This is a genomic window from Streptomyces sp. NPDC046870 (assembly GCF_040704595.1).
Lineage (GTDB): Bacteria > Actinomycetota > Actinomycetes > Streptomycetales > Streptomycetaceae > Streptomyces > Streptomyces argyrophylli.
The window spans coordinates 56,985-114,655 of record NZ_JBEYXM010000003.1; the positions used below are offsets into that span (position 1 = coordinate 56,985).

At 69.8% G+C, this 57,671-nt stretch carries 47 protein-coding genes and 1 tRNA gene (2 of these 48 cut by a window edge); 26 read left to right on the forward strand and 22 right to left on the reverse strand.

The window, feature by feature from the left end; translation table 11 throughout:
• Both AB0946_RS08825 and AB0946_RS08830 read right to left on the reverse strand, forming a co-directional pair.
• Positions 1–247 carry the 5' portion of a heme-binding protein gene (locus AB0946_RS08825; RefSeq protein WP_366759880.1) on the reverse strand. It extends 173 nt beyond the left edge of the window, so the window shows 247 of its 420 coding nt (coding positions 1–247); the start codon lies at positions 245–247; its stop codon lies beyond the left edge, outside the window.
• Between the two features lie 95 nt (positions 248–342).
• Positions 343–1,551, reverse strand: coding sequence for an MFS transporter (locus tag AB0946_RS08830; RefSeq protein WP_366759881.1), 1,209 nt, complete (start codon positions 1,549–1,551; stop codon positions 343–345).
• Positions 1,552–1,696: 145 nt separating this feature from the next.
• Between AB0946_RS08830 and AB0946_RS08835 the strand changes: the two genes are divergently transcribed.
• Together AB0946_RS08835 and AB0946_RS08840 are read left to right on the forward strand one after the other, a co-directional pair.
• Entirely contained in the window at positions 1,697–2,155 is a 459-nt protein-coding gene (locus AB0946_RS08835; protein WP_365700225.1) for a MarR family transcriptional regulator, read from the forward strand.
• Positions 2,156–2,164: 9 nt separating this feature from the next.
• Complete coding sequence (locus AB0946_RS08840; protein WP_366759882.1) at positions 2,165–2,617, forward strand: GNAT family N-acetyltransferase; 453 nt, start codon at positions 2,165–2,167, stop codon at positions 2,615–2,617.
• A gap of 66 nt (positions 2,618–2,683) precedes the next feature.
• On the opposite strand, the gene AB0946_RS08845 is transcribed toward AB0946_RS08840, so the two are convergent.
• Together AB0946_RS08845 and dnaB are read right to left on the reverse strand one after the other, a co-directional pair.
• Complete coding sequence (locus AB0946_RS08845; protein ID WP_366759883.1) at positions 2,684–4,069, reverse strand: serine hydrolase domain-containing protein; 1,386 nt, start codon at positions 4,067–4,069, stop codon at positions 2,684–2,686.
• A 104-nt stretch (positions 4,070–4,173) separates the two neighbouring features.
• Positions 4,174–5,652: a replicative DNA helicase gene (gene dnaB / locus AB0946_RS08850; protein WP_366759884.1), complete on the reverse strand. Its 1,479-nt coding sequence runs from the start codon at positions 5,650–5,652 to the stop codon at positions 4,174–4,176.
• Positions 5,653–6,133: 481 nt separating this feature from the next.
• On the opposite strand from dnaB, the gene AB0946_RS08855 reads away from it, so the two are divergent.
• Positions 6,134–7,471, forward strand: coding sequence for an MATE family efflux transporter (locus AB0946_RS08855; RefSeq protein ID WP_366759885.1), 1,338 nt, complete (start codon positions 6,134–6,136; stop codon positions 7,469–7,471).
• Between the two features lie 177 nt (positions 7,472–7,648).
• Here AB0946_RS08855 and rplI read toward each other — a convergent pair whose 3' ends face one another.
• From rplI to rpsF, 4 genes are all read right to left on the reverse strand, one after another.
• A complete protein-coding gene (rplI, locus tag AB0946_RS08860) occupies positions 7,649–8,095 on the reverse strand; it encodes a 50S ribosomal protein L9 (RefSeq protein WP_030640106.1) in 447 nt (148 codons plus the stop codon).
• A gap of 18 nt (positions 8,096–8,113) precedes the next feature.
• Positions 8,114–8,350, reverse strand: coding sequence for a 30S ribosomal protein S18 (gene rpsR, locus AB0946_RS08865; RefSeq protein ID WP_003949403.1), 237 nt, complete (start codon positions 8,348–8,350; stop codon positions 8,114–8,116).
• A gap of 81 nt (positions 8,351–8,431) precedes the next feature.
• Entirely contained in the window at positions 8,432–9,013 is a 582-nt protein-coding gene (locus AB0946_RS08870; RefSeq protein ID WP_366759886.1) for a single-stranded DNA-binding protein, read from the reverse strand.
• A gap of 80 nt (positions 9,014–9,093) precedes the next feature.
• On the reverse strand, positions 9,094–9,384 hold the full coding sequence (gene rpsF / locus AB0946_RS08875) for a 30S ribosomal protein S6 (RefSeq protein ID WP_014673750.1): 291 nt from the start codon (positions 9,382–9,384) through the stop codon (positions 9,094–9,096).
• A 273-nt stretch (positions 9,385–9,657) separates the two neighbouring features.
• Between rpsF and AB0946_RS08880 the strand changes: the two genes are divergently transcribed.
• The 3 genes from AB0946_RS08880 (at position 9,658) to AB0946_RS08890 (ending at position 12,328) form a co-directional block, all read left to right on the forward strand.
• Complete coding sequence (locus tag AB0946_RS08880; RefSeq protein WP_366759887.1) at positions 9,658–9,972, forward strand: hypothetical protein; 315 nt, start codon at positions 9,658–9,660, stop codon at positions 9,970–9,972.
• A 120-nt stretch (positions 9,973–10,092) separates the two neighbouring features.
• Positions 10,093–11,211: a peptidoglycan bridge formation glycyltransferase FemA/FemB family protein gene (locus tag AB0946_RS08885; protein WP_030640113.1), complete on the forward strand. Its 1,119-nt coding sequence runs from the start codon at positions 10,093–10,095 to the stop codon at positions 11,209–11,211.
• 85 nt (positions 11,212–11,296) lie between these two features.
• On the forward strand, positions 11,297–12,328 hold the full coding sequence (locus tag AB0946_RS08890) for an alanine racemase (protein WP_366759888.1): 1,032 nt from the start codon (positions 11,297–11,299) through the stop codon (positions 12,326–12,328).
• Between the two features lie 135 nt (positions 12,329–12,463).
• Here the strand turns inward: AB0946_RS08890 and AB0946_RS08895 are convergent, their stop codons facing one another.
• Together AB0946_RS08895 and AB0946_RS08900 are read right to left on the reverse strand one after the other, a co-directional pair.
• Positions 12,464–14,020 carry a glycosyltransferase 87 family protein gene (locus tag AB0946_RS08895; protein WP_366759889.1) on the reverse strand — a complete coding sequence of 519 codons (1,557 nt, stop codon included), beginning with the start codon at positions 14,018–14,020 and terminating at the stop codon, positions 12,464–12,466.
• A gap of 129 nt (positions 14,021–14,149) precedes the next feature.
• Complete coding sequence (locus AB0946_RS08900; RefSeq protein WP_366759890.1) at positions 14,150–16,459, reverse strand: transglycosylase domain-containing protein; 2,310 nt, start codon at positions 16,457–16,459, stop codon at positions 14,150–14,152.
• A 782-nt stretch (positions 16,460–17,241) separates the two neighbouring features.
• Here AB0946_RS08900 and AB0946_RS08905 point away from each other — a divergent pair.
• The 3 genes from AB0946_RS08905 to AB0946_RS08915 all read left to right on the forward strand — a co-directional run bounded on the left by AB0946_RS08905 (position 17,242) and on the right by AB0946_RS08915 (position 20,414).
• On the forward strand, positions 17,242–17,925 hold the full coding sequence (locus tag AB0946_RS08905; protein ID WP_366759891.1) for a helix-turn-helix transcriptional regulator: 684 nt from the start codon (positions 17,242–17,244) through the stop codon (positions 17,923–17,925).
• Positions 17,926–17,968: 43 nt separating this feature from the next.
• The gene (locus AB0946_RS08910) at positions 17,969–19,051 is read left to right on the forward strand and encodes an inositol-3-phosphate synthase (protein ID WP_014673757.1); all 1,083 of its coding nucleotides are present in this window, start codon (positions 17,969–17,971) and stop codon (positions 19,049–19,051) included.
• A gap of 100 nt (positions 19,052–19,151) precedes the next feature.
• On the forward strand, positions 19,152–20,414 hold the full coding sequence (locus AB0946_RS08915; RefSeq protein WP_366759892.1) for an MFS transporter: 1,263 nt from the start codon (positions 19,152–19,154) through the stop codon (positions 20,412–20,414).
• Between the two features lie 92 nt (positions 20,415–20,506).
• Here the strand turns inward: AB0946_RS08915 and AB0946_RS08920 are convergent, their stop codons facing one another.
• Entirely contained in the window at positions 20,507–21,949 is a 1,443-nt protein-coding gene (locus tag AB0946_RS08920) for a CCA tRNA nucleotidyltransferase (RefSeq protein WP_366759893.1), read from the reverse strand.
• A 256-nt stretch (positions 21,950–22,205) separates the two neighbouring features.
• Between AB0946_RS08920 and AB0946_RS08925 the strand changes: the two genes are divergently transcribed.
• The 7 genes from AB0946_RS08925 to trxA all read left to right on the forward strand — a co-directional run bounded on the left by AB0946_RS08925 (position 22,206) and on the right by trxA (position 32,040).
• The gene (locus tag AB0946_RS08925; protein ID WP_366759894.1) at positions 22,206–24,578 is read left to right on the forward strand and encodes a DUF6049 family protein; all 2,373 of its coding nucleotides are present in this window, start codon (positions 22,206–22,208) and stop codon (positions 24,576–24,578) included.
• Between the two features lie 45 nt (positions 24,579–24,623).
• Positions 24,624–26,996, forward strand: coding sequence for a murein biosynthesis integral membrane protein MurJ (gene murJ / locus AB0946_RS08930; RefSeq protein ID WP_366759895.1), 2,373 nt, complete (start codon positions 24,624–24,626; stop codon positions 26,994–26,996).
• 118 nt (positions 26,997–27,114) lie between these two features.
• On the forward strand, positions 27,115–28,836 hold the full coding sequence (locus AB0946_RS08935) for a protein kinase family protein (RefSeq protein WP_366759896.1): 1,722 nt from the start codon (positions 27,115–27,117) through the stop codon (positions 28,834–28,836).
• 25 nt (positions 28,837–28,861) lie between these two features.
• The gene (sigM, locus tag AB0946_RS08940) at positions 28,862–29,611 is read left to right on the forward strand and encodes an RNA polymerase sigma factor SigM (protein WP_366759897.1); all 750 of its coding nucleotides are present in this window, start codon (positions 28,862–28,864) and stop codon (positions 29,609–29,611) included.
• Positions 29,608–30,537: a hypothetical protein gene (locus AB0946_RS08945; RefSeq protein ID WP_366759898.1), complete on the forward strand. Its 930-nt coding sequence runs from the start codon at positions 29,608–29,610 to the stop codon at positions 30,535–30,537. The genes sigM and AB0946_RS08945 overlap by 4 nt, the downstream gene beginning before the upstream one ends.
• 153 nt (positions 30,538–30,690) lie before the next feature.
• Entirely contained in the window at positions 30,691–31,659 is a 969-nt protein-coding gene (trxB, locus tag AB0946_RS08950; protein ID WP_366759899.1) for a thioredoxin-disulfide reductase, read from the forward strand.
• 48 nt (positions 31,660–31,707) lie between these two features.
• Positions 31,708–32,040: a thioredoxin gene (trxA, locus tag AB0946_RS08955; protein WP_014673766.1), complete on the forward strand. Its 333-nt coding sequence runs from the start codon at positions 31,708–31,710 to the stop codon at positions 32,038–32,040.
• Positions 32,041–32,106: 66 nt separating this feature from the next.
• Here the strand turns inward: trxA and AB0946_RS08960 are convergent, their stop codons facing one another.
• From AB0946_RS08960 to rpmH, 9 genes are all read right to left on the reverse strand, one after another.
• The gene (locus AB0946_RS08960) at positions 32,107–32,724 is read right to left on the reverse strand and encodes a GNAT family N-acetyltransferase (protein WP_366759900.1); all 618 of its coding nucleotides are present in this window, start codon (positions 32,722–32,724) and stop codon (positions 32,107–32,109) included.
• Between the two features lie 222 nt (positions 32,725–32,946).
• A complete protein-coding gene (locus AB0946_RS08965; protein ID WP_366759901.1) occupies positions 32,947–34,047 on the reverse strand; it encodes a ParB/RepB/Spo0J family partition protein in 1,101 nt (366 codons plus the stop codon).
• On the reverse strand, positions 34,044–35,117 hold the full coding sequence (locus AB0946_RS08970; protein ID WP_171159892.1) for a ParA family protein: 1,074 nt from the start codon (positions 35,115–35,117) through the stop codon (positions 34,044–34,046). The genes AB0946_RS08965 and AB0946_RS08970 overlap by 4 nt, the downstream gene beginning before the upstream one ends.
• A 319-nt stretch (positions 35,118–35,436) precedes the next feature.
• Entirely contained in the window at positions 35,437–36,153 is a 717-nt protein-coding gene (gene rsmG, locus AB0946_RS08975; protein WP_366759902.1) for a 16S rRNA (guanine(527)-N(7))-methyltransferase RsmG, read from the reverse strand.
• A gap of 117 nt (positions 36,154–36,270) precedes the next feature.
• Entirely contained in the window at positions 36,271–36,783 is a 513-nt protein-coding gene (locus AB0946_RS08980; protein ID WP_366759903.1) for a R3H domain-containing nucleic acid-binding protein, read from the reverse strand.
• A 15-nt stretch (positions 36,784–36,798) separates the two neighbouring features.
• The gene (gene yidC, locus AB0946_RS08985) at positions 36,799–38,070 is read right to left on the reverse strand and encodes a membrane protein insertase YidC (RefSeq protein ID WP_366759904.1); all 1,272 of its coding nucleotides are present in this window, start codon (positions 38,068–38,070) and stop codon (positions 36,799–36,801) included.
• Positions 38,071–38,073: 3 nt separating this feature from the next.
• Positions 38,074–38,448 carry a membrane protein insertion efficiency factor YidD gene (gene yidD / locus AB0946_RS08990; protein ID WP_366759905.1) on the reverse strand — a complete coding sequence of 125 codons (375 nt, stop codon included), beginning with the start codon at positions 38,446–38,448 and terminating at the stop codon, positions 38,074–38,076.
• Positions 38,445–38,816, reverse strand: coding sequence for a ribonuclease P protein component (gene rnpA, locus AB0946_RS08995; protein ID WP_366759906.1), 372 nt, complete (start codon positions 38,814–38,816; stop codon positions 38,445–38,447). The genes yidD and rnpA overlap by 4 nt, the downstream gene beginning before the upstream one ends.
• 21 nt (positions 38,817–38,837) lie before the next feature.
• A complete protein-coding gene (gene rpmH, locus AB0946_RS09000; protein WP_003956500.1) occupies positions 38,838–38,975 on the reverse strand; it encodes a 50S ribosomal protein L34 in 138 nt (45 codons plus the stop codon).
• A gap of 397 nt (positions 38,976–39,372) precedes the next feature.
• Between rpmH and dnaA the strand changes: the two genes are divergently transcribed.
• The 9 genes from dnaA (at position 39,373) to AB0946_RS09045 (ending at position 52,346) form a co-directional block, all read left to right on the forward strand.
• Positions 39,373–41,322 carry a chromosomal replication initiator protein DnaA gene (gene dnaA, locus AB0946_RS09005; RefSeq protein ID WP_366759907.1) on the forward strand — a complete coding sequence of 650 codons (1,950 nt, stop codon included), beginning with the start codon at positions 39,373–39,375 and terminating at the stop codon, positions 41,320–41,322.
• Positions 41,323–42,309: 987 nt separating this feature from the next.
• Entirely contained in the window at positions 42,310–43,440 is a 1,131-nt protein-coding gene (dnaN, locus tag AB0946_RS09010; protein WP_171154693.1) for a DNA polymerase III subunit beta, read from the forward strand.
• 226 nt (positions 43,441–43,666) lie between these two features.
• The gene (gene gnd, locus AB0946_RS09015; protein ID WP_366759908.1) at positions 43,667–44,542 is read left to right on the forward strand and encodes a phosphogluconate dehydrogenase (NAD(+)-dependent, decarboxylating); all 876 of its coding nucleotides are present in this window, start codon (positions 43,667–43,669) and stop codon (positions 44,540–44,542) included.
• A 54-nt stretch (positions 44,543–44,596) separates the two neighbouring features.
• Positions 44,597–45,718 (forward strand): DNA replication/repair protein RecF, encoded by a 1,122-nt coding sequence (gene recF / locus AB0946_RS09020; protein ID WP_366759909.1) that lies wholly within the window; start codon positions 44,597–44,599, stop codon positions 45,716–45,718.
• Positions 45,715–46,275, forward strand: a complete 561-nt coding sequence (locus tag AB0946_RS09025) for a DciA family protein (protein WP_366759910.1) — start codon at positions 45,715–45,717, stop codon at positions 46,273–46,275. Before recF ends, AB0946_RS09025 begins: the two co-directional genes overlap by 4 nt.
• Positions 46,276–46,670: 395 nt before the next feature.
• Positions 46,671–48,752 (forward strand): DNA topoisomerase (ATP-hydrolyzing) subunit B, encoded by a 2,082-nt coding sequence (gyrB, locus tag AB0946_RS09030; protein WP_366759911.1) that lies wholly within the window; start codon positions 46,671–46,673, stop codon positions 48,750–48,752.
• A 42-nt stretch (positions 48,753–48,794) separates the two neighbouring features.
• Positions 48,795–51,389 (forward strand): DNA gyrase subunit A, encoded by a 2,595-nt coding sequence (gene gyrA / locus AB0946_RS09035; RefSeq protein ID WP_366759912.1) that lies wholly within the window; start codon positions 48,795–48,797, stop codon positions 51,387–51,389.
• Positions 51,390–51,407: 18 nt separating this feature from the next.
• Positions 51,408–52,157: a DUF3566 domain-containing protein gene (locus tag AB0946_RS09040; protein ID WP_366759913.1), complete on the forward strand. Its 750-nt coding sequence runs from the start codon at positions 51,408–51,410 to the stop codon at positions 52,155–52,157.
• 112 nt (positions 52,158–52,269) lie between these two features.
• A tRNA-Ile gene (locus AB0946_RS09045) sits at positions 52,270–52,346 on the forward strand.
• A 46-nt stretch (positions 52,347–52,392) separates the two neighbouring features.
• Here the strand turns inward: AB0946_RS09045 and AB0946_RS09050 are convergent.
• Positions 52,393–52,563 (reverse strand): hypothetical protein, encoded by a 171-nt coding sequence (locus AB0946_RS09050; protein ID WP_366759914.1) that lies wholly within the window; start codon positions 52,561–52,563, stop codon positions 52,393–52,395.
• A 211-nt stretch (positions 52,564–52,774) separates the two neighbouring features.
• On the reverse strand, positions 52,775–57,109 hold the full coding sequence (locus tag AB0946_RS09055) for a WD40 repeat domain-containing protein (protein ID WP_366759915.1): 4,335 nt from the start codon (positions 57,107–57,109) through the stop codon (positions 52,775–52,777).
• Between the two features lie 534 nt (positions 57,110–57,643).
• Between AB0946_RS09055 and AB0946_RS09060 the strand changes: the two genes are divergently transcribed.
• Positions 57,644–57,671: the start of a ferredoxin gene (locus tag AB0946_RS09060; RefSeq protein ID WP_366759916.1), read on the forward strand. Its footprint extends 173 nt past the window's final position; 28 of the gene's 201 nt are visible here — the first part of the coding sequence; it begins with the start codon at positions 57,644–57,646; its stop codon lies beyond the right edge, outside the window.

Genomic DNA, 57,671 nt, shown 5'->3' on the forward strand with positions numbered 1-57,671 from the left:
GCTGAACGGCGTCGACGAGGTCTGCGGTGGGCGCGTTCAGCTGGAGAGCCGTGTAGGCCTTGCGGGTGCTGGTCTCGCCGGAGATCAGCACGGCGCGGTCGTCCCGGCGGAAGGCGAGCAGGTGGCCACCGGCGTCCAGGACGGTGACGCTGACGGCGACTCCGGCGTCCTCGGCCGCCCGGCGGGCGGCGGCGACCAGCAGCTCGGCGTCCTCGATGGTGAGCGGGGCGACGGCGGTGGTGGTCATGGAGATGTCTCCTCGGGTGGTGCTGTGGTGGGTGCTTGCCGTACCGAGGGCTCGGTACGGAGGTCTGTGGGTGTGAGGCGCTCGGGTGCGAGCGCTCAGTGGTGGACGGGCGTCCGCTGCTCCACCGCCGTACCGGAGGCGGTCACGCTCCCCCGGGCGCCGTCACGGCGCTCCAGGGCCGCCGAGACGAAGGCGAGAACCAGGGCGGCAGCGGCGAGGGCGGCGCCGACCCAGTTGGGGGACGTGTAGCCGAAGCCGGCTGCGATCACGATGCCGCCGAGCCAGGCGGACAGGGCGTTGCCCAGGTTGAAGGCACCGATGTTGACGGCCGAGGCGAGCGTCGGAGCGCCGTGCGCCTGGTCGAGGACGCGCTTCTGCAGCGGCGGCACGGTGGCGAAGCCCAGGGCGCCGATCAGGGCGATGGTCACCGCGGCCGCGATCTTGTTGTGGGCGGTGAGCGTGAAGAGCGCCAGGACGACGGCCAGCGCGCCCAGGGACACGTACAGCATCGGCATCAGGGCGCGGTCCGCGAACTTGCCGCCGATGAGGTTGCCGCCGACCATGCCGAGGCCGAACAGGACCAGCAGCCAGGTGACGGAGCCGTCCGCGAAGCCGGTGATGTGGGTCATCATCGGGGCGATGTAGGTGATGGCCGCGAAGACACCACCGAAGCCGAGGACGGTCATCGCCATGGCCAGCAGGACCTGGGCGTTCTTGAAGGCGGCCAGTTCGTGGCGCAGGTGTACGCCCTCCGGCCGCGGCAGCTCGGGAACGAGCTTGGCGATACCGGCGAGGCCGACGACACCGAGGGCGGCGACGATGGCGAAGGTGACGCGCCAGCCCGCGCTCTGCCCGATGAACGTGCCCAGCGGGACGCCGACGACGTTGGCGATGGTCAGACCGGTGAACATCATGGCGATGGCGCCGGCCTTCTTGTGGGGCGCGACCAGCTCGGCGGCGACGACCGAGCCGATGCCGAAGAAGGCGCCGTGGGCGAGCGAGGCGACCACCCGTCCGATCAGCATGACCGCGAAGACCGGGGCGACAGCCGAGAGCAGGTTCCCGGCGATGAACAGGCCCATCAGCAGCATCAGCATCCGCTTGCGCGGGACCTTGGTGCCGAGCACGGTCATCAGCGGCGCGCCGATGACCACGCCGAGCGCGTAGCCGGTGACGAGCAGGCCCGCCGTAGGGATGGAGACCCCGAAGTCGGCCGCGACCTCGGGCAGCAATCCCATGATCACGAACTCGGTCGTTCCGATTCCGAAGGCCCCGATCGCGAGGGCCAGAAGCGCGAGAGGCATGAAGGGGTACACCTTCCAAGAAGATTGCAGGAGCGCTTTGCGTTCGACCACAATAGTTGCAGACGCGGGCTAAATGCAACCGACGACTATTGCGCTGGTGGTCTACCCTGGTGGATGCACAACTCCGGAACGGAGGAAGACGCCAATGACAGCGACGGACCCCGCGCTCACCGCCCTAGCACAGGGCTGGTGCGCCCTTTCTGCGCTGCACGGACGGATCGAGGCGCACATAGAGCGCGCTCTGCAGGCCAAACACGACCTGAGCGTCCGGGAGTACTCACTGCTGGATGTCCTCAGCAGGCAGCACGAAGGCGAGGGCGGGCACCTGCAGATGAAGCAGGTCGCCGACGCGGTCGTGCTCAGCCAGAGCGCCACCACCCGCCTGGTGACCCGGCTGGAGGACCGCGGCCTGCTGGAGCGCTACCTGTGCCCCACCGACCGGCGCGGCATCTACACCAACGTCACCCCGGCGGGCCTGCGGCTGCTGGAGGAGGCGCGGCCCACCAATGACGCCGCTCTGCGCGAGGCCCTGGACAGCGCCGCCCAGAATCCGGAACTCGCACCGCTGGTGCGCGTGGTGGAGTCCCTGAACGTGCCCGCGTAGGGTGCGGCCATGGACGATCTTGAGATACGCGCCGCGACCGCTGACGACCTCCCGGCGATCGTGGCGATGCTCGCCGACGATCCGCTCGGGGTCCAGCGCGAGTCGCCCGGCGATCTCACGCCGTACCGGAACGCGCTGGAACGACTCGTCGCCGACCCCCATCAGCATGTCGTCGTCGCCGTGCGTGAAGGCCGTGTGATCGGCACTCTCCAACTGACGATCATCCCCGGGCTCTCCCACAAGGGGGCCACTCGGGCGCTGATCGAGGCCGTGCGCATCCACGCTGACGAGCGGGGCAGCGGGCTGGGGGGCCGGCTGATCGAGTGGGCGATCGACACCTCGCGACAGCTCGGCTGCCAGATGGTCCAGCTCACGTCCGACAAGACGCGGACCGACGCACACCGTTTCTACGAGCGGCTGGGCTTCACCGCTTCGCATGAGGGCTTCAAACTCCGTCTTTGACGGCGCCGTGAAGAGCGGGACAAGGGGTGTGTTTCACGTGAAACACACCCCTTGTCCGTATCCTGGCTAGCCGATGCCCCGCCATCCCTCGGGGTCCACGCCACCAGGCACCGGGGCCTCGGGGTCGTACGGCTGCCGGGTGAACACGAATGAGCCGAGATCCAGGTGGCTCACCGACCCGTCCGGGCGCCGTTCGGGCCGCAGCAGCTCACCGGCGTAGTAGCCCTCCAGCCCGGTCCAGGTGCCGTCGCCGTTCGGACGGAAACGGGCCTTGCGTCCACCACCCGTCAGAGGTGCCAGCGCGAGCAGGCCATCGGCGGTCGCGCGCAGGCCGAAGGCGTGAGTGCCCCAGTACCACTGCGCCACCAGTTCCAGCACCGCCTGGTCCGCCTCGCGCAGCGGCCGCCAGGGCTCGGGAATGCGCGGCTCCGCCTCCGCGACGATCCGGACGAGGTCCGCTCCCACGGCGCCCAGCAGCGGCCCGCTGGTGCAGTTGGCGAGCACCACCGCGGCCACGTCGTCCTCCACGCTGATCGTGAGGTTCGCCAGGAACCCCGGCAGGGAACCGGAGTGGCCGACGAGCAGCCGGCCGTCACGGCACTGGATCTGCATGCCCAGACCGTACGTGACCCCGTCCACCACATCCGCGGCCTCGGCGGGCGCCGCCGGAGTGCGCATCTCCCGGACGGACTCCGCACTCAGGACCCGCTCGTCACCCCGGGCCAGGAACGCGGCGAACCTCGCCAGGTCCCCGGTCGTCGACCAGAGCTGACCGGCCGGCGCCATCCGGCCCAGATCCTCCACCGGCTCGGGGAGCAGCGCGTCGGCCCACGGGTGCACCGCCCATCCACCCGCGTGCGGGGGTTCCGGCTGTGGGCTCGTCCGGTGCAGACCCAGCGGTTCCAGGATCTCCGCACGCAGCACCTCCTCCCAGGGGGCGCCGCGCAGCTCTTCCACCAAGGCGCCGAGGACCGTGTAACCGGGATTGGAGTAGTGGTGCCGGCGGCCGACGGGATGCAGGAGGGGCTGCTCCCCGAGCACATCGCTCAGTTCGGGCCGCAGGGCGCCGGGCGTGCGTTCCCACCAGGGTGCGGGCGATTCGGCCGCCAATCCCGCGGTGTGGGCGAGCAGTTCCGCGATCGTCGACTCCCCCGCGCCGGTGCCCGGCAGATGTTTCTCCAGCGGGTCACCGAGGTCGAGGACGCCCTCGTCCCGCAGCCGCATCACCAGTACGGCGGTGAAGGTCTTGGTGATGGACCCGATCCGGTACTGCACGGTCTCGTCCGGTCCGTGCCCGTCCACCGAGGTCCGCGCCCCGTGCCACACGGCCTGCCCGTCCCGGACCACCGCGGCGACCAGTGACGGAGCCCGTCCTTCGGCCTGCGCGACGGCGATCCGGTGCAGCAGGGCCCGGCGGGTGGCGGGAAGCAGCGCTTCCTGAGTTGTCGTCATGCACCCAGTCCACCTGGTGTGCAGCCGGGCGTCGAATGCATTTGCCGTGCGCCCGGCCGTCCCCGCCCGCACGCCCGTCCGTGACCGAGGGCGTACCCGGTGGATCAGGTCTGGGCCATGTCCACGAAGCGCGAGTAGTGGCCCTGGAAGGCGACCGTGATGGTGGCCGTCGGACCGTTTCGGTGCTTGGCGACGATCAGGTCCGCCTCGCCCGCGCGCGGTGACTCCTTCTCGTACGCGTCCTCGCGGTGCAGCAGGATGACCATGTCGGCGTCCTGCTCGATGGAGCCGGACTCACGCAGGTCGGAGACCATCGGCTTCTTGTCGGTGCGCTGCTCGGGACCACGGTTGAGCTGCGAGAGCGCGATGACCGGGATCTCCAGCTCCTTCGCGAGCAGCTTGAGGTTACGGGACATGTCCGAGACCTCCTGCTGACGGCTCTCCGCCCGCTTGGAGCCACCGGACTGCATCAGCTGGAGGTAGTCGATGACGACCAGCTTCAGGTCGCTGCGCTGCTTCAGACGCCGGCACTTGGCGCGGATCTCCATCATCGACAGGTTCGGGGAGTCGTCGATGTACAGGGGCGCCGCCGACACGTCCGGCATGCGGCGGGCGAGCCGCGTCCAGTCCTCGTCGGTCATCGTGCCGGACCGCATGTGGTGCAGGGCGACCCGGGCCTCGGCGGACAGCAGACGCATCGCGATCTCGTTACGGCCCATTTCGAGCGAGAAGATGACGCTCGGCAGGTTGTGCTTGATGGAGGCGGCCCGCGCGAAGTCCAGGGCGAGGGTCGACTTACCCATGGCGGGACGGGCCGCGATGACGATCATCTGGCCCGGATGGAGGCCGTTCGTCAGCGAGTCGAAGTCAGTGAACCCGGTGGGCACACCCGTCATCTCGCCGCTGCGCGAGCCGATCGCCTCGATCTCGTCGAGGGCGCCTTCCATGATGTCGCCGAGCGGGAGGTAGTCCTCGCTGGTGCGCTGCTCGGTGACGGCGTAGATCTCGGCCTGGGCGCGGTTGACGATCTCGTCCACGTCGCCGTCGGCCGCGTATCCCATCTGCGTGATGCGCGTACCGGCCTCGACCAGGCGACGCAGGACGGCCCGCTCATGGACGATCTCCGCGTAGTACTCGGCGTTGGCCGCCGTCGGCACGGTCTGGACGAGGGTGTGCAGATACGCCGCGCCGCCGACCTTGTTGATCTCGCCGCGCTTGGTGAGTTCGGCGGCGATGGTGATCGGGTCGGCCGGCTCTCCCTTGGCGTAGACGTCCAGGATGGCCTGGTAGATCGTCTCGTGCGCGGGCTTGTAGAAGTCGTGGCCCTTGAGGATCTCGACGACATCGGCGATGGCGTCCTTGGACAGCAGCATGCCGCCGAGCACGGACTGCTCGGCGTCCAGGTCCTGCGGCGGGACCCGCTCGAAGGACGAACCCCCGCCGTCCCAGGTGCCGTTCTCCCGGCCCCGGTCGTGCTGCTCGTCACGACCCCGGCCGACGTCACCGCGCCGGCGGGAGGCCGGCAGACGATCACTGGGCCCGCTGTCGGCCCACGGATCGTCCAAGGGCTCGGAAATGCTCACCGAGCCACCTCCTCCCGTCCGCACGGCGGACCTCGCCGTGTCCTCTGTTGTACGGCACGACACTGACAAATAAGACGCCCAACTCCGGTTCTGGCGCGTCGGGTTTGCGACGGTTCCCCGGCCCGGAGAAGGGCGTCTCCGGAGCCCGGTGAGGGAGCGGGCGCCGGACCACCGTAGGCCCGTCGGCACCGTCAGCCAATCTGGTTATCCACAGGCCATGTGGACGACGGCCCGGATGCTGTGGAGAACTCGCCGAAACCTGTGCACGACCCGGTGGAAAGCCCTGTGAACAAGCCCTCGATCCCGCCGAGACCAGGCCCGTGACCTGCACTTTCACGATCCACCGGCTGTGCAGAGAAAAAACTTCCCCAGTCGGGCCAAGATCGCGTCGAACGGCACCCGAAAGGACACGAGCCACCAGCAGAAGTAAGGATCAGTGACGCATTGCATCTCTTACCTGTGGACGATTACATTGATGCTCATGACACAGGCTCCAGAGATCCCCAAGGCCACCCTGCGGCGGCACGACCGAGAAATCGTCGCGCTGGCCGTCCCGGCCTTCGGCGCCCTCGTCGCCGAGCCTCTCTTCGTCATGGCGGACAGTGCGATCGTCGGCCATCTCGGGACCGCACAGCTCGCCGGTCTCGCCGTCGCCTCGGCGCTCCTCACCACCGCCGTGAGTGTCTTCGTCTTCCTCGCCTACGCCACCACGGCCGGCGTGGCCCGCCGCGTCGGCGCCGGTGATCTCACGGCAGCCATCCGCCAGGGCATGGACGGCATCTGGCTGGCGCTGCTGCTCGGCATCGCCGTCATCGCCGTCGTCCTGCCCCTCGCACCCGGCATCGTGGACCTCTTCGGCGCCTCGACGACCGCTGCCCCTTACGCCACCACCTATTTGCGCATCTCCGCGCTGGGCATCCCGGCCATGCTCATCGTCCTGGCCGCGACCGGAGTGCTGCGCGGCCTGCATGACACCAGGACCCCGCTCTATGTCGCCGTCGCGGGGTTCATCGCCAACGCCGCACTGAACGCGGGGCTCATCTACGGCGCCGGGCTCGGCATCGCCGGTTCGGCCTGGGGCACGGTCATCGCACAGTGCGGCATGGCGGCCGTCTATCTGACCGTCGTCGTCCGCGGGGCTCGTCGGCACGGCGCCTCTCTCCGTCCGGACGCCGCCGGCATCCGGGCCTCGGCTCAGGCCGGCGTCCCTCTGCTGGTCCGCACGTTGTCCCTGCGGGCCATCATCATGATCGCCACGGCGGTCGCGGCCCGTCTCGGTGATGCCGACATCGCCGCCCACCAGATCGTCCTGTCCCTGTGGAACCTCTTGTCCTTCGCCCTCGACGCGATAGCGATCGCGGGACAGGCCATCATCGGCCGCTACCTCGGAGCGGACGACACGCAGGGAGCCCGTGAAGCCTGCCGTCGCATGGTCCAGTGGGGTGTCGCGACCGGTGTCGTCCTGGGCCTTCTCGTCGTGGCCGCACGACCGCTCTTCCTGCCGCTGTTCACCGGCGACTCCCTGGTGAAGGACGCCGCTCTGCCAGCCCTGCTGCTCGTGGCACTGTCACAGCCCGTTTGCGGGATCGTCTTCGTCCTTGACGGCGTCCTCATGGGCGCGGGTGACGGCCCGTATCTGGCCTGGGCCATGGTCGTCACCCTGGTGGTGTTCGCTCCGGCGGCCCTGCTCGTTCCCTCACTCGGCGGCGGCCTCACCGCCCTCTGGGGCGCGATGACGTTGATGATGTCGATCCGGATGCTGACCCTGTGGCTTCGGTCCCGCTCGGGCCGCTGGATCGTGACGGGCGCGACCCGCTGACCGTTTCACGTGAAACATGCCGTCCCGGTGCGGTCCCGTCTGGAGGAAGTCCCCCCCCGGATGCAGCCCCGTCGTGGGAGCCCGGTCGTGAGAGCCCGGCCATGGGAAAGGGGCCGCACCCCATGAAGGATGCGGCCCCTTTCACCGGCTCAAGCGAGCGCGGCGATCACGCGGCGATCAGGCCGCGACGACCTCGACGTTGACCTTGGCGGCAACCTCGGGGTGCAGACGCACGGACGTCTCGTGGGCGCCCAGGGTCTTGATCGGAGCGGACAGCTCGATGCGACGCTTGTCGACCTCGGGGCCACCGGAAGCCTTGATCGCGGACGCGATGTCGGCCGGGGTGACGGAACCGAAGAGACGGCCGGCGTCGCCGGAGCGGACGGCCAGACGGACCTTCACGCCCTCGAGCTGGGCCTTGACCTGGTTGGCCTGCTCGATGGTCTGGATCTCGTGGATCTTGCGAGCACGACGGATCTGCTCGACGTCCTTCTCGCCACCCTTGGTCCAGCGGATAGCGAACTTCCGCGGGATCAGGTAGTTGCGAGCGTAGCCGTCCTTGACGTCGACGACGTCGCCCGCGGCACCGAGGCCGGAGACCTCGTGGGTGAGGATGATCTTCATGAGTCGGTCACCCTTCCCTTAGCGCGCGGTGGACGTGTAGGGCAGCAGCGCCATCTCACGGCTGTTCTTGACGGCCGTGGCGACGTCACGCTGGTGCTGCGTGCAGTTGCCGGTCACGCGGCGGGCACGGATCTTGCCGCGGTCGGAAATGAACTTCCGCAGCATGTTCGTGTCCTTGTAGTCCACGTACGTGACCTTGTCCTTGCAGAAAGCGCAGACCTTCTTCTTCGGCTTGCGCACAGGCGGCTTCGCCATGGTGTTTCTCCTGTGTGATCAAGAAGTTGGGATACGACCCGCCCTCGACCCGGACCGGCCCTGAAGGCCTGGCCCGAAGGCTTAGAAGGGGGGCTCGTCCGAGTAGCCGCCACCGCCGCCGGAGCCTCCGCCCCAGCCGCCGCCGCCCTGGTTGCCACCGGCGGGAGCGCCGGTCGCCCACGGGTCGTCGGCCGGAGCGCCGCCGCCCTGCTGGCCGCCACCGGGGCCTCCGCCCCAGCCGCCGCCACCCTGGCCGCCACCGCCGCCGTAACCGCCGCCCTGGCCACCGCGAGCGCCACCGGCGGTCTTGGTGACCTTGGCCGTGGCGTTGCGCAGGCTGGGGCCGACTTCCTCGACGTCCAGCTCGTAGACCGTGCGCTTGACGCCCTCACGGTCCTCGTAGGACCGCTGCTTCAGCCGGCCCTGCACGATGACGCGCATGCCTCGCTGGAGCGACTCGGCGACGTTCTCCGCCGCCTGACGCCAGACCGAGCAGGTCAGGAAGAGGCTCTCGCCGTCCTTCCACTCGTTCGTCTGGCGGTCGAAGGTGCGGGGAGTGGACGCGACGCGGAACTTCGCGACCGCCGCACCGGACGGGGTGAAGCGCAGCTCGGGGTCGTCGACAAGATTGCCGATGACCGTGATGACGGTCTCGCCTGCCATGGGGGAACCTCTCGGCGGGTTTGCTGCTCTGGCTGCTTGTTGCTGCTACTCGAATCCCGGGATCAGCTGAGCGGGAGAGCTCAGTGGGTCTCGGGACGGAGGACCTTGGTCCGGAGGACCGACTCGTTCAGGTTCATCTGGCGGTCGAGCTCCTTGACGACCGCAGGCTCGGCCTGCAGGTCGATGACCGAGTAGATGCCCTCGGGCTTCTTCTTGATCTCGTAGGCGAGACGACGACGGCCCCAGGTGTCGACCTTCTCAACCTTGCCGCCGCCGTCACGGACGACGGACAGGAAGTTCTCGATCAGCGGGGAGACAGCGCGCTCCTCGAGATCGGGGTCGAGGATGACCATCACCTCGTAGTGACGCATGTGGAACCCACCTCCTTTGGACTCAGCGGCCACGGTCGTTCCGTGGCAGGAGGGTTGTGATGCGTACGCAACGGTATCGGCCGCCACTGACAATCGGGGTTCCTTGAGGGAAGCCGACAGTGTGACCTGGTCAGGTCTGGGCAGACACCAGTGCAGACGGTACAGACTACCCGCACCCACGCTTCCGGTTGAAATCCGGCTGTCGTCCCCGACAATCTGTACACATCGGGTGTGTACGGCGCTACGATGCGCCGCCTTCCGCAGGAGGTGCCCATGGCACAGGCATTGCGACCCAACACCGCCGGTTCCCTCTTCGCCACGGACGGCAAGCCCCATCCGCTTCAGGACACCCTGATGGCGGTGACGTTCGTCCTGGGCCTGCTGTCCTTCATCACGTCGTTCTTCCACAGCCTTCACCTGCTGACCTCGTGGGCGGGCCTGGTGGCACTGGCCACGGGCGTGTACGGACAGTGGGTCTCGGTGACCACGCGGCAGCGGTTCGGCCTGATCCTGGGTCTCGGTGCGGCCGGGGTCGGTTTTCTGATCGGCATGGCCCACGGCGGCCTGTTCGGCGGGGTCATCAGCTGACCTCACCGGGCTCAAAGCCCCGTACGCCCAGTCGGGGCGCTCGCGAGGCGCAGTAGGCTTCGGCGCGAGAGCCGGAGCCCCTGTACCCATGGGGACACACCAGCCCGAGGAGCGCCCCGAATGAGCCTGACCCTGAGGACCATCAGTCGCGAGCAGCATCTGGCCTTCATCCAGAGTCTGCCGGCGGCGAGCCACATGCAGGTCCCGGCCTGGGCAGATGTGAAGGCGGAGTGGCGCTCGGAGAACCTCGGCTGGTTCGACCGGAGCGGCCAGCTGGTCGGAGTGGGCCTGGTCCTCTACCGCCAGCTGCCCAAGATCAAGCGCTACCTCGCCTATCTGCCCGAGGGCCCGGTCATCAACTGGTACGCGCCGAACCTGGACGACTGGATCCAGCCGATGCTGGCGCACCTGAAGCAGCAGGGTGCCTTCTCCGTGAAGATGGGCCCGCCGGTGATCATCCGTCGCTGGAACGCCGACACGATCAAGAGGGGCATCCAGGACCCGGACGTCAAGCGTCTGCGCGACCTGGAGGCCGACTACATCGAGCCGCGCGCCTTCGAGGTGGCCGACAAGCTGCGCCGCATGGGCTGGCAGCAGGGCGAGGACGGCGGCGCCGGCTTCGGCGACGTGCAGCCCCGGTACGTGTACCAGGTGCCGCTGGCCAACCGCTCCCTGGAAGAGGTCCACAAGAACTTCAACCAGCTGTGGCGGCGCAACATCAAGAAGGCCGAGAAGGCAGGCGTCGAGGTCGTCCAGGGCGGTTACCAGGACCTGCCCGAGTGGCAGCGGCTGTACGAGATCACGGCCGTCCGCGACCACTTCCGGCCCCGCCCGCTGTCGTACTTCCAGCGCATGTGGACGGCCCTCAACACCGAGGACCCCAACCGCATGCGGCTGTACTTCGCCCGCCACAACGGGGTGAACCTGTCGGCGGCGACGATGCTGATCGTCGGCGGGCATGTCTGGTACTCCTACGGCGCCTCCGACAACATCGGCCGCGAGGTCCGGCCGTCCAACGCCATGCAGTGGCGGATGCTGCGCGACGCCTACGCGCTCGGCGCCACCGTCTACGACCTGCGCGGCATCTCCGACTCGCTGGACGAGACCGACCACCTCTTCGGTCTCATCCAGTTCAAGGTCGGCACCGGCGGCCAGGCCGCGGAGTACCTCGGCGAGTGGGACTTCCCGCTGAACAAGCTGCTCCACAAGGCGCTCGACATCTACATGTCGCGGCGCTGAGCCGCGCGGGCGTTTGGTTCCATAGCCCTCACAGCTCTCACACCTCTGATTCACCGCAGCCACGAGAAAGGTTCCGGGTCCGGCCATGGCGCTCACGCTCTACGTCGACACCGCGCGCTGGCGGGCGCACCACAAGCACGTGCAGGAGCAGTTCCCCGGACTCGTCCCGGTCTGCAAGGGCAACGGCTACGGCTTCGGGCACGAACGGCTGTCGGAGGAGGCCACCCGGCTCGGTGCCGACCTGCTCGCCGTCGGCACGACCTACGAGGCCGCGCGCATCAAGGACTTCTTCAGCGGCGACCTGCTCGTGCTCACGCCGTACCGGCGTGGCGAGGAGCCCGTGCCGCTGCCCGACCGGGTCGTCCGCTCGGTGTCGTCGATCGACGGCGTGTACGGCCTCGTGGGCGCCCGTGTCGTCATCGAGGTGATGTCCTCGATGAAGCGGCACGGCATCAGCGAGCACGAACTGCCCCAGCTGCACCAGGCCATAGAGAACGTCCGGCTGGAGGGCTTCGCCATCCATCTGCCGCTGGACCGCACCGACGGTTCGGACGCCGTCGAGGAGGTCATCGGCTGGATGGACCGGCTGCGCGCGGCGCGGCTGCCGCTGCACACGATGTTCGTCAGCCATCTCAAGGCGGACGACCTCGCCCGGCTCCAGCAGCAGTTCCCGCAGACCCGGTTCCGCGCCCGCATCGGCACGCGGCTGTGGCTGGGGGACCACGACGCCACCGAGTACCGCGGTGCCGTCCTGGACGTCACGCGGGTGACGAAGGGCGACCGGTTCGGCTACCGGCAGCAGAAGGCGGCCTCGGACGGCTTCCTGGTGGTCGTGGCGGGCGGAACGTCGCACGGGGTGGGTCTGGAGGCCCCGAAGGCCCTGCACGGCGTCATGCCGCGCGCCAAGGGAGTCGCCCGGGCCGGGCTCGCCACGGTCAACCGCAACCTCTCCCCGTTCGTCTGGGGCGGCAAGCAGCGCTGGTTCGCCGAGCCGCCGCACATGCAGGTGTCGATCCTGTTCGTGCCCTCGGACGCCCCCGAGCCGAAGGTCGGCGACGAGCTGGTGGCCCATCTGCGGCACACCACGACCCAGTTCGACCGTCTCGTGGACCGCTGAGCCCCTCGAGAACGACGACAAGGCCGTATCCGGTGCTCCCGGATACGGCCTTCTGTCTGCGCCGCCTTCCACGCGCGACAGCCGGTTCGCCTTACTGCGTGCCGCGTGCCGGTCAGGCGGTGCGCGCCTGTTCGCTCAGAGCGAACGGCGGTCTTCGTGGGTCAGCGTCTCCGGTCGGCCCCAGTCCACCTGAGGCCCCTCGAAGTGGTCGGGGTGGTGCGGGGGATGGGCACCCGCGCCGAGCGCGAACGCGTCCTCGGCGCCGTCGAGCACTCCGCCCGACGGATCGTCGTCGCCGGACCGGCGCACCACGTCCCGCTCCGGCATGAGGATGTCCCGTACGACGACGGCGCACAGATACAGCGTGCCCAGCAGGTGCACGACGATCGCCCAGTGGTAGCCCTGCGTCGGCAGGCCCTTGTGGGCGTCCCCGCTGGTCGTGTAGGCGAGGTACAGCCAGATGCCCAGGAAGTACGCCACCTCGCAGGCCTGCCAGATCAGGAAGTCCCGCCACTTGGGCCGGGCGAGGACCACCAGCGGCACCAGCCACAGGACGTACTGCGGGGAGTAGACCTTGTTGGTGAGGACGAAGGCGGCCACGATCAGGAAGGCCAGCTGGGCGAAGCGGGGCCGGCGCGGGGCGGTGAACGTCAGCGCGGCGATTCCGAGGAAGCACAGCACCACGAGCACGGTGGCGGCTGTGTTGACGAACTCGGTGGTGGGCGGGCTGCTGGAGTTCTGCGCCCAGATCAGCCAGAAGGAGCCGAAGTCGACACCGCGCTCCTTGCTGAAGGTGTAGAACTTCGCCCAGCCCTCACGGATGTGGAAGCCCGTCGCGTCATGCGTGATCATCACGGGCAGGTTGACCACGAGCCAGGCCACCACCGCGCCGGACGCGGCCTGGAAGAATGCGCGCCACTTGCCCGCCCGCCAGCACAGCACCAGCAGCGGCCCCAGCAGCAGCGCCGGATACAGCTTGGCGGCCGTCGCGAGCCCCAGGAGGACACCGAACGCGAGGGCGCGGCCCCGTGACCACATCAGCATGGCGGCGGCCGTCAGCGCCACGGCCAGCAGGTCCCAGTTGATGGTCGCGGTCAGCGCGAGGGCGGGCGCCAGGGCGACCAGCAGGCCGTCCCAGGGGCGCCGGCGGTGGGTACGGGCCACGCACACGGCGATGATGGCGGCGCACACCATCAGCATCCCGGCGTTCACGAACCAGTACCACTGCTCCTGGTGCTGGATGCTGCCGCTGTGCGGGGTCAGCCAGGAGGCCACCTCCATGAACAGACCGGTGAGCACCGGGTACTCGAGGTAGTCCATGTCGCCGGGGAGCTTGTCGAAGTACGGCACGAGATGGTCGGCGAACCCACGGCCCTGGTAGAGGTGCGGGATGTCCGAGTAGCAGGCGTGCGTGTACTGACTGCTCGCTCCGAAGAACCAGCCGCTGTGGTAGCAGGGCGCTTTCTGGACCAGGCCGAGGGCGAACATGCCGATCGCCACGAGCGCCACGACCCGCACGGGGGTCCACCAGGAGGTTCCCAGCAGGGCGTGCCGCCCCAGGGGACCGCCGATCAGCTCACTGCCGGCGGCGGCGACCTCGTCCTCCCTGGTCGGCTGCACCGGCTCCGCCACGGCGGACCGCACGGACTCGGGCTCGTGCATGCTCGCGGGCGTCATCTCTGCACTGGGCATGGGGCACATCCTGCCGTACCCCGGTGGGAAAACACCGAGGGCCGCCGCACCTGGTGGGTGCGGCGGCCCATGTTTCACGTGAAACACCCTCGGTGGGCGATATGGTCGCCAACCGGTCAGATCGCCGGCCTAGCCGTTCTGACCCCCGAAGAAGCCGCCGTTGCCGTTTCCTCGGGTGGTACCGGTGCCGGTCGTGTCCGTGACGGTGGGTGACGGCGACTCGCCTCCGCCTCCGTCGACACCACCCGTGTCCACACCTCCGGTGCCATTGCCGTTGCCCCCGCCGTTGCCGTTGCCCCCGCCGTTGCCGTTGCAGTTCGGGTCCCAGCCGAACTGGCAGGACTCGCTCGGCGTCGGTGACGGTGAGGTGGTCGTCACGCTCGGCGTCGGGGTCGGCGTGTCGCTCGGCGTCGCACTGGGCGTGATGGTGACGCTCGGAGTCGGGGAGGGAGCGCCCGCCTCGTCCTGGACCTTGCCGATCTCGGTGGGGTCCGGGAATCCGGGGTCGTTCTTGCCCTTGAGCGCGGCCTTCATGTACTCGGTCCACACCTGCGTCGGGATGTCACCACCGTGGATGGAGTCCACACCCGCCGTGCCGTTCATCGACAGCAGTTCGTGGTCCTTGGGGTTCTCGCGGAACATCGCGACCGAGGTCGACAGCTGCCGGGTGTAACCGACGAACCAGGCCGACTTGTTGCTGTCGGTGGTACCGGTCTTGCCGGCCGCGGTACGTCCCAGGGCCTTGGCGTTCTGGCCGGTACCGTTCTGGATCACGTTCTCCAGCGTGTCCGTGACGTTGTTGGCCACGTTCTCCGGCATCGCCTGGGTCCGCCTGGGCTTGGTGAAGCCCGGCAGCTCCTGGCCCTCCTTCTTGACGCTCGTCACCGAGTACGGATCCGTGTGCTGGCCGGACGCGGCGAACGTCGCGTAAGCGTCGGCCATACGGATCGCGCTCGGCGTCGAGGTGCCGATGGCGAAGGACGGGTTGAGGTCGGCGAAGCTGGCGTCCAGGATGCCGGAGGCCTTCGCGACGTCTCGGACCTTCGACATCCCCACGTCCATGCCGAGCTGTACGAACGGGGTGTTGATGGACTGCTCCATGGCCTTGCGCAGCGTGATGTACCCCCAGGGCTTGGGGCCCTCGTTGCGCTGGTAGAAGACCGAGCCGTCCTTCTTCAGGACGTAGCTCCCGTCCTGGTTCCTCACCTTGAGCTTGTCGTTGCCGTTGTACTTGCTCAGCGGCGAGATGCCCTCACCCTCGGACTTGTAGGTGCCGTACTCCATCGCCGCGGCCAGGACGAACGGCTTCCACGTCGAACCGACGGGGACACCGGACGTGTCGGCGTTGTTGGTGAAGTGACCGTTCTCGTAGCCGTCACCGCCGTAGAGCGCGACGATCGCACCGTCCTTCGGGACCACCGATGCCGCACCGAACTGGACGTACTTGTCCAGATCGCGATGCTTCGGGTCGAGGCGGTCCTTCTGGACCTTCTTCACAGCCGCGCTCAGGGCGTCGACGCTCTTCTTCTCGAAGGTCGTGTAGATCTGGTAGCCGCCCTGGTCGAACTGCGCCTCCGTGATCTTGGAGTGGTTCAGGACGTACTTCTTGGCCGTGTCTACGAGGTAGCTGATCTGGCCGGTCATGTTCTTGCTCGCCTTGCGGCCCTGGGGCTTGGGGTACTTGCTGTGGGCCAGCTGGTACTGCTCATCCGTGAGGTGCTTGTCCTTGTGCATCTCGCCGAGGATCCAGGACCAGCGCTCCTGGGAACGGTGCAGGTTGTCCTTCGCGTTCGCCGACGGGTCGAGGTCCGCGTTGCCGGCCGGGTCGTAGTACGTCGGACCCTTCAGCAAGGCCGCGAGGAAGGCGCACTGGCTCGGCGTGAGATCGACCGCGTTCACGCCGTAGTAGGTCTGCGCGGCGGCCTGGATGCCGTAGGCACCACGGCCGTAGTACGAGGTGTTCAGGTAGCCCTGCAGGATCTGCTTCTTGTCGAGCTTCGTGCCCACCTTGATGGAGATGAACATCTCCTTGAACTTGCGGGTGACCGTCTGTTCCTGGCTCAGGTAGGTGTTCTTCACGAACTGCTGGGTGATCGTCGAGCCACCCTGCGTCTGACCGCCCCGGGCCATGTTCGCCAGGGCTCGGGCGATACCCATGGGGTCGACGCCCGAGTCGTCGTAGAAGCTCTTGTTCTCCGCCGAGATCACGGCCCACTGCATGGCCTCGGGGATCTTGTCGATGGTGACGTTCTGCCGGTTGACCCCGGTGCCCGTCGCCACCATCTGAGTGCCGTCGGCCCAGAAGTAGACGTTGTTCTGGGACTTGGCCGCGTCGTTCTCGTTCGGGATGGAGACCATCGCGTAGCCGACGCCGACCATCACCACCAGGCTGCCGACGAAGCCGATGAACAGCCCGCTGACCAGCTTCCAGGACGGCACCCAGCGTCGCCAGCCGTACTTGCCGGCCCGCGGGTAGTCGATGATCCGCTTCTTGCCGGGTGCGGTCGTCGCGCGGCCACTGCCGCGTCCGGGACCGGCCGGCCCGCCCGGGCCCCCGCGCCGGCCGCCGGCGTTGTCGGCCGCTCTGCGGCGGCCACCTCTCTGCGCGGCACGGCGGGCCTCGGCCCGGCCGCCGTAGGCGCGCTCCTCACTCCCCGGGTCAGCGGACTCCGACCCCGGGGAACGGGACCCATAGGAATCGGCAGGGGACCCGGTGGCGCCTCGCGGTGCCGCACGGCGGCCGGAGGACGGACCGGACTGGCCGCGTCGGGCCGCGGCACGTCCGCCTCCCTGCGGCTGCGGCGGTTTGCGACGGTGCTCGCTCATCGAACGATTACTCCTCGGGCAGGCGCACCCGTGCGCGCCTGGAACGGCGGCTGATTTCCGGTCCCCCCGAAGTACGGATGTGGTCGGTCCTGCATTCACCCGTACTGCACCGGGGACGACGACGCTCCCCAGGCATCACGCGGTTCCCGGTGGTGTGCATGCCGCACAGACTACGCACCACCAAAACGCGCCGAGCTCCGAAGTTCACCCCAAAACAGGCAAGTTGCCTCCAACGAAACGGTGATGTGATCCCGTTCACCACCGTCCCCCTTGTCGCGTGCGAGAGGCCGTTCTATCGTGCTGATGTATCGAGTCGATACATCAGCATGAGATAAAGATGCTGCCAGGCGGTGCGAGACCTGTGGGACGGACCTGCGGGACGAGAGGAGGCGACGATGAGCCGGCGCTCCGGCATTCTTGAGTTCGCCGTGCTCGGCCTGCTCCGGGAGTCCCCGATGCACGGCTACGAGCTGCGCAAACGACTCAACACGTCACTGGGTGTGTTCCGCGCGTTCAGTTACGGGACGCTCTACCCCTGCCTCAAGACGCTGGTCACCAACGGCTGGCTGATCGAGGAACCCGGGAACACTCACGACGACGCCCTCGCCGCTCCCCTCGCCGGACGCCGCGCCAAGATCGTTTATCGGTTGACCGCGGAAGGCAAGGAGCACTTCGAGGAACTGCTCTCGCAGACCGGTCCCGACGCGTACGAGGACGAGCACTTCGCCGCACGTTTCGCCTTCTTCGGGCAGACCTCGCGCGATGTGCGCATGCGCGTCCTGGAGGGCCGGCGCAGCCGCCTGGAGGAGCGCCTGGAGAAGATGCGCGCCTCCCTGGCACGCACCCGGGAGCGCCTCGACGACTACACACTTGAGCTCCAGCGCCACGGGATGGAGTCCGTGGAGCGCGAAGTGCGCTGGCTGAACGAGCTCATCGAGAGCGAGCGGGCCGGGCGGGACCTGAGGGGTTCCGCGTCCGGGGGGCCCGCTCAGCAGGACACCACCACTGGATCGACGGGCGGCCTGCCCCGTTCCGGGGACACCCCGCGGACGGATACGCCCGACGACACCGCCACGTGAGTCCCAGTCAGGGCCTCACTCGTACACACAGGGAGCAACCGGAATGGGTTCGGTTCGCGTAGCCATCGTCGGCGTGGGCAACTGCGCCGCGTCGCTGGTGCAGGGAGTCGAGTACTACAAGGACGCCGACCCGGCGTCCAAGGTCCCCGGCCTGATGCACGTGCAGTTCGGTGACTACCACGTCCGCGACGTCGAGTTCGTCGCCGCGTTCGACGTCGACGCCAAGAAGGTCGGTCTTGACCTCGCGGACGCCATCGGCGCCTCCGAGAACAACACCATCAAGATCTGCGACGTCCCCACCACCGGTGTCACCGTCCAGCGCGGCCACACCCTCGACGGCCTCGGCAAGTACTACCGCGCCACCATCGAGGAGTCGGACGCCGAGCCGGTCGACGTCGTCCAGGTCCTGAAGGACAAGCAGGTCGACGTCCTGGTCTGCTACCTGCCCGTCGGCTCCGAGGACGCGGCGAAGTTCTACGCCCAGTGCGCCATCGACGCCAAGGTCGCCTTCGTCAACGCCCTCCCGGTCTTCATCGCCGGCACCAAGGAGTGGGCGGACAAGTTCACCGAGGCCGGTGTGCCGATCGTCGGTGACGACATCAAGTCCCAGGTCGGCGCCACCATCACGCACCGCGTCATGGCGAAGCTGTTCGAGGACCGCGGTGTCATCCTCGACCGCACGATGCAGCTGAACGTCGGCGGCAACATGGACTTCAAGAACATGCTCGAGCGCGAGCGCCTGGAGTCCAAGAAGATCTCCAAGACGCAGGCCGTCACCTCCCAGATCCCCGACCGGGACCTCGGCGAGAAGAACGTCCACATCGGCCCGTCCGACTACGTGGCCTGGCTGGACGACCGCAAGTGGGCCTACGTCCGCCTGGAGGGTCGCGCCTTCGGTGACGTCCCGCTGAACCTGGAGTACAAGCTGGAGGTCTGGGACTCCCCGAACTCCGCCGGTGTCATCATCGACGCGCTGCGCGCCGCGAAGATCGCCAAGGACCGCGGCATCGGTGGTCCGATCCTCTCCGCCTCCTCGTACTTCATGAAGTCCCCGCCGGTCCAGTACTTCGACGACGAGGCCCGCGAGAACGTCGAGAAGTTCATCCGCGGTGAGGTCGAGCGCTAAGACGCCCGGCGCCGCTCGCACGAGAACGCTCCTGCCAGGGCTGTGAAGGTCCCCGGGTCCCCCGACCCGGGGACCTTCCGCATGTGTGAGGGTGTGACCCATGCCCGTCGTCCGTGACCTGCGCGTCCTGCTGCGCCTGAACAACTTCCGGCGACTGCTGTACGTCCGCCTCCTGTCCCAGGGCGCCGACGGCGTCTATCAGGTCGCGCTCGCCGCGTACGTCGTCTTCTCCCCGGAGAAGCAGACCTCGGCCGCCGCGATCGCCTCGGCTATGGCGGTCCTGCTGCTCCCCTACTCACTGGTCGGACCCTTCGCCGGCGTCCTGCTGGACCGCTGGCGCCGCCGGCAGGTCTTCGTGTACGGCAATCTGCTGCGCGCCCTGCTGGCCGCGGCCACCGCCGCGCTGATGCTCGGCCATGCTCCCGACTGGCTCTTCTACGTGTCCGCGCTGTGTGTCACGGCCGTCAACCGCTTCGTCCTCGCCGGGCTGTCCGCCGCCCTGCCACGCGTCGTCGACACCGAGCGCCTGGTGCTGGCCAACTCGCTCTCCCCGACCGCCGGCACCCTCGCCGCGACCGTCGGCGGAGCCCTGGCCTTCGGCGTCCGGATCGTCGCATCGGACTCCGACGCGGCGGTGGTGCTGCTCGGCGCCCTCCTGTACCTGTGCGCGAGCCTCGCGTCCCTCCGCCTGGCACCCGACCTGCTGGGCCCCGACCGGCACCCGGCCCGGCCCCGTCTCGGCGCGGCGCTCGCCACGACGGCGCGCGAACTGCTGGCCGCCATGCGACACCTGGCCACGCCGAGGCGCAGGGAAGCGGCCTGGGCTCTGGGCGCGATGACCCTGATGCGCTTCTGCTACGGCGCCCTCCTCGTCCTGCTGCTCATGCTCTGCCGCTACGCCCTGGCCGACACTTCCGAGGAAGGGCTGCGGCTCCTCGGGGCAGCGCTGGCGTTGTCCGGCGCGGGATTCTTCGCGGCGGCCGTGGTGACGCCGTGGGCGGCGGGCCGGCTCGGCCCCATCCGCTGGATCATCGTGTGCTCCGGCGCGGCCATGGTGCTGGAACCCGCCCTGGGTCTGCCCTTCGCGGCCGGGCCCCTCATGGTCGCGGCCTTCGTTCTGGGCCTGATCACTCAGGGCGCCAAGATCGCCACGGACACGATCGTCCAGTCCTGCGTCGAAGACGAGTTCCGTGGCCGGATCTTCTCCGTGTACGACGTGCTCTTCAACGTCGCTTTCGTCGGCGCCGCTGGAGTGGCGGCCCTGATGCTCCCGCCGGACGGCCGATCGGCCGTGCTGGTGACTCTCGTCGCCGTCCTCTATGGCGTGATCGCCGCGGGGCTGGCCCGCTTCGCGCGCCGGTAGACAAAGCGAGGGGCGATGTTTCACGTGAAACATCGCCCCTCGGAGCCTCCGTCACTGGCGGCTGTTTCACGTGAAACATCGCCCGGACCGACTTAGCCCTGCTCGGCCCACCACTCCTTGAGCGCCGTCACCGCGGTGTCGCGCTCCATCGGCCCGTTCTCCAGCCGCAGCTCCAGCATGTGCTTGTACGCCGTGCCGACGGCCGGGCCGGGACCGATCCCCAGGATCTCCATGATCTGGTTGCCGTCGAGGTCGGGGCGGATCGCGTCGAGCTCCTCCTGCTCCTGGAGCTGGGCGATGCGCTCCTCCAGGCCGTCGTAGGCCCGGGACAGGGCGACCGCCTTGCGCTTGTTGCGCGTGGTGCAGTCGGAGCGGGTCAGCTTGTGCAGGCGGTTCAGCAGCGGGCCCGCGTCGCGCACATACCGGCGGACCGCCGAGTCGGTCCACTCGCCGGTTCCGTAGCCATGGAAGCGCAGGTGAAGTTCGACCAGCCGTGAGACGTCCTTCACCAGCTCGTTGGAGTACTTCAAGGCGGTCATGCGCTTCTTGGTCATCTTGGCGCCGACCACCTCGTGGTGGTGGAAGGAGACCCGGCCGTCCTGCTCGAAGCGCCGGGTGCGCGGCTTGCCGATGTCGTGCAGCAGCGCGGCCAGCCGGAGGGTGAGGTCCGGGCCGTCCTCCTCGAGCGCGATCGCCTGCTCCAGGACGATCAGCGTGTGCTCGTAGACGTCCTTGTGCCGGTGGTGCTCGTCCCTCTCCAGTCGCAGTGCCGGCAGCTCGGGCAGGACATGCCCGGCGAGTCCGGTGTCGACGAGCAGGCTCAGTCCCTTGCGCGGGTGCGCGGAGAGGATGAGCTTGTTCAGCTCGTCCCTGACCCGCTCGGCGGAGACGATCTCGATCCGCCCGGCCATCTCCGTCATGGCGGTGACGACCTCGGGAGCGACCTCGAAGTCCAGCTGGGCGGCGAACCGGGCGGCCCGCATCATGCGCAGGGGATCGTCCGAGAACGACTCCTCGGGCGTGCCCGGTGTCCGCAGGACATGCGCCGCGAGATCCTCCAGTCCACCGTGCGGGTCGATGAACTCCTTCGCCGGGAGCGCCACGGCCATCGCGTTGACCGTGAAGTCGCGGCGGACCAGATCCTCCTCGATGGAGTCGCCGTACGACACCTCCGGTTTGCGCGAGGTGCGGTCGTACGCCTCGGACCGGTAGGTGGTGATCTCGATCTGGTAGCCGCCCTTGTGCGCGCCGACCGTGCCGAAGGCGATGCCCACCTCCCATACGGCGTCCGCCCAGGGTCGGACGATCTTCAGTACGTCCTCGGGGCGGGCGTCGGTGGTGAAGTCCAGGTCGTTGCCGAGCCGGCCGAGCAACGCATCGCGGACCGATCCGCCGACCAGGGCGAGCGAGAAGCCCGCCTCCTGGAATCGACGGGCGAGATCGTCGGCGACGGGGGCCACCCGCAGCAGCTCGGCGACCGCGCGCTGCTGCGCCTGGCTCAGGGCGGAGGGAGTGTCTTCGTTCGGGTTCGGCACAACAGAAGAGGGTACGTGCCCCGCGCGACCGGGGGCGCCCCGATAACGCGGTGCGGACAGCTCCCGGTATATCCGTGCAAGCGCTGCTCTTGCGGCGTACGGCCACTCTCCCCTCGATACTGGATATAGGGGACGGGTCACGGTTGTTCTTCGATCTTGTGGAGGAGACCGCGGCACTTCCCTTCAGCGCGCATCGTTACCATGCGTGGACGCACATTCCGACGACCACTGACGACGACGAGGGACGGGCGAGCGCGTGGCCGAGGCGGCTGACTTCCAGGGGACCAGTGCCTCACCTGCCCGCCGGTGGCTGCGGCGCGCCGGAGCACTGCTCGCGGGGGCGCCACTGCTGACCGGTCTGCTCCAGCTGCCCGCCGCCGGGCCGGCGCAGGCCGACTCGTCCGGCGCGGTGTCCGTCTCCCTGGACTCGCTCAGCCCCAGTGCCCCCACGGACGGCGACACGGTCACCGTCTCGGGCACGGTGACGAACAACGGCAAGCGGGCCGTCACCGACGCCCATGTGGGCCTGCGGGTCGGCCCCCAGCTGACGAGCCGCTCGGAGATCGATTCCGTCGCCCGGCACTCCGACGAGCCGCAGAGCGGCGCCGGCACCGAGGTCGGCGACAAGTACGAGGAGAAGTTCGACAAGCTGGCCCCCGGGGTCGCCGAGCACTTCACGATCTCCGTGCCCGTGGACAAGCTCGACCTCGGCGACGACGGGGTCTACGAGTTCGACGTCACCCTGTCCGGTCAGACGTCCGCCCAGGCATGGGACCAGGTGCTCGGCATCCGGCGGACGTTCCTGCCGTGGCAGCCGTCGGAGGCCGACACCAAGACCAGGACGTCGTTCCTGTGGCCGCTGATCTCCACGGCCCACCTGACGGCGAAGACGGGCGCGGGCGAGCTGCAGACGCCGGAGTTCCTCGACGACGACCTCGCCAAGGAGCTGGCCCCCGGCGGCCGGCTGGCCCAGATGGTGGACCTGGGCAAGGACCTCGACGTCACCTGGGTGATCGATCCCGACCTGCTCGCCTCGGTCGACGCGATGGCCGCGGGCAACTACCGGCTCCAGGGTGCCGACGGCACCAGCACGCCCGGCCCGCGCGAACACCAGGCGGTCGCCAAGCAGTGGCTGGCGGCCCTGCAGAAGGCGGTGGCCGGCAAGGAGGTCGTCGCCCTGCCGTTCGCCGACCCCGACCTGGCCTCCCTGGCCCACAACGGCACCAGCGTCACCGGCTCGCTCAGCCACCTCAAGGACGCCACCGACGTCGCCGCGATCACCGTGAAGACCGTGCTCCATGTCACACCGAGCACCGACTTCGCCTGGCCGGTGAACGGCGCCGTGGACCCGTCGATCATGAAGGTGGCGACCTCCGCCGGCGCCGACCGGGTGATCGCCCGCAGTGACAGCCTCCAGGAGACCGGCGGACTGCCGTACACGCCGTCCGCCGCCCGCCCGGTCGGCGGAGGCACCACGGCGGTCGTCGCCGACGCCCGGCTGTCCACGGCGTTCGGGGGCGACCTCACGAAGGCGGGCTCGGCCACCCTCGCCGTCCAGCGGTTCCTGGCCCAGAGCCTGGCGCTGAACGCACAGACGGACAAGCAGCGCAGCATCGTCGTCGCCCCGCAACGCATGCCGACGGCGACGCAGGCGCAGGCGATGGCGACGGCGCTGAAGGCGCTCCAGGGCGGCACCTGGTCCCAGTCGCAGGACCTCTCCGCGGCGGCCAAGGACAAGCCCGACCCGGGCGCCACCACGCGCATCCCCCCGCGGTCCGCCTACCCCTCCTCGCTGCGCCGGCAGGAACTGCCGAGGGCGGTCTTCGACCAGATCGCCCGCACCCAGGACAAGCTCGACAACTTCCGGGTGATCCTCTCCGACCAGTCCCGCGTCGTCACGCCCTTCGGGCGGGCCATAAACCGTGAGATGTCCACGTCCTGGCGGGGGCGGAAGGGCGAGGCGGCCGGCTATCGCGACGGTGTCGAGGCATGGATGGACGACCTGTCCAAGCAGGTCAAGCTGATCGACAAGTCCGAGACCAAGCTCTCGGGCCGGAGCGCGACCATCCCGGTGACCGTCCAGAACAACCTAGTCCAGCCCGTCGGCCATCTGGTGCTGCGGCTCACCTCCACCATGCCGACCCGCCTGAAGATCGGCGACAAGGCGTACTTCGAGCAGCGCGTCGACGTCTCCGGCGGCCACAGCCAGTCCGTGAAGTTCACCACCTCGGCCAACGCCAACGGCCGGGTGACGGTCCTCGCCCAGCTGTACACCGAGGACGGGCAGCCCTACGGCGACGCCGTCAGCTTCGACGTGAAGGTCACCGAGGTCACGCCCACCGTGATGCTGGTCATCGGCGGCGGCGTCCTGCTCCTCGTGCTCGCCGGATTCCGCATGTACAGCCAGCGCAAGCGCGCGGCCGCCCGGCAGGCCGGCGAGGACGGCCCCGGCACCGCCGGGGAGGACGCGGGCGGGCCCGGGAACCCGGAGGGGTCCGGCGACCGTCTCCCGGAGGAGTCCGACGCCGTCTCCGGGGCCGACGACCCGGAGCAGCCGAGTGACCCTGCGCCGGACACCGCACCGGAAAGCGCCGACCCGTCCGGGACGGGTGAGAGAGTGGACCGTTGAGCGATGTCGTGGCCGGTGGGCCCGGGACGATGAGGTGGGGTAAGCATGAACGCGCCGTACGACGGTGACCGCGGTCAGGGCGCGGCCGGCTCGGGCTACCCCGAGCCGCCGCCCGAGCCCGGCCAGGTGCCGCCGCAGCACGCGGCGGACATGTACCTCCAGGACGCCTACGAGCAGGACCCCTACCGGGCGCGCGACCTGGCCGCCCAGGACCCGGTCGCCGAGGCGCTGTACGACCGTGCCGCGCACCCGCCGCCGCCCCCGGGCACCTACGACCAGCAGCAGCCGCTCTACGCCCCGCCCGCCCAGTCGCCCTACGCCCCCGACCCGAACGTGTGGGCGCAGACCCCGGCGCCGGAGCCGGGGAGCACGACCCCGTACCTGCCCTATGGCGAAGACCCGCGCACGACCCAGTTCGTGGGCGTGGACGACCTGGTCACCCACTCCGGCGAGGAGTACCACGAGCCGGACGCCTTCGCGCACCTCTTCAAGGACCAGCAGCACGGTGGCGCCCAGGCGTCCATGGATCCCCCGGCCGTTCCGGGGCCCGCCGCGGCGCCGGGCGGTGGGTACGGCCCCGCCGGCCAGTACCCGCCGCAGCACGGTCAGTACCCGCAGCAGGGCCACCCGTACGCAGGCGCCGGGCACCCGGCCGGTCCGGGCACCGGGTACGCGGCGCAGTCCCAGGTGCCCGCTCCGGCCCAGGCCGCGGATCCGGCGGGGTCGCCCGGGCTGGTCGAGCCGGGAGCCACCACGGCCGGTGACACGGCCGCTCCCGCCAAGAAGGGCGGACGGGCCACCGGGCTGCTGAAGTCCAGTGCGGTCATGGCGGCGGGCACGATGGTCTCCCGCCTCACCGGCTTCATCCGCTCCGCGCTGATCGCCGCCGCGCTGGGCCTCGGCTTCCTCGCCGACTCCTTCCAGGTGGCCTACCAGCTGCCGACGATGATCTACATCCTCACCGTCGGCGGCGGTCTGAACTCCGTGTTCGTGCCCCAGCTGGTGCGCTCGATGAAGGAGGACGAGGACGGCGGCGAGGCCTTCGCCAACCGGCTGCTGACCCTCGTGATGGTGGCCCTGGCCGCCCTGACCGGACTCGCGATGTTCGCCGCGCCCCTCCTGGTGCGGCTGCTCGCCAACCCGGTGGCCAGCAACCCGGCGGCGAACGAGGTCGCGGTCACCTTCACCCGTTACTTCCTGCCCTCGATCTTCTTCATGGGCATCCATGTGGTCATGGGTCAGATCCTCAACGCGCGCGGGAAGTTCGGCGCGATGATGTGGACCCCGGTCCTCAACAACATCGTCATCATCGTGACGCTCGGCATGTTCATCTGGGTCTACGGCACCGCCGCCAACTCCCACATGGACGTCACCACCATCCCGCCGGAGGGCCAGCGCCTGCTCGGCGCCGGTGTGCTGCTCGGCCTGGTCGTCCAGGCCCTGGCGATGATCCCCTACCTGCGCGAGACCGGTTTCCGGATCCGGCTGCGCTTCGACTGGAAGGGCCACGGCCTGGGCAAGGCCGCGATGCTCGCCAAGTGGACGGTCCTGTTCGTCCTCGCCAACCAGGCGGGCGCCATGGTGGTGACCCAGCTGTCCACCGCCGCAGGCAAGGACTCCGGGCTCAAGGGGGCCGGCTTCGCCGCCTACGCCAACGCCCAGCTGATCTGGGGCCTTCCGCAGGCCATCATCACCGTCTCCCTGATGGCCGCCCTGCTGCCGCGCATCTCGCGCTCGGCCGCCGAGGGCGACGCGGGCGCCGTCCGCGACGACATCTCCCAGGGGCTGCGCACCACCGCGGTCGCCATCGTGCCGATCGCCTTCGGGTTCGTCGCGCTCGGCATCCCGATGTGCACGCTCATCTTCGGCTCCGCCGGCACCGGCGCGGCCACCAACATGGGGTACATGCTGATGGCCTTCGCCCTCGGTCTGATCCCCTACTCCGTGCAGTACGTCGTCCTGCGCGCCTTCTACGCCTACGAGGACACCCGCACCCCCTTCTACAACACGGTCATCGTGGCCGCGGTCAACGCCGGCGCCTCGGCCCTGTGCTACTTCCTGCTGCCGGCCCGCTGGGCCGTCGCCGGCATGGCCGCCGCCTACGGCCTCGCCTACGCCATCGGGGTGGGCGTCGCCTGGCGCCGGCTGCGCCAGCGACTCGGCGGGGACCTGGACGGCTCCCGGGTGCTGCGCACCTACGCGCGGCTGGGTATCGCCTCCCTCCCGGCGGCCCTCCTCAGCGGCGCGGCCTGCTACGGCATCGGACACACCCTCGGACTGGGCGTCGTCGGCTCCTTCGCCGCGCTGCTCGCCGGTGGTGTCGTTCTGTTCGGCGTCTTCTTCGTCGCCGCCAGGCGGATGCGCATCGAGGAACTCAACTCGCTCGTCGGTATGGTGCGCGGGCGTCTGGGGCGTTGAGGCGGGGGTAGGCGCACAACCATCGTCCGCCGCTGTGTGTCGTGCATAGCGGCGGACTGTGGGCACAATTGGTTTCGGCGTCGGACAGCGTGCAACGGATGGGGAGGCAGGGACGACGGTGGCGGAACGGAGCACGGCTGCCGTCGACGTGGCAGACAACAGCGGTGAGCAACCGCTGACCGCCAAGGCGGACCAGTCCACGGCCGACGGGGTGGCCAAGAACCCGGAGCGGGACACGGACAGCGTGGAGGCACAGGGGAGCGGCGGAACCGAAGGTCCCGGACGGAAGACTTCGTCTCCGGAGTTGCACAGCGGTCACAAGCTCGCCAGACGTTACCGGCTGGAGGAGTGCGTCACCCGTCTGGACGGATTCAGCAGCTGGCGTGCGGTCGACGAGAAACTCCGTCGTGCCGTCGGTGTCCACGTACTGCCCGCGGACCACGCACGGGCCCGCGCCGTCCTCGCCGCCGCCCGTTCCTCAGCACTCCTCGGCGACCCGCGCTTCGTCCAGGTCCTCGACGCCGTCGAGGACAACGACCTCGTCTACGTGGTCCACGAGTGGCTGCCCGACGCCACCGAACTGTCCACACTGCTCGCCGGCGGCCCGCTGGAGCCGCACGACGCCTACCAGATGGTCAGTCAGGTCGCCTCCGCCATGGCCGCCGCACACCGGGAGGGCCTGGCCCATCTGCGGCTGAACCCGAACGCCGTGCTGCGCGCCTCCACCGGCCAGTGGCGCATCCGGGGCCTGGCCGTGAACGCCGCCTTGCGGGGCATCAGCTCCGACACCCCGCAGCGCACCGACACCGAGGCGATCGGCGCCCTGCTGTACGCGGCACTGACCCAGCGCTGGCCCTACGAGAGCGACGCCTACGGTCTGTCCGGTCTCCCCAAGGACATCGGCCTCATCCCTCCGGACCAGGTGCGGGCCGGTGTGCACCGCGGCCTGTCCGAACTCGCCATGCGCGCCCTCGTCAACGACGGTGCCACGGCGTCCCGGCACGAGGCTCCGTGCACCACGCCGGAGGAGCTGGTGAAGGCGATCGGTGAGATGCCGCGCATCCGCCCGCCCGAGCCGGCGTTCACGGCGCCTCCGGAGTACCAGCGCACGACCTATCAGCAGGGCACCTACGGCCGCCCGGCCCCGCACCCGGGGGTCACGCAGCCGATGGCTCCCCCGCCGCCGCCGTTGCAGAGCCGCACCGGGAAGGCCCTGAAGTGGGCCGTGTCGGCCCTGCTCATCGCCGCCCTGGGTCTGGGCAGCTGGCAGCTGGCGGACGCTCTGATGGACCAGGGCGGGAAGTCGGACGACACCAACAAGAGCCAGACGACGGACGGCGGCGACAAGAACGCCCTGAAGCCGAAGCCGACGCCCATAAAGATCCAGAACGGCCAGGAGTTCGTCGCCAAGGGGGACGCCCAGAGCCCCGGCAACGTCCCCAAGACGTACGACGGCGACACCTCGACGTACTGGAAGACCAAGAGCTTCAACGAAGGTCCGACGATCGCGCCGTTCAAGCCGGGCGTCGGCATCGTGTACGACCTCGGCTCGGCCAAGCAGCTCAGCACGGCCACCGTCGACCTCCGTTACGGCGGTGACCACACGACGGTCGAGCTCTACGCCGCGGATTCGCTGTCCCCGGCCTCGCTCGATTCCATGACGAAGATCGGCAGTGTGACGACGACGGGGACCACGGCCACGGTGAAGGCCACCAAGTCGGTCAAGACGCAGTACGTGCTCGTCTGGCTGACGGCCGTGCCCAACTCGGGGTACGACTCCACGCTGTACGCCAGTGCCGGCTACAAGCAGGCCATCGGCGAAGTGAAGTTCACGGGCTGACGTCTCACCCGGACCGGAGGGGCAGATGACGGACGGCGCCGGCTACGACGGGGTGGGCGACCGCGACCTGCTCGCCCGCCACGTGGAAGGCGACCCCGAGGCCTTCGGCGAGATCGTACGGCGCCACCGGGACCGGCTGTGGGCGGTCGCCCTGCGGACCCTGGGGGACCGCGAGGAGGCCGCTGACGCCGTCCAGGACGCCCTGGTGTCGGCCTACCGGGCCGCCCACACGTTCCGGGGGCAGTCGGCCGTCACGACGTGGCTGCACCGGATCACGGTGAACGCCTGCCTGGACCGGGCCCGGAAGGCGGCCTCGCGGAAGACGGCCCCGGTCGACGACACCGAACGACTGGAGCAGCTGCTGGAGCCGTACGAGTCCGCCTCGGAGCCGGCTGAGCGGAAGGACGTGCACCGCCAGCTCCTCGAAGCGCTCGGTACCCTTCCGCCGGAGCAACGGGCCGCTCTGGTCCTGGTGGACATGCAGGGCTACCCCGTGGCGGAAGCCGCACGGATCCTCGATGTCCCGACGGGGACGGTGAAGAGCCGGTGCGCCCGGGGCCGGGCCAGGCTGCTGCCGCTGCTCACGCACCTACGGCCCGAAGGGACCCCGGAGACGCGACCGGCCGGTACCGGGGGCGGTAAAGAAGCCGGCCCGGAACGGAACCGGGGGCAGGGGTCATCCGTCCCACCGGCAACGGGGTCACCGAGCGGGCATCCCCGGGACACGGGTCCGAGTGATACAGCCGTAGTGAAGGGCGGAGGTGGGCGAGCGTGACTTCCACGACAGACACGGCCGGGCACCCGGACGTCGCGGAGATCTCCGACCTCACCGAGGGCCTCCTTCCGCCGGACCGCAGCACCGATGTACGGCTCCATCTGGACGGCTGCACGGCATGCGCGGACGTCCACGCGTCGCTGGAGGAGATCCGGGACCTACTGGGATCCGTGCCCGCGCCGGAGCGCATGCCGGACGACGTGGTCGAGCGCATCGGCGCCGCCCTTGCAGCCGAGGCACCACAGAACCTGGGCGGCGAGGACACCGCAGACGATGTTTCACGTGAAACATCGCCCACCGCTACCCAGCCCGACGTCCACTCCACTGCTCCTGCCGCTGATCACCCCGTCGACCGCCCCGCCGGACGCCCGCGCGCGGGGACCGGCCCTGGGCGCAAGGGACCACAGCGTGGGCGGCGCCGTGGCCGGCTCGTCCTGGGCGCCGTTCTCACCGCCGCGGTGCTGGGTGCCGGAGGCCTCATCGTGAAGTCGCTCGGGGACACCACCGACCACACGACCGCCCACGGGACACCGAGCATCTCCGCCGACACCTTCTCCGGCGACAGCGTGCAGAACCAGGTGCACACCCTCCTCAGCACCAAGAAGAGTCTGCCGCCGGACACCGTGAAGCCTCGGCTGGGCGGAAACGGCGGCTCGGACACACCCGGATCGACCCAACGCCCCAACACCCTCCTTCAGACCACGGTTCCGGTCCCCGACTGCGTCCGGCGAGCGCTCAACCCGAGCACCGACGTCCTGGCCGCCAAGACGGGAACGTACACGGGGAAGGCGGCCTACCTCGTCGTCGTGGCCGACGCACACGACAGCAAGCGGGTCACCGCCTACGTGGTCGACGCCGCCTGTGTGCACCAGCAGACGGCTTCCGCCGGCACGGTCCTGCTGAAGCAGTCCGTCGCTCGTCACTGAGCCGGCTGGAACACTCCTTCGGTCGTTCCTGGGCAGGCGTGTGCCGGGGCACACCGGGAATGCAGGGCCCGTAGGATCCGTTGGGTGGGGTGAGAGCTCCGAAAGGAGCTCCCACCGGTCGACTGACGCAGACCAGAGACGAGGAATCAAGCCGTGAGCGACGTCCGTAACGTGATCATCATCGGCTCCGGGCCCGCAGGCTACACGGCGGCGCTCTACACCGCCCGTGCGTCGCTGAAGCCCCTGGTGTTCGAAGGAGCCGTCACCTCGGGTGGCGCGCTGATGAACACCACCGAGGTGGAGAACTTCCCGGGCTTCCGCGACGGCATCATGGGCCCCGAGCTCATGGACAACATGCGCGCCCAGGCCGAACGGTTCGGCGCGGAGCTGATCCCGGACGACGTCGTCTCCGTCGACCTCACCGGTGAGATCAAGACCGTCACCGACACCGCGGGCACGGTCCACCGGGCGAAGGCCGTCATCGTCACCACCGGCTCCCAGCACCGCAAGCTGGGCCTGCCGAACGAGGACGCCCTCTCCGGCCGCGGCGTCTCCTGGTGCGCCACCTGTGACGGGTTCTTCTTCAAGGACCACGACATCGCCGTGATCGGTGGTGGCGACACCGCGATGGAGGAGGCCACCTTCCTCTCGCGGTTCGCCAAGTCCGTGACGATCGTCCACCGCCGGGACACCCTGCGCGCCTCCAAGGCGATGCAGGAGCGCGCCTTCGGCGACCCGAAGATCAAGTTCGTCTGGGACAGCGAGGTCGCCGAGATCCACGGCGACCAGAAGCTCTCCAGTCTGACCCTGCGCAACGTCAAGACCGGCGAGCTGTCCGAGCTGCCCGCGACGGGCCTGTTCATCGCGATCGGCCACGACCCGCGCACCGAGCTGTTCAAGGGCCAGCTGGACCTGGACGAGGAGGGCTACCTGAAGGTCGCCTCCCCGTCCACCCGCACCAACCTGCCCGGTGTCTTCGCCGCCGGCGACGTGGTGGACCACACCTACCGCCAGGCGATCACCGCGGCCGGCACCGGCTGCTCCGCCGCCCTGGACGCCGAGCGCTTCCTCGCCGCCCTCGCGGACGAGGAGAAGGCGGAGCCCGAGAAGACCGCCGTCTGACCTTCCCTCTCCCTCACCCCACCGCACGACCAAGGTAAGGAGCCCACCGTGGCCGGCAACCTGAAGACTGTGACCGACGACTCCTTCGATCAGGAGGTCCTCAAGAGCGACAAGCCCGTCCTGGTGGACTTCTGGGCGGCGTGGTGCGGCCCGTGCCGTCAGATCGCCCCGTCCCTGGAGGCGATCGCCGCCGAGCATGGCGACAAGATCGAGATCGTCAAGCTCAACATCGACGAGAACCCGGGCACGGCCGCCAAGTACGGCGTGATGTCCATCCCGACCCTGAACGTCTACCAGGGCGGCGAGGTTGCCAAGACCATCGTCGGCGCCAAGCCCAAGGCCGCGCTTCTCCGTGACCTCGAAGAGTTCATCACCAAGTGACGTTTCACGTGAAACATGAAGGGGCCGACCCGCAAGGGTCGGCCCCTTCATGTTGAGCCCTCTCCGCTACAGCGGCCTCAGCGCGGGCTCCTTCTGGACCGCCCCCAGGAGCCGGTCAAGTGCCATCTCCACGTCTTCCTTCCAGGAGAGCGTGGATCGCAACTCCAGCCGCAGCCGGGGATGCGTGGGGTGCTGCCGCACCGTCTTGAAGCCCACGGCCAGCAGATGCTCGGAGGGCAGCAGACAGGCGGGCTCCTTCCAGTGGGAGTCGCCGAAGGCCTCGATCGCCCTGAAGCCCCGGCGCAGCAGATCCTTGGCGACCGTCTGCACCAGCACACGGCCCAACCCCTGTCCCTGGTATCCCGGCATGACGAAGCCGGTCATCAGCTGAACGGCGTCCGGCGAGACCGGACTCGTGGGGAAGGCTGTCGAGCGAGGGACATAGGCCGGCGGTGCGTAGAGGACGAAGCCCGCCGGTACGTCGTCGACGTACACCACCCGGCCGCACGACCCCCAGTCCAGCAGAACGGCGGAGATCCAGGATTCCTTCTCCAGCGCGGCCGTGCCCGCCTTCACCGCCGCTTCACCGCTGACGGGGTCGAGCTCCCAGAAGACACACGAACGACAAGGGTGGGGAACGTCCTGAAGGTTGTCCAGTGTGAGCGGCACGAGCCGACGCCCCATGAAGGCTGATCCTCGCTTCCTTCGCCCGCCGCATCGCGAGCGGCTGCCCCCGTCTTTCCACTCACAGATGCAGACGCTGTCCGGTGGATGTGCCCTATCTGATCGCATCGTATCCACGATCCGATTCACTCGATACCGCCTCAAAGCAAAGAGCGGACCGTGTTCCGGTACACACCGGACACGGTCCGCTCCGCTGCTCACGGGGGCGACACCGCCCGAGGATCAGTCGTGCGTCTCCTCGCCGTCGCTCTCCTGAAGGCTCTTCTGAAGGGCCAGCTTCTCTCCCGGGGCGAGCGTGCTGAGGATCCTCTCCAGATCATCCGCGGAGGCGAATTCCACGGTGATCTTGCCCTTCTTCTGGCCCAGCTCCACCTTCACCCGCGTTTCGAAGCGGTCCGAGAGCCGGGTGGCCAGTTCGCTCAGCGCCGGCGAGGGCAACGACCCGGCCCGGGGCCCTCGGGAGCGCGACGCCTTCTGAGGCCGGGAGCCCATCAGCGTCACGATCTCTTCCACGGAACGTACCGACAGCCCCTCGGCCACGATCCGGTGTGCCAGCCGGTCCTGCTCCTCGGAGTCCTCCACGGCCAGCAACGCGCGGGCATGCCCGGCCGAGAGGACTCCGGCCGCCACCCGCTTCTGGACGGTCGGCGACAGCTTCAGCAGACGCAGTGTGTTGGAGACCTGCGGACGGGACCGGCCGATCCGGTCGGCCAGCTGGTCGTGCGTGCAGTTGAAGTCCTTCAGCAGCTGGTCGTAGGCGGCGGCCTCTTCGATCGGGTTCAGCTGTGCGCGGTGCAGGTTCTCCAGCAGCGCGTCCAGGAGGAGCTTCTCGTCGTCCGTGGCCCGGACGATGGCCGGGATGGCTTCCAGGCCGGCCTCGCGGCATGCGCGCCAGCGCCGCTCACCCATGATCAGCTCATAGCGGCCGGGACCCAGCTGCCGTACCACGACGGGCTGCAGCAGACCGACCTCCTTGATGGAGGTGATCAGTTCCTGGAGCGCGTCCTCGTCGAAGATCTCACGCGGCTGGCGTGGGTTCGGCGTGATGGCGTCCAGGGGGATCTCGGCGAAGTGGGCGCCCACCGGAGATGCGGGCACCTCCGCGGCCGGGCTCGCCGGAGCAACCTCTGTCTCCTGTGCGACCGGCGGCAGTGTGGCCACCTTCGCAGCGGCCACCCCGCGGTCGGTCGTCAGCACCGGAGCGGCTCCGGAGGAACTGGATCCTCCACCCCCCATCGCCGCCGGAGCCGGTGCCTTCTCCGTCGGGGCAGCGGGGATCAGTGCGCCGAGACCACGGCCCAGACCCCTCCGTCGCTCGCTCACTGGATCCCCTCCACCATGCTCTGGTCTTTCTGGGCGCCGATATGGGCCTGGCTCGCGTCGTAGCTGACGCCGATGCCCTTCAGCGCGATTTCTCGGGCCGCCTCAAGATACGAGAGGGCGCCGCTCGATCCTGGATCGTAAGTCAGCACCGTCTGCCCGTAACTCGGTGCCTCGGAGATACGGACGGAGCGGGGAATGCTCGTCCGCAGCACCTCGTCACCGAAGTGGTTGCGCACCTCTTCCGCGACCTGGGAGGCAAGGCGCGTCCGGCCGTCGTACATGGTGAGCAGGATGGTCGACACATGCAGGGCGGGGTTGAGGTGCCCCCGCACCAGGTCGACGTTGCGCAGGAGTTGGCCGAGGCCCTCCAGGGCGTAGTACTCGCACTGGATCGGGATGAGTACCTCGGCGCCCGCGACAAGCGCGTTGACCGTCAACAGGCCGAGCGACGGCGGGCAGTCGATGAGGATGTAGTCCAACGGCTGCTCATACGCCTGAATGGCCCGCTGGAGCCGGCTCTCACGGGCCACCAGAGACACCAGCTCGATCTCCGCACCGGCGAGATCGATGGTGGCGGGGGCGCAGAAGAGGCCTTCGACATCTACGACCGGCTGGACGACCTCGGCGAGAGGCTTGCTTTCGACCAACACGTCGTAGATGGACGGAACGTCGGCGTGGTGGTCGATCCCGAGGGCCGTGGACGCGTTGCCCTGCGGGTCGAGGTCGATCACCAGGACACGGGCACCGTGCAGAGCCAGGGAAGCGGCAAGGTTGACGGTCGTCGTCGTCTTGCCCACGCCACCCTTCTGGTTGGCGACCACGATGACTCTGGTCTGCTCCGGTCGAGGCAGACCTTCGCCGGCGCGGCCGAGAGCCTCCACCGCCAGTTGGGCCGCACGACCGATGGGAGTGTCGTCCATCGGAGGCGGTGTTTCACGTGAAACATCCGCCCCCATCGACTCGGTACGGGGACCGGGGACCGGATCGGTCATCGGTCCCGCGATGTTGGCGTCGGACCGCAAGGATTCACTCTCCTCGACTTCAGGCTCGCAATGAACAGAGCCTCCCATGTCTTCGGGGTCGTGAACCAGTGAGGCCTGGTCTTCTGTGGAGAAATCCACCTCTGTGGACAACTCCGTGCCCTCGGAGGGGGGCGGAGTCGCCGGGTAAGGGGCCGGAGTGTCCGGGACGGGGACCTCTCCCAGGGAACCGAGAGGCTTCCGGTCGCGAGGTTCGGCCGCGGCGCGGCCACGACTGATGATGCCGTGCAGCAGTGAGCGACGTTTCACGTGAAACACGATGCACAGCGGCTGCGACCGGACCGTTGCGACACTCCGACTTGCGCGGGTTTGGCAGCTTGTGTGGAGTACGTCTCGCCGTCAGGACGGATCAGCGACGCCGGCGAGTCCGTCCCGTCCGGGCCGCCTTCGCCCGCTTGGCGGCGAAGCGGACGCCGCCCGGGCTCTCACCGACCTCGACCCGCACCACCGTCGACAGCGGATCCACAATGCCCTCACCCACGTGGAGGATGGACGTCTCCACCGCACCCAGCTTGCTGAGCGCCGCAGCGGAGGCCTTCAGCTCCTCCTCGGCGGTGTCGCCCTTGAGCGCGAGCATCTCGCCGTACGGCCGCAGCAACGGGATGCCCCAGGTCGCCAGGCGGTCGAGCGGGGCCACGGCACGGGCGGTCACCACATGGACCGGCTGAAGCTTGCCCAGGACCTCCTCGGCACGGCCGCGCACCACGGTGACGTGGTCCAGACCGAGGAGCTCCACCACCTCCGTGAGGAAGTTGGTGCGCCGCAGCAGGGGCTCCAGCAGCGTGATGTTCAGGTCGTCACGGACCAGGGCCAGCGGGATGCCCGGCAGTCCGGCGCCGGAACCGACATCGCACACCGTCACCCCTTCCGGGACGGCCTCGGAGAGCACCGCGCAGTTCAGGAGGTGCCGCTCCCACAGACGGGGCACTTCCCGCGGGCCGATCAGGCCGCGCTGCACACCCGCCTCGGCGAGCAGTTCCGCATAGCGGACCGCATCGGCGAAGCGATCACCGAACACTTCGCGCGCCTGCTCGGGCGCGGGGGGAAGCTCCGCTGCCTCCGTCACGGGGACCGTCCTTCCGTACAGCGCCGGCGCTTCGCGCACCGGCCACCAGAACTACCAGGCTGACAAAGTTCGGCCCCGCCTGCTCAACAGACGGGGCCGGTGGAACGGGAGAGCCGATCAGGCGGGCAGCACGACGACGAACCGCTGCGGCTCCTCGCCCTCGGACTCACTGCGCAGCCCCGCGGCCTTGACCGCGTCGTGCACGACCTTGCGCTCGAACGGGGTCATCGGCTTGAGCTTCACGGGCTCGCCGCTGCTCTTGACGTCGGCGGCGGCCTTGGCACCCAGCTCGGACAGCTCGGACCGCTTCCTGGCCCGGTACCCCGCGATGTCCAGCATCAGCCGGCTGCGGTCGCCGGTCTCCCGGTGCACCGCCAGGCGCGTCAGCTCCTGCAGCGCCTCCAGCACCTCGCCGTCCCGGCCGACCAGCTTCTGCAGGTCGCGGCTGCCGGTGTCGCTGATGATCGACACGGAGGCGCGGTCCGCCTCGACGTCCATGTCGATGTCGCCGTCGAGGTCGGCGATGTCCAGCAGACCCTCCAGGTAGTCCGCCGCGATCTCACCCTCCTGCTCCAGGCGGGTGAGGGTGTCTGCACCCTCGGCAGCGGCGGAGGTGGTGCCTTCCGTCACGGGATGGGCTCCTTCTTACTTCTTGGACGGGGACTTGGGCCGCTGCGGGCCACCCTTGCGCTGGCCGGACTGGGCCTTGCTGCGGGTGCCGGAGCCGGGCTTCTGGGGCTGCTTGGCAGCAGCGGGCTTGGTGTCCTGCGGCTCGTCGGACTTCTCCAGCGAGGTGGGCTCACCCGCCTGCTTGGGCCCGGACTGGCGCTGGGCCTTGGTCTGACGCTTGGGCTGCTGGCGCCGGGCGGTGGCGGCCGTGGCGGTGTCGGTGACCGCGCCTTCCTCGGTCTGCGCCGCGGCCTGGACCGTGCTCTGCGCCACAGTGCCGTCGGCCTGGGCGGCGAGGCCCGCCTTGTTCAGCGCGTTGATGAACTTGCGCTCGAACTCGTTCCGGTCGCGGCCCTTGGCGACGATCGCCTTGATGATGACCTTCTCGCTGCGCCGGCGGATCTTGCCGTGCTGCGTGACGTGCTTGGCCAGGCGCTCCAGGTACGCGGCCTGGGCCTTGGAACCCGGGGTCGGGTTGTTGTGGATGACGTACATCTGCTGGCCCATGGTCCACACGTTGGTGGTCAGCCAGTAGACGAGGACACCGACCGGGAAGTTCACACCGAAGACGGCGAACATGACCGGGAAGACGTACATCAGCATCTTCTGCTGCTGCATGAACGGCGTCTTCACCGTGGTGTCGACGTTCTTCGTCATCAGCTGGCGCTGCGTGTAGAACTGCGACGCCGACATCAGCACGATCATGATCGCGGTGACGACACGGACGTCGGTCAGCGAGGCGCCGAGAGCGGTGATCTGGCTCTCGCTGCTGAAGAACTTGGCGGCCAGCGGAGCGCCGAAGATGTGCGCGTGACGGGCGCTGGCGAGCAGCGGCTCGTTGATGACACCGATGGTCTTGCCCGTCGCGATGCCGTTGAGCACGTGGTACAGGGCGAAGAAGAACGGGGACTGCGCCAGGATGGGAAGGCACGAGGAGAGCGGGTTGGTGCCCGTCTCCTTGTACAGCTTCATCATCTCTTCGGACTGACGCTGCCGGTCGTTCTTGTAGCGCTCCTGGATCTTCTTCATCTCCGGCTGGAGCGTCTGCATCGCGCGCGTCGACTTGATCTGCTTCACGAAGAGCGGGATCAGGCAGATGCGGATCAGGATCACCAGGGACACGATGGACAGGCCCCAGGCCCATCCGGTGTCAGGGCCGAACAGCGCCCCGTACACCTTGTGGAACTGGACGATGACCCAGGAGACGGGCCAGGTGATGAAACTGAAGAGGCTGGCAATCGTGTCCACTAATCATGCTCCTTGGGCATGGGACGAGGTCTCTGCGGCCGGGCTCGGAGGAAGCTCGGAAACAGGCTTCTCGGGCTTCGCTTCGGTGGCCGGTTCGGCGGCGGAGGGCCCGCCCCTGCGTGCGCGCCACGCATTGCGCAGCATTTCGTGCCACCGCGGGCGCTTACGCGGCGGAACATGGTCCACACCGCCCAGCGACCACGGATTGCACCGGAGGATGCGCCAGGCGGTCAGTGCCGTTCCCTTGACCGCACCGTGCCGGTCGATGGCCGTGTAGCCGTAGTGGGAGCACGACGGGTAGTACTTGCACACCGGCCCCAGCAATGGACTGATCGTCCACTGGTACAGCTTGATCAGAGCCAGCAGCGGGTACTTCATCGCGCGCCCCCTCCCAGCAGCCGCTGTAGGGCGGCGTCCAGGTCTCGGACCAGCTGTGCGTGGTCTGCGTCGCCCGCTCCGGGCAGCGCTCGTACGACTACCAGGCTACCGGGGGGGAACAGGGCGACTCGGTCACGCATCAGATGGCGCAGTCTGCGCTTCACTGTGTTGCGCACGACCGCGCCACCCACGGCCTTGCTCACGACGAAACCCGCACGCGTCGGGGGAGCGCTCTCCCCAGGCGCGTGCGGGTCCGTGGCACCGCTTCGAAGGTGGACGACGAGGGTCGGGCGTCCGGCCCGACGACCTCGTCGTACCGCGGTCGCGAAGTCCTCGCGCCGCCTCAGCCGGTTCTCGGTGGGCAGCACGACGTCATGACCTGATCGGGATCAGGCGGACAGGCGGGCGCGACCCTTGCTACGGCGGGACGCGAGGATCGCGCGGCCGGCACGGGTGCGCATACGCAGCCGGAAGCCGTGGGTCTTCGCGCGACGACGGTTGTTCGGCTGGAAGGTGCGCTTGCTCACTCGGGGGCTCCAGAAAAGAATCGGTAGTGGCGGGGTGCCGTCCTGGCTGTCACCGTGCGCCCACGAGTAGCTCGCGTCACGCCCGAGTGCACCGCTTCCCGATCACCTGACGTGATCTGTGCCCATCGGAGGCAGGCGGCAGCAGCCATCGACAACTCGACCTGGTTACGGTACGCGGGGCTGCGCCATCCGGTCAAACCGAGGGGCGCCGGGGGACACTGTCCACAGGCTGGGGACAACAACTTGAACCGTACCCGCCGCGCTGACTACCGTGGCTGGACTCCGATTCGTTCCCTTGTCCCCACCCGAGCGGGATCGCCCCCCGCCCACCACCCGGATTCCGTCCCGACCCGTCCGCGAACCACACGTTCGTGGGACCTGTGAGAGAGCGTGCCCTGTGGCTGACGTACCTGCCGATCTTGCCGCAGTGTGGCCACGAGTACTGGAGCAGCTCCTCGGAGAGGGCCGCGGACAGGGTGTGGAGGCGAAGGACGAGCACTGGATCCGGCGCTGCCAGCCGCTCGCGCTGGTCGCGGACACGGCCCTGCTGGCCGTACCGAACGAATTCGCGAAGGGTGTGCTGGAAGGCCGCCTGGCACCGATCGTCAGCGAGACGCTGAGCCGGGAGTGCGGCCGCCCCATCCGGATCGCGATCACCGTGGACGACTCGGCGGGCGAGCCGCCGGCGCCCGCGGCACCCCCCGCGCAGCAGACGCCGAAGCCGCGCTACGAGGAGCCGGAACTTCCCGCGGGACCCTACGAGGGCTACGGCCGCCACCGCGGCGACCGCCCGGCCGGCGACCCGCGCGCCGAGCAGCTGCCGCCCGCCCGCCCGGACCAGCTCCCCACCGCCCGCCCGGCCTATCCGTCCGAGTACCAGCGCCCCGAGCCCGGCGCCTGGCCGCGCCCCGGGCAGGACGATTACGGCTGGCAGCAGCCCCGGCTCGGCTTCCCCGAGCGCGATCCGTACGCCTCGCCGTCGTCCCAGGACGGCTACGGCTCCGGCGGGGACGCGTACGGCTCGCCGTCCCAGGACTACCGCCCGCAGGGCAGGGACCGGTCGCCGTACGAGCAGCAGCGCGGCGACTACGACGGCCCGCGCGCGGAGTACGAGCCGTCCCGCCCGGACTACGACGCCCCGCGCGGGGACTACGACCCGTCGCGGACCGAGTACGACCAGCGCGAACCGGTCCGCCGTGAGCTGCCCGAGCCGCCGGTGCACCGCGGTGGTCCCGGCCGCCCGGACATGCCCCCGGCGGGCGCCTCCGGGCCGTCGGCCGCGCAGCCCGCGCCGGCGAGCGGCCCCGGTGAGCCGACCGCGCGGCTGAACCCGAAGTACCTGTTCGACACGTTCGTCATCGGCGCCTCCAACCGGTTCGCGCACGCCGCGGCGGTCGCGGTCGCCGAGGCTCCCGCGAAGGCCTACAACCCCCTGTTCATCTACGGGGAGTCGGGGCTCGGCAAGACGCACCTGCTGCACGCCATCGGGCACTACGCGCGCAGCCTCTACCCGGGCACGCGCGTGCGGTACGTCAGCTCGGAGGAGTTCACCAACGAGTTCATCAACTCCATCCGCGACGGCAAGGGCGACAGCTTCCGCAAGCGCTACCGGGAGATGGACATCCTGCTCGTCGACGACATCCAGTTCCTCGCGGACAAGGAGTCGACGCAGGAGGAGTTCTTCCACACCTTCAACACGCTCCACAACGCGAACAAGCAGATCGTGCTCTCCAGCGACCGGCCGCCCAAGCAGCTGGTCACGCTGGAGGACCGGCTGCGCAACCGCTTCGAGTGGGGCCTGATCACCGACGTCCAGCCGCCCGAGCTGGAGACGCGCATCGCGATCCTGCGGAAGAAGGCGGTGCAGGAGCAGCTCAACGCCCCGCCGGAGGTGCTCGAGTTCATCGCCTCCCGGATCTCGCGGAACATCCGTGAGCTGGAGGGCGCGCTGATCCGGGTGACGGCGTTCGCCTCGCTCAACCGGCAGCCGGTGGACCTGGGCCTGACGGAGATCGTCCTGAAGGACCTGATCCCCGGGGGCGAGGACTCGACGCCGGAGATCACCGCGACGGCGATCATGGCGGCGACCGCGGACTACTTCGGGCTCACGGTCGAGGACCTGTGCGGCAGCTCGCGCGGCCGTCAGCTGGTCACCGCACGGCAGATCGCGATGTACCTGTGCCGGGAGCTGACGGACCTGTCGCTGCCGAAGATCGGGGCGCAGTTCGGCGGACGGGACCACACGACGGTCATGCACGCCGATCGCAAGATCCGGGCGCTGATGGCCGAGCGGCGGTCGATCTACAACCAGGTGACCGAGCTGACCAACCGCATCAAGAACGGCTGACCCGCGGCCGGCGCCGGGCGTACGGCCGCACCGAGGCGCCTTCGGGACGGAGATCCCGGGGGCGCCTTTCGCATGCCCGTCGGCCGTTCCCTGCCCGGACACGGCTGAGCGGAGCCGGAGTCAGGAGCTGAGCGGAGCCCGGATCACGGGCCGAGCGGAGCCGGGACGCCCCGTCGGCCGCCGGCGGCACGGCTCCCGTGACTGCCCCGCCCGCCACCCGGTGTTCGATTACCTGCCTGGTTACGGCCACTCTCCACAGATTCGGTGACTTTCTTCCGTCCACATCCTGGGGACTGTGGAGTTGTCCCGAACCGTGTCCACAGGGGAGCCTTGTTCCCGGCTTCCGCCCAGCTCAGAGGCCTGTGGAATCGTGGACGAACGATCTCCACAGACTGTGGACAACGTCGGGATCCACAGCCTGTGCACGGACTTGTCCACCGGCGGCCCACAGGCTGGGGGCAGTTGTCCCCAGCGATCCCCAGCTTCTCCACAGCGCTGTCCACTGTTCGGCAACCCGGCGCACCCGCTCACCGCGTCGAGTGAAAGCCGTCACAGGAAGCTGCCGGATTGGGGTGTGGGAAACCTGGGTATTCCTGGGGACACAGCTGGGGAGAACTGCCCTCGGCCTGTGGGCGGCGTGTGCAGAACTTTCCGTTCTCCACAGACCGCCCTAGTTGTCCACCGCCTCCACCCACAGGCCCGGTGGACAAAATATCCGCGCTGAGCTGGGCAAACGTGGTTATCCACGGTATCCACAGGCCCTACTACTACTCCCGACTAGAGAGAGCTCGGCAATCGTTTCGAAGCGGGGCCTGTGCACAACTCGCCGTCTCGCGCCCGGCTGCCCCTCGGTCGGACTTGACCCCAACGGGCACCTACTGTCAGTGCCGTGCGTCAGACTGGTTCCGGTGTCCTTCCCGTCGCAGAGGGCGGTGACACCGAGTCGGAGGACTCAGCAGCAACGGCAGCATCAGGAGGCGGCTTACGGTGAAGATCCGGGTGGAACGCGACGTACTCGCGGAGGCAGTGGCGTGGGCCGCACGCAGCCTCCCGGCCCGTCCGCCGGCGCCTGTCCTCGCCGGCCTGCTGCTGAAGGCGGAGGACGGCCAGCTCAGCCTGTCCAGCTTCGACTACGAGGTCTCCGCGCGGGTCAACGTCGAGGCGGAGGTCGAGGAGGAGGGCACCGTCCTCGTCTCCGGCCGGCTGCTCGCCGACATCTCCCGCGCCCTCCCCAACCGGCCGGTGGAGATTTCCACAGACGGTGTACGAGCGACGGTGACGTGCGGCTCCTCCCGGTTCACCCTCCACACCCTGCCTGTGGAGGAGTACCCGGCCCTGCCGCAGATGCCGAACGCGACCGGCACCGTCCCCGGCGAGGTCTTCGCCGCCGCCGTCTCCCAGGTGGCCATCGCGGCCGGCCGGGACGACACGCTTCCGGTGCTCACCGGTGTGCGCATCGAGATCGAGGGCGACACGGTCACCCTGGCCTCCACCGACCGCTACCGCTTCGCGGTCCGCGAGTTCCTGTGGAAGCCGGAGAACCCGGACGCGTCCGCGGTCGCCCTGGTCCCGGCGAAGACGCTGCTGGACACCGCGAAGTCGCTGGGCGCCGGGGACAGCGTCACGCTGGCGCTGTCCGGGTCCGGCGCCGGTGAGGGCCTGATCGGTTTCGAGGGCGCCGGGCGGCGTACGACCACGCGCCTGCTCGAGGGCGACCTGCCGAAGTACCGCACGCTGTTCCCGACCGAGTTCAACTCCATCGCCGTGATCGAGACCGCGCCCTTCGTGGAGGCCGTCAAGCGTGTGGCGCTGGTCGCCGAGCGGAACACCCCGGTGCGGCTGAGCTTCGAGCAGGGCGTGCTGATCCTGGAGGCCGGGTCGAGCGACGACGCACAGGCTGTGGAAAGGGTGGACGCCCAGCTGGACGGCGATGACATCTCCATCGCGTTCAACCCGACGTTCCTGCTGGACGGTCTGAGCGCGATCGACTCGCCGGTGGCCCAGTTGTCGTTCACCACGTCCACGAAGCCGGCGCTGCTGAGCGGCAAGCCTGCGGTGGACGCGGAGGCCGACGAGGCGTACAAGTACCTGATCATGCCGGTGCGGCTCAGCGGCTGATCGTTGTCCACAGCTGTGTACGGTGCCGGGTGCCGTGAGGGCGCCCGGCACCGTGATCGGCCGGGGCGGGGGCTTCGGCCGCGCGGCCAGGGCGGCACGAGTCCGTGGACGGGCCGTTCCCGCAGGTGAGCGGCTATGCCCACAGCTGTGCATGAGCGTCCGGGTTTAGGCTCGGCTCGGCACGTCGGTGCCTCTCACGCCACACAGCGACCTAAGGACACAACTGATGGAGCTCGGTCTCGTCGGCCTCGGCAAGATGGGCGGCAACATGCGCGAGCGGATCCGCCGCGCGGGCCACACCGTCATCGGATACGACCGCAACGCGGACGTCGCGGATGTCCACAGCCTGGAAGAGCTCGTGGGCAAGCTCAAGGGCCCGCGCGTGGTCTGGGTGATGGTCCCGGCCGGAGAGCCCACCCAGTCGACCATCGACCAGCTGGCCGAGCTGCTGGAGCCCGGCGACGTGGTCGTGGACGGCGGCAACTCCCGCTGGACGGACGACGAGAGGCACGCCGAGGAGCTGGCGGCCAAGGGCATAGGCTTCGTCGACTGCGGTGTCTCCGGTGGCGTCTGGGGCCTGGAGAACGGGTACGCGCTGATGTACGGCGGCGACGCCGAGAACGTCGCCAAGGTGCAGCCGGTCTTCGACGCGCTGAAGCCGGAGGGCGACTTCGGTTCGGTGCACGCGGGCAAGGTCGGCGCGGGCCACTTCGCGAAGATGGTCCACAACGGCATCGAGTACGCCATGATGCAGGCCTACGCCGAGGGCTGGGAGCTGCTGGAGAAGGTCGACTCCGTCACGGACGTCCGTGAGGTCTTCCGCTCCTGGCAGGAGGGCACGGTCATCCGCTCCTGGCTGCTGGACCTCGCGGTGAACGCCCTGGACGAGGACGAGCACCTGGAGGGCCTGCGCGGGTACGCGCAGGACTCGGGTGAGGGACGCTGGACGGTGGAGGCCGCGATCGACAACGCGGTGCCGCTGCCGGCGATCACCGCGTCGCTGTTCGCGCGGTTCGCCTCCCGCCAGGAGGACTCGCCGCAGATGAAGATGATCGCCGCGCTGCGCAACCAGTTCGGCGGTCACGCGGTGGAGAAGAAGTAATCCACAGGGTCGTTCCCGCGATCCACAAGCCCGAGGGAGGTCGGCGGTCCCGCCATGCACGTCACGCATCTGTCGCTCGCCGACTTCCGCTCGTACGCCCGGGCCGAGGTCCCGCTCGACCCGGGCGTCACCGCCTTCGTCGGCCCCAACGGACAGGGCAAGACCAACCTGGTGGAGGCGGTCGGCTATCTGGCGACCCTCGGCAGCCACCGGGTGGCCTCCGACGCCCCGCTGGTCCGCATGGGCGCCGAGCGTGCGGTCGTGCGGGCGCAGGTCCGGCAGGGCGACCGGCAGCAGCTCATCGAGCTGGAGCTGAACCCGGGCCGGGCCAACCGCGCCCGTATCAACCGCTCCTCGCAGGTCAGGCCGCGGGACGTGCTGGGGATCGTACGGACCGTGCTGTTCGCGCCCGAGGACCTCGCGCTCGTCAAGGGCGACCCGGGTGAGCGGCGGCGGTTCCTCGACGAGCTGATCACCGCGCGGTCCCCGCGGATGGCAGGTGTGCGCTCGGACTACGAGCGGGTGCTCAAGCAGCGCAACACGCTGCTGAAGACGGCCGCGCTGGCCCGTCGGCACGGGGGGCGGTCCATGGACCTGTCCACGCTCGACGTGTGGGACCAGCACCTCGCGCGCGTGGGCGCCGAGCTGCTGGCCCAGCGGTTGGACCTCATCGCCGCGCTGCGGCCGCTCGCCGACAAGGCGTACGAGCAGCTGGCTCCCGGGGGCGGTCCGGTCGCGCTGGAGTACAAGCCGTCGGCGCCCGGCGAGGCGCACACGCGCGAGGACCTGTACGCCCAGCTGACGGCGGCCCTCGCGGAGGCGCGCAAGCAGGAGATCGAGCGGGGCGTGACCCTGGTGGGGCCGCACCGCGACGACCTGCTCCTCAAACTCGGTCAGCTGCCGGCCAAGGGCTACGCCTCGCACGGCGAGTCCTGGTCCTACGCCCTCGCGCTGCGGCTGGCCTCCTACGACCTGCTGCGCGCCGAGGGCAACGAGCCGGTGCTGATTTTGGACGACGTCTTCGCCGAGCTGGACGCCCGCCGCCGGGAGCGGCTGGCGGAGCTGGTCGCGCCGGGCGAGCAGGTGCTGGTCACCGCCGCCGTGGACGACGACGTACCCCATGTGCTGGCCGGCGCGCGGTACACGGTGGCCGGCGGGACGGTGGAGCGCGTATGAGCACCGACGGGCCGGACACCCCCGATCCCCGAAAGACGTCCGCCCGGGGCGGTGACGAGCCGTCCGGTGTCGACCTCGCGCGCGTGGCGTTGCGCGCCGCGAAGGAGCAGGCACGCGCGCGGGGGGACGCCGCGCGGCAGAAGAAGCAGGCGCGGCGGGGCGGTGGTCTGCGCTCCGGCGCGCGCGCCGACGGACGCGACCCCATGGCGCTGGGCGCGGCGATCAACCGGCTGATCACCGAGCGCGGCTGGGAGAAGCCGGCCGCGGTGGGCGGGGTGATGGGCCGCTGGCCGGAGATCGTCGGCGAGGATCTGGCCCGGCACTGTGTGCCGCAGCGGTACGACGAGGACGAGCGGGTGCTGACCGTCCAGTGCGACTCGACGGCCTGGGCGACCCAGCTGCGGGTGCTCGCCCCCGCCCTGGTGGCGCGGATCAACGAGGATCTCGGGCACGGCAGCGTGCGGATGATCAAGGTGCTCAATCCGGGCGGCCAGGCCCGCCGCTACGGTCCGCTGCGGGCCCCGGGGAGCACCGGACCCGGCGACACCTACGGGTGATGTACCTCACGTCGGGCGCCCGGTCCGGCGTGCCGTCGTAGCCCGTCCACAGGTGTGGATCACCGCTGTGGAGCGCCCCGGAACCCCCGTCGGCAGGCCTCGGATCGCCATCTGACCCGCCAGTAGTCACGGGTTGACGGCTCGAAGCGCTGAGTGCCGCTGTGAGCCCCTTGGAGCCCCCTTCCGTATATCGGTACCCGGCACGGACCGGTTGAGGGCGGCACATGGGAGCTCAGGTGCCCGCAAACCCCCATCGATGTCAGTGCTACCGGTAGACTGGAAGACAATCCCGCCCCAACGTGGGGACCGCCCGGGAAAAGCTGAGCAACGCTGATCAAGGCTTACCAACGCAACATGCCGCAGCCGCTCCGGCAACCTGCCGACGAGCCCGGCTCGTGCTGTGCCAGAAAGGGCGCTTCGTGGCCGATTCCGGCAACCCCAACGAGAACATCCCGTCCACCGACGCCGGCGTGAACGCCGAGGCCACGGAGTCCACCGCGGCCTCCGCGTCCTACGACGCCAGCGCCATCACCGTGCTCGAAGGGCTGGACGCGGTCCGCAAGCGGCCCGGCATGTACATCGGCTCCACGGGCGAGCGCGGACTGCACCACCTCGTGTACGAGGTCGTCGACAACTCGGTCGACGAGGCGCTGGCCGGTTACGCGGACACCATCGACGTGACGATCCTCGCCGACGGCGGCGTGCGCGTCGTCGACAACGGCCGTGGCATCCCGGTGGGCATCGTGCCCTCCGAGGGCAAGCCGGCCGTCGAGGTCGTGCTGACCGTGCTGCACGCGGGCGGCAAGTTCGGCGGCGGCGGGTACGCCGTCTCCGGCGGTCTGCACGGTGTCGGTGTGTCCGTCGTGAACGCGCTGTCCACCAAGGTCGCCGTCGAGGTCAGGACCGACGGGCACCGCTGGACGCAGGACTACAAGATGGGCGTCCCGACGGCGCCGCTGGTCAAGCACGAGGCGACGGAGGAGACCGGTACGTCGGTCACCTTCTGGGCCGACCCGGAGATCTTCGAGACCACCGAGTACTCCTTCGAGACGCTGTCCCGGCGCTTCCAGGAGATGGCGTTCCTCAACAAGGGCCTGACGATCCGGCTCACCGACGAGCGTGAGTCGGCGAAGGCCACGAGCGGCGCGGACGAGGCGGGTGCGGACGAGAAGGCCGAGGTCAAGACCGTCACGTACCACTACGAGGGCGGCATCGTCGACTTCGTGAAGTACCTCAACTCCCGCAAGGGGGACGCGGTCCACCCGACGGTCGTCTCGCTGGAGGCCGAGGACAGGGACAAGAGCCTGTCCCTCGAGGTCGCCATGCAGTGGAACAGCGGCTACACCGAGGGCGTGTACTCCTTCGCGAACATCATCCACACCCACGAGGGCGGTACGCACGAGGAGGGCTTCCGCGCGGCCCTCACCAGCCTGATCAACAAGTACGCGCGCGACAAGAAGCTGCTGCGCGAGAAGGACGACAACCTCACCGGTGACGACATCCGCGAGGGTCTGACCGCGATCATCTCGGTCAAGCTGAGCGAGCCGCAGTTCGAGGGCCAGACGAAGACCAAGCTGGGCAACACGGAGGCGAAGACCTTCGTGCAGAAGGCGGTCTACGAGCACCTCAACGACTGGCTGGACCGCAACCCGGTCGAGGCGGCGGACATCATCCGCAAGGGCATCCAGGCGGCCACCGCGCGCGTGGCGGCCCGCAAGGCCCGGGACCTGACCCGCCGCAAGGGTCTGCTGGAGTCGGCGTCGCTGCCGGGCAAGCTGGCCGACTGCCAGTCCAACGACCCGGCCAAGTGCGAGATCTTCATCGTCGAGGGTGACTCCGCCGGCGGCTCGGCCAAGTCCGGCCGGAACCCGCAGTACCAGGCGATCCTCCCGATCCGCGGCAAGATCCTGAACGTGGAGAAGGCGCGGATCGACAAGATCCTGCAGAACCAGGAGATCCAGGCGCTGATCTCGGCCTTCGGCACGGGTGTGCACGAGGACTTCGACATCGAGAAGCTGCGCTACCACAAGATCATCCTGATGGCGGACGCCGACGTCGACGGCCAGCACATCAGCACCCTGCTGCTGACCTTCCTGTTCCGCTTCATGCGGCCGCTGGTCGAGGCCGGGCACGTGTACCTGTCCCGCCCCCCGCTGTACAAGATCAAGTGGGGCCGGGACGACGTGGAGTACGCCTACTCGGACCGCGAGCGCGACGCGCTGATCGAGATGGGCCGCCAGCGTGGCAAGCGTGTCCGCGAGGACTCGATCCAGCGCTTCAAGGGCCTCGGCGAGATGAACGCCGAGGAGCTGCGCGTGACCACCATGGACCAGGAGCACCGGGTCCTCGGCCAGGTCACCCTGGACGACGCCGCCCAGGCCGACGACCTGTTCTCGGTCCTCATGGGCGAGGACGTCGAGGCCCGTCGCCAGTTCATCCAGCGCAACGCCAAGGACGTCCGCTTCCTCGACATCTGAGTCGGTCTCAGCTGACCGCACCAGGAAGGATCCTCACCAGCAATGGCCGACGAGAACACTCCCGTCACCCCCGAAGAGGGCGGCGAACTCGTGATGCGTGTCGAGCCCGTCGGGCTCGAGACGGAGATGCAGCGCTCGTACCTGGACTACGCGATGTCCGTCATCGTGTCCCGTGCGCTGCCCGACGTCCGGGACGGCCTCAAGCCCGTCCACCGCCGTGTGCTGTACGCGATGTACGACGGCGGCTACCGCCCCGAGCGCGGCTTCTACAAGTGCGCCCGTGTCGTCGGCGACGTCATGGGCAACTACCACCCGCACGGCGACTCCTCCATCTACGACGCCCTGGTGCGCCTCGCCCAGCCGTGGTCGATGCGGATGCCGCTGGTGGACTCCAACGGCAACTTCGGCTCGCCGGGCAACGACCCGGCGGCGGCCATGCGCTACACCGAGTGCAAGATGGCGCCGCTGTCGATGGAGATGGTCCGGGACATCGACGAGGAGACCGTCGACTTCACGGACAACTACGACGGCCGCTCCCAGGAGCCGACCGTCCTGCCGGCCCGCTTCCCGAACCTGCTGATCAACGGCTCGGCCGGTATCGCGGTCGGCATGGCGACCAACATCCCGCCGCACAACCTGCGCGAGGTCGCGGCCGGCGCCCAGTGGTACCTGGAGAACCCGGACGTCTCGCACGAGGAGCTGCTGGACGCGCTCATGGAGCGCATCAAGGGCCCCGACTTCCCGACCGGCGCCCTGGTGGTGGGCCGCAAGGGCATCGAGGAGGCGTACCGCACCGGCCGCGGCTCCATCACGATGCGTGCGGTGGTCGAGGTCGAGGAGATCCAGGGCCGGCAGTGCCTGGTGGTCACCGAGCTGCCGTACCAGGTGAACCCGGACAACCTGGCGCAGAAGATCGCCGACCTGGTCAAGGACGGCAAGATCGGCGGCATCGCGGACGTCCGCGACGAGACGTCGTCCCGTACGGGTCAGCGCCTGGTGATCGTCCTGAAGCGGGACGCGGTCGCCAAGGTCGTGCTGAACAACCTGTACAAGCACACCGACCTGCAGACGAACTTCGGCGCCAACATGCTGGCGCTGGTCGACGGCGTGCCGCGCACCCTGTCGCTGGACGCGTTCATCCGCCACTGGGTGACGCACCAGATCGAGGTCGTCGTCCGCCGCACCCGGTTCCGGCTGCGCAAGGCCGAGGAGCGCGCGCACATCCTGCGCGGTCTGCTGAAGGCCCTGGACGCCATCGACGAGGTCATCGCGCTGATCCGGCGCAGTGAGACCGTCGAGATCGCGCGCAGCGGCCTGATGGGCCTGCTGGAGATCGACGAGATCCAGGCGAACGCGATCCTGGAGATGCAGCTGCGCCGGCTGGCGGCCCTGGAGCGGCAGAAGATCGTCCAGGAGCACGACGAACTCCAGGCGAAGATCAACGAGTACAACCAGATCCTCGCCTCGCCGGTGCGCCAGCGCGGGATCGTCAGCGAGGAGCTGGCCGCGATCGTCGAGAAGTACGGCGACGACCGGCAGACCAAGCTGATCCCGTACGAGGGCGACATGTCCATCGAGGACCTGATCGCCGAGGAGGACATCGTCGTCACCGTCACGCGCGGCGGCTACGTCAAGCGGACGAAGACGGACGACTACCGGGCGCAGAGGCGCGGCGGCAAGGGCGTGCGGGGCACGAAGCTGAAGGAAGACGACATCGTCGACCACTTCTTCGTCTCCACCACGCACCACTGGCTGCTGTTCTTCACCAACAAGGGCCGGGTCTACCGTGCGAAGGCGTACGAGCTGCCCGAGGCCGGCCGGGACGCGCGCGGCCAGCACGTGGCGAACCTGCTCGCCTTCCAGCCGGACGAGGCGATCGCGGAGATCCTGGCCATCCGTGACTACGAGGCGGCGCCGTACCTGGTGCTGGCCACCAAGTCCGGCTTGGTCAAGAAGACGCCACTGAAGGATTACGATTCGCCTCGCTCCGGTGGTGTCATCGCCATCAACCTGCGCGAACGCGAGGACGGTTCGGACGACGAGCTGATCGGCGCCGAGCTGGTCTCGGCGGACGACGACCTGCTGCTGATCAGCAAGAAGGCGCAGTCGATCCGGTTCACCGCCTCGGACGACTCCCTGCGCCCGATGGGCCGCGCCACCTCCGGCGTCAAGGGAATGAGTTTCCGGGAGGGCGACGAGCTTCTCTCGATGAATGTGGTGCGACCCGGTACGTTCGTGTTCACTGCCACCGACGGTGGGTACGCGAAGCGGACCGCCGTCGACGAGTACCGCGTCCAGGGCCGCGGCGGCCTCGGCATCAAGGCCGCCAAGATCGTGGAGGACCGTGGGTCGCTCGTCGGCGCGCTGATCGTCGAGGAGAACGACGAAATCCTCGCGATCACCCTGTCCGGCGGTGTGATTCGCACGCGAGTCAGCGAGGTCAGGGAGACGGGCCGTGACACCATGGGCGTCCAACTGATCAATCTGGGCAAGCGCGATGCCGTCGTCGGTATCGCACGTAACGCCGAAGCGGGACGCGAGGCGGAGGAAGTCGACGGCGACGTGGCCGTGGACGAGACCGCCGAGGGTGCCGCGACCACCGGCACGGACGAGGGTGAGGCACCCTCGGCCGAGTAGCACGAGGAGTGAGTCAGCGTGAGCGGAGCCACGGGCGCCGGATCGGCCGGTACCTCCACGGGTACGGAAACGGACGGCGGCGGCCGTGGCTCCGCCGCGAACGGACTGCCGGCGGGGAGTGCGCCCGCCGGTGGTGCGCATGACCCGCAGACGACGAACCTGAAGCCGGTGAAGGTGTCCGAGACGGACTCTTCCCGTACGTCTGGATCCCAGGGGGGAACGGTGACGGACACCCGAGGCCCGGCCGCGTCCGGCGAGGCGCGGGCGGCGTCGCCGCTGCCCGGGGAGCGGCGCCAGGAGCAGGCCGACGGGCCCTACCACCCGCCGCAGGCCTACCCGGCGCAGGCGCCCGCCGGCGCGACGCGCAAGCCGCGCACGGGAGTGCGGACGGCCCCCAGGACCCGCAAGGCGCGGCTGCGGGTGGCCAAGGCCGACCCGTGGTCGGTGATGAAGGTCAGCTTCCTGCTCTCCATCGCGCTCGGCATCTGCACGGTCGTCGCCTCGGCGGTGCTGTGGATGGTCATGGACGCGATGGGCGTGTTCTCGACGGTCGGCGGCACGATCTCCGAGGCGACCGGTTCCAGCGAGGCGAACGGCTTCGACCTCCAGGCGTTCCTGTCGCTCCCCCACGTCCTGACGTTCGCGGCGATCATCGCGGTCATCGACGTGGTCCTGGCCACGGCGCTCGCGACGCTCGGCGCGTTCATCTACAACCTCTCCGCCGGCTTCGTGGGCGGTATCGAGCTGACGCTGGCGGAGGACGAGTGACCCGCGGACCAGCGGCGTTCTGACGGTCCCCCGACAACCGATTTTGGGACTGGCACGGTCGTGCGCTAATCTTCAGGAGTCAGCGCGCGGGACACACACCGCAGAGCGCGGCGGGGCTATAGCTCAGTTGGTTAGAGCGCATCCCTGATAAGGATGAGGCCACAGGTTCAAATCCTGTTAGCCCCACCAGCACGAAGACCCCCGGTCCGGCAGGACCGGGGGTCTTTTGTGTTGCTCATACCAGTATGAGTGCGAAGACGATGATGAAAAGAACCACTATGCCCAGGACCACCCAGACGCCCTTGCCGCCCCGGGACGGGCTCGGGAGCGCTCCCTCCCTGGGACGGTCCTCGGGGAGCGTCGAGCCTTCGGGATGGTTTCGCTTGTAGAACTCGTCGTCGGTCATGTGCACCGCCTCCTCCGGTGTCGCACGAGTGCCCCGCATACCGGTGGTCACGCTGCGGCAGCCTTGAGGGAGGACGGGTGCGGGCGCCGGCACAGGAAAAGGCCCGACCGCTGGCGACGGGGGATGCACCAGCGATCGGGCTATGGCCAAGGGTAACAAGGTTGTCGGTTGTGTGGGGCCAAGTCCGGGGGGAAACAGGCAGGTTGGCCGATCATCGACCGCACGGGGGGTCGTAGCCCAGGCGCGGCAGGTACTCGTGCCAGCGCCCGGGGGTCAGGACGCCCCGGGTGACCGAGCAGATGTGCCGGATCGCGGTGCCGGCGTCCAGGCTCCACAGCCGGACCGTGTCGGTGCCGCTGGAGACGCCGAGGACGTGGCTCTTGGGGCTGAAGATGAGGAAGTTGCCGGTCTTGGCGTTGGGGCTCATCGACTGGCCGATGGGAGCCGCCGAGGCGGGATCGGTGACGTTCCACAGGCGGACCGTGTTGTCGTTGCCGCCGCTGGCCAGGGTGCCGCCGCCGGCGCCGAACGTCAGGGACGTGACCGCCTCGGTGTGGCCGGTGAGCGGTTTGCCCAGGAGTTCGGCGCGTGCGGGGTCGGCGGTGTTCCAGAGGCGGACCGTGTCGTCGTCGCTGCCGCTGGCCAGGGTGTGGCCGTGCGGGGCGAAGGCGAGCGCGTTGACCGGGCCGGAGTGCTCGGCGAGGGGCCTGCCCAGTCGGCGGGTGTGCGCGGGGTCGGTCACGTCCCACAGCCGGATCGTGCTGTCCGCGCTGCCGCTGGCCAGGGTGTGGCCGTCCGGGCTGAAGGCGAGGCTGTCGATGTAGCCCCGGTGGCCGGTGAGCGGCCTGCCGAGCGGGGCCGGGCGGCCCGGGTCGGTCACGTCCCACAGCTGGACGGTGCGGTCGTCGTAGGCGGTGGCCAGGGTGCGGCCGTCCGGGCTGTAGGCCAGCGCGTCGGGGCCCATGAAGCGGGTGCGCAGGCGCAGCGGCGGGCCGTCGGCGACGGGGTGGGCGGGGTCGGTGACGTTCCACAGATGGACGGTCCGGACGCCGGTGAGGACGGCGAGTGTGCGGCCGTCGGGGGAGAACACCAGGGAGCGCTGGTCGCCGTCGGCCCGCATGAACGGCTCGCCGAGCAGGACGGGCCGGCCGGGCCGCGTCACGTTCCACAGCCGCAGCCTGCCGTCCCGGGCGGCTGTGGCCAGCACCCGGCCGTCCGGGCGGAACGCTCCGCTCCGGCCGACCATGTCCGAGGTCGGGACCGACCACAGGCGCACCTTGCCGTCCCCGCTGCCGGTGGCGAGGGTCCGGCCGTCCGGGCGGAACCCCAGGGCGTACATCTCGCCGCTGCTGCCCGCGAGCGGCTCGCCGACCTGGGACGGCGAGTCCGGGTCGCTGACGTTCCACAGGCTCGCCGTGCTGTCCGCGCTCGCGGCGGCGAGCCGGCCGCCGTCCGGGCTGAACGCCACCGACCAGACCGGGCCGGTGTGGCCCGTCAGCGGCGAACCGACCGCCCTGGCGCGGGCGGGGTCGGTGACGTCCCACAGCCGGATGGTGTCGTCCGCGCTGCCGCTGGCCAGGGTGCGGCCGTCGGGGCCGAAGGCCACCGAGTGCACGAGGTCCGTGTGCCCCCGCAGGGTCCTGACCGGCTGGGGCCGGCGGGGAGCGGAGACGTCCCACAGCCGGATCGTGTCGTCGTCGCCGCCCGTCGCGAGCGTCCGCCCGTCCGGGCCGAACGCCACACAGCGCACCGCGGCGCTGTGCCCCCGCAGGGTGGCGAGGGCGCCGGGCCTGCGCGGGTCGGTGACGTCCCACAGCCGCACGGTGCGGTCCTCGCCGGCCGTGGCCAGCGTGCGTCCGTCGGGACTGAAGGCGACCAGGTAGATCGTGCCCTGGTGACCGGTGAGCGGTTCGCCCAGCGGGCGGGCGTGCGCGGGGTCGGTGACGTCCCAGAGCCGGAGTGTGCCGTCGTCGCCGGCACTGGCCAGGGTGCGGCCGTCCGGGCTGAAGACGGCACTGCTGACCCAGCTGGTGTGGCCGGTCAGGGGTGTGCCGAGCGGGGCGGGGCGGTGCGGGTCGGTCACGTCCCACAGCCGGATGGTGCGGTCGTAGCTGGCCGTCGCCAGCGTGTTGCCGTCCGGGCTGAAGGAGGTGAGGTAGACGGCGCCGGTGTGGCCGGACAGCGGGGTGGCCAGCGGCGCGTTCACGATCGAGATCAGGCGGCTGTACGTGCCCTCGTCGCCGGGGCGCAGCTGGTGCGCGACCAGGTCGAGCTGGGCGGCCAGGGACGGATCGGTGTGCTGGACCCGGTCGGCCTCGGCGAGCACCTGCGCGAACACGGCGTCGTCGCGCTGCTTCCAGGCGATCACCGCCGTGCCGGCCGCGAGCACGGCCAGTGCCACCAGCGCCGCCACCGCGGCCCGGCTCAGCCACACCGAGCGCTTGCGCAGCCGTACCGAGGCGGCCAGGAACTCCACCGCGCTACGGGTCAGATAGGTGTCCCCGGCCGACCTCGCCCAGCCGCGGGCCTGCTCCAGCCGCGACCCCCGGTACAGCAGCGAGCTGTCGCGGCCCGAGTCCTCCCAGGCCCGGCCGTCCTCCTCCAGGCGCTGGCGCAGCAGATGGTCGCCCCGGCCCTCGTCGATCCAGTGCCGCAGCCGGGGCCAGGCGTGCAGCAGCGCCTCGTGGGTGATCTCCACGGTGTCCGCGTCCAGCGTCACCAGCCGGGCCCGCACCAGGGCCTCCAGCGACTCCTCCGTCTTGCCGGGGTCCGACGACTCCTGCGCCAGCTGCCGCCGGGTGCCGCGCCGGCGCGTGGCCTGGGTGTCCTCGCCCAGCCGGACGAGCCGCAGCAGGAGCAGCCGGGCGGCGGCACGGGCCGCCGGGTCCAGACCGGACCAGGCGCGCTCGGCGGTCGCCGCGACCGCGCCCTGGATGCCGCCCGCCGCGCGGTAGCCGGCCAGGGTCAGCCGGCCGGCCTTGCGGCGCTGCCAGGTGGCCAGCAGGGCGTGGGAGAGCAGCGGGAGCACGCCCGCGTCGTGCGCGCCGCGCGGGCCGTCGGCGCTCACCTCGCGCACGATCAGCTCGGCGAGGCCCGGCTCCAGTTCCAGTCCCACGGCCTTGGCCGGACCGGTCACCGCCTCGCGCAGTTCGGTGCCGGTCAGCGGGCCGAGGACCATGTGCCGGTGCTGGAGCGCGTCGGCGAGTTCCGGGTGGTCGAGGCACTGTTCGTAGAAGTCGGCGCGGATGCCGAGGACGACCCGGACGGGTGCGGGGCCCGCGGCGCCGGCGGGCGGGGTGCAGGCGGTGTGCAGGAAGTGGATGAAGACGCGCCGGTCGGCCTCGTCGGCGCAGAGGGTGAACGCCTCCTCGAACTGGTCCACGATGACGACCGGCCGGTCGTCGGGGCCCGTCGCGCGGTCCGCCCAGGCCGCGACCGCCGCACGCACGGCCCGGGCGATGTGGGGGGTGTCGCAGCCCGGAAGTGCCGGGTTCCGCGCGGCCTCCCGCTCGGCCCTGCGGGCGTCGTCGGCGACGGCGGCGAGCTCGGGGACACGGCGGACCAGCTCACCCAGCGGATCGGCACCCGGGACGAACTGGAGGACGGGGCCGGGCGGGTCGGCGGGGTGGTCGGCGGGGTCGCCGGTGGGGTGGTCGCCGGTGCGGTTGGCGGGGGCGTCGGCGGAGCGGCCGGCCGGGGGGCCCGCGGGGTGGGTGGCGGAGCGGTCGGCCGGGGGCGGCGGTGCGGCGGGCGGGGCGGGGGCCCCGGTGGGTGCCTGCTCGTGCCGGGAAGGGACCGTCTCGTGCCGGGAAGGGACCGCCGGCCCGTCGGCTCCCGGCTCCCTGGCGCTCGCGCCCGTGTCCGCGCCGGCGTCCCCGGTCCCGCCATGAGCCCCCGCACCCACGCTCCCCGCCCCGCCGTGCGCCCCCGTGTCCAGGGCCCCGCCGCGGATCGCCGGGACCAGGCCCGCGTTCAGCAGGGACGACTTCCCGGCTCCCGAGGCGCCGACCAGCATGACCAGCCCACCGGACCGCTCGGCCGCGCGGAGCTGGGCGACGAGGGCCCTCGTGCTCCGCTCCCGGCCGAAGAACCACCGGGCGTCCTCCCGCCGGTACGGGGCCAGCCCCCGGTACGGACACACGCCGCCGGCGACGGGCGGGGCCTGGGCCGGTGGCCGCCGGTTCTCCTGCGAGGGCGGCGCGGGCCGGTCGCCGGCCGGTCCGGCCACCGCCAGCTCCCACAGCCGCTGCCAGTGGGCGAGGTCGTACAGGCCGGCGGAGACCGGGGCGGGACGCAGCCGCCGCGCCTCCGGGATCAGGATCTGCAGGACCGCCGCGAGGGCGGCGAACTGGGCCGGTACGTTCCTGGCCCGGCGCCAGTCGCTGATCCGCTGCGCGGACACCCGGACCGGCCGGCCGCGTTCGTCGACCCGCTGGAGCCGCGCGACCGCTTCCGAGACGCTCTTCAGGGGAGGGTTTCCGGCCTCCCTGTACAGCAGCGCGAGGCGCTCGGCGAAGGCTGTGCGTGCCCCTGAGTCGGAACTCAAGGTCCCACCCCTTACTCTCCCTCGCGAGTGACGTCCGGACCGGAAAACTCACCTTATACGCCTGACCTGCGGTTAAGGGCCGGACCGGAGACCGGCACCTCCTCCGCGAGGGCGACAGATGGCAGGATCCGAACCCGGTAGCGGACCCGTCACACACCGTCCGGACAGGCCACCGGCCCAGCGCTCGGAGAGACAGCCCATGGCACCGAACGTTCTCGGTCAAAGTCGGCCGCTTCCCCTCGCGCCGCGCCGGCCCGCGCCGATCCGCGCGCAGCCCCGGAAACCGTCCCCGTTCTTCGACCCGCGCCGCCCCGCCGACTTGGCGCGGGTCGACGGCCCCGCACCGTTCGGCACCGGTCCCCACGAGGGGAGGGACCGGTGCCGGGCGGGCGGGAACCCGGCCATATGACGGCACGCCGACTGCGTTCCGGTTCGCCCGCCTCCGGCTCCGGTGGCCCGGTTCACGAGGGGCGCGGCCGGGCAGTGACGTCCTGAGGACCGCCTGGAGGTCACCGCCCCCCGACTGGAGGACAGATGAAGGTCTCCGTCGACCGCTCCCTGT

Coding starts and splice junctions, on each gene's coding strand:
- AB0946_RS08870 (WP_366759886.1), bottom strand. CDS start 9,013: ATGGCAGGCGAGACCGTCATCACGGTCATCGGCAATCTTGTCGACGAC.
- AB0946_RS08895 (WP_366759889.1), bottom strand. CDS start 14,020: ATGCCCAGTGCAGAGATGACGCCCGCGAGCATGCACGAGCCCGAGTCC.
- AB0946_RS09025 (WP_366759910.1), top strand. CDS start 45,715: ATGAGCACCGACGGGCCGGACACCCCCGATCCCCGAAAGACGTCCGCC.
- gnd (WP_366759908.1), top strand. CDS start 43,667: ATGGAGCTCGGTCTCGTCGGCCTCGGCAAGATGGGCGGCAACATGCGC.
- AB0946_RS08905 (WP_366759891.1), top strand. CDS start 17,242: ATGAGCCGGCGCTCCGGCATTCTTGAGTTCGCCGTGCTCGGCCTGCTC.
- yidD (WP_366759905.1), bottom strand. CDS start 38,448: ATGAAGTACCCGCTGCTGGCTCTGATCAAGCTGTACCAGTGGACGATC.
- murJ (WP_366759895.1), top strand. CDS start 24,624: ATGAACGCGCCGTACGACGGTGACCGCGGTCAGGGCGCGGCCGGCTCG.
- AB0946_RS08960 (WP_366759900.1), bottom strand. CDS start 32,724: ATGGGGCGTCGGCTCGTGCCGCTCACACTGGACAACCTTCAGGACGTT.
- AB0946_RS08840 (WP_366759882.1), top strand. CDS start 2,165: ATGGACGATCTTGAGATACGCGCCGCGACCGCTGACGACCTCCCGGCG.
- AB0946_RS08855 (WP_366759885.1), top strand. CDS start 6,134: ATGACACAGGCTCCAGAGATCCCCAAGGCCACCCTGCGGCGGCACGAC.
- rpsR (WP_003949403.1), bottom strand. CDS start 8,350: ATGGCGAAGCCGCCTGTGCGCAAGCCGAAGAAGAAGGTCTGCGCTTTC.
- AB0946_RS08845 (WP_366759883.1), bottom strand. CDS start 4,069: ATGACGACAACTCAGGAAGCGCTGCTTCCCGCCACCCGCCGGGCCCTG.
- AB0946_RS08970 (WP_171159892.1), bottom strand. CDS start 35,117: ATGGGAGGCTCTGTTCATTGCGAGCCTGAAGTCGAGGAGAGTGAATCC.
- AB0946_RS08915 (WP_366759892.1), top strand. CDS start 19,152: ATGCCCGTCGTCCGTGACCTGCGCGTCCTGCTGCGCCTGAACAACTTC.
- AB0946_RS09050 (WP_366759914.1), bottom strand. CDS start 52,563: ATGACCGACGACGAGTTCTACAAGCGAAACCATCCCGAAGGCTCGACG.
- recF (WP_366759909.1), top strand. CDS start 44,597: ATGCACGTCACGCATCTGTCGCTCGCCGACTTCCGCTCGTACGCCCGG.
- AB0946_RS08880 (WP_366759887.1), top strand. CDS start 9,658: ATGGCACAGGCATTGCGACCCAACACCGCCGGTTCCCTCTTCGCCACG.
- AB0946_RS08885 (WP_030640113.1), top strand. CDS start 10,093: ATGAGCCTGACCCTGAGGACCATCAGTCGCGAGCAGCATCTGGCCTTC.
- AB0946_RS08830 (WP_366759881.1), bottom strand. CDS start 1,551: ATGCCTCTCGCGCTTCTGGCCCTCGCGATCGGGGCCTTCGGAATCGGA.
- gyrA (WP_366759912.1), top strand. CDS start 48,795: ATGGCCGACGAGAACACTCCCGTCACCCCCGAAGAGGGCGGCGAACTC.
- AB0946_RS08910 (WP_014673757.1), top strand. CDS start 17,969: ATGGGTTCGGTTCGCGTAGCCATCGTCGGCGTGGGCAACTGCGCCGCG.
- AB0946_RS08835 (WP_365700225.1), top strand. CDS start 1,697: ATGACAGCGACGGACCCCGCGCTCACCGCCCTAGCACAGGGCTGGTGC.
- rpsF (WP_014673750.1), bottom strand. CDS start 9,384: ATGCGTCACTACGAGGTGATGGTCATCCTCGACCCCGATCTCGAGGAG.
- rplI (WP_030640106.1), bottom strand. CDS start 8,095: ATGAAGATCATCCTCACCCACGAGGTCTCCGGCCTCGGTGCCGCGGGC.
- sigM (WP_366759897.1), top strand. CDS start 28,862: ATGACGGACGGCGCCGGCTACGACGGGGTGGGCGACCGCGACCTGCTC.
- AB0946_RS08890 (WP_366759888.1), top strand. CDS start 11,297: ATGGCGCTCACGCTCTACGTCGACACCGCGCGCTGGCGGGCGCACCAC.